The organism is Bradyrhizobium sp. UFLA05-109, from assembly GCF_054185165.1.
On the sequence record NZ_JBBIAR010000004.1, the window covers coordinates 42,501 to 98,854 of the forward strand.

At 64.4% G+C, this 56,354-nt stretch carries 50 protein-coding genes, 1 rRNA gene and 1 riboswitch (1 of these 52 only partly in view); of the genes, 23 read left to right on the plus strand and 28 right to left on the minus strand.

Going from position 1 to position 56,354, the window contains the following annotated elements; genetic code table 11:
- Positions 1-1,419 (minus strand): 16S ribosomal RNA (locus Q3C01_RS03645) (it extends 70 nt beyond the left edge of the window).
- A 1,006-nt stretch (positions 1,420-2,425) separates the two neighbouring features.
- Here Q3C01_RS03645 and Q3C01_RS03650 point away from each other — a divergent pair.
- Complete coding sequence (locus Q3C01_RS03650) at positions 2,426-4,492, plus strand: M23 family metallopeptidase (RefSeq protein ID WP_458143901.1); 2,067 nt, start codon at positions 2,426-2,428, stop codon at positions 4,490-4,492.
- Between the two features lie 158 nt (positions 4,493-4,650).
- On the plus strand, positions 4,651-5,013 hold the full coding sequence (locus Q3C01_RS03655; RefSeq protein WP_458143903.1) for an SPW repeat protein: 363 nt from the start codon (positions 4,651-4,653) through the stop codon (positions 5,011-5,013).
- A 61-nt stretch (positions 5,014-5,074) separates the two neighbouring features.
- On the opposite strand, the gene Q3C01_RS03660 is transcribed toward Q3C01_RS03655, so the two are convergent.
- Positions 5,075-5,488 carry a hypothetical protein gene (locus tag Q3C01_RS03660; RefSeq protein ID WP_458143906.1) on the minus strand — a complete coding sequence of 138 codons (414 nt, stop codon included), beginning with the start codon at positions 5,486-5,488 and terminating at the stop codon, positions 5,075-5,077.
- Positions 5,489-5,797: 309 nt separating this feature from the next.
- On the opposite strand from Q3C01_RS03660, the gene Q3C01_RS03665 reads away from it, so the two are divergent.
- A complete protein-coding gene (locus Q3C01_RS03665) occupies positions 5,798-6,064 on the plus strand; it encodes a hypothetical protein (RefSeq protein WP_458143908.1) in 267 nt (88 codons plus the stop codon).
- Positions 6,065-6,146: 82 nt separating this feature from the next.
- Here the strand turns inward: Q3C01_RS03665 and clpB are convergent, their stop codons facing one another.
- Positions 6,147-8,786 (minus strand): ATP-dependent chaperone ClpB, encoded by a 2,640-nt coding sequence (gene clpB, locus Q3C01_RS03670; RefSeq protein ID WP_458143910.1) that lies wholly within the window; start codon positions 8,784-8,786, stop codon positions 6,147-6,149.
- 240 nt (positions 8,787-9,026) lie between these two features.
- Between clpB and Q3C01_RS03675 the strand changes: the two genes are divergently transcribed.
- Positions 9,027-9,815, plus strand: a complete 789-nt coding sequence (locus tag Q3C01_RS03675; protein ID WP_458143911.1) for an MOSC domain-containing protein — start codon at positions 9,027-9,029, stop codon at positions 9,813-9,815.
- Positions 9,816-9,969: 154 nt separating this feature from the next.
- On the opposite strand, the gene Q3C01_RS03680 is transcribed toward Q3C01_RS03675, so the two are convergent.
- The gene (locus Q3C01_RS03680; RefSeq protein ID WP_458143913.1) at positions 9,970-10,608 is read right to left on the minus strand and encodes a hypothetical protein; all 639 of its coding nucleotides are present in this window, start codon (positions 10,606-10,608) and stop codon (positions 9,970-9,972) included.
- A 111-nt stretch (positions 10,609-10,719) separates the two neighbouring features.
- Positions 10,720-11,367 carry a TIGR02594 family protein gene (locus Q3C01_RS03685; RefSeq protein WP_458143915.1) on the minus strand — a complete coding sequence of 216 codons (648 nt, stop codon included), beginning with the start codon at positions 11,365-11,367 and terminating at the stop codon, positions 10,720-10,722.
- Between the two features lie 236 nt (positions 11,368-11,603).
- Here Q3C01_RS03685 and Q3C01_RS03690 point away from each other — a divergent pair, with 236 nt between their 5' ends.
- Positions 11,604-12,470, plus strand: a complete 867-nt coding sequence (locus Q3C01_RS03690; protein WP_458143917.1) for an alpha/beta fold hydrolase — start codon at positions 11,604-11,606, stop codon at positions 12,468-12,470.
- A 54-nt stretch (positions 12,471-12,524) separates the two neighbouring features.
- Here the strand turns inward: Q3C01_RS03690 and metW are convergent, their stop codons facing one another.
- Positions 12,525-13,187: a methionine biosynthesis protein MetW gene (gene metW / locus Q3C01_RS03695; RefSeq protein WP_458143918.1), complete on the minus strand. Its 663-nt coding sequence runs from the start codon at positions 13,185-13,187 to the stop codon at positions 12,525-12,527.
- Between the two features lies 1 nt (position 13,188).
- Positions 13,189-14,388 (minus strand): homoserine O-acetyltransferase MetX, encoded by a 1,200-nt coding sequence (metX, locus tag Q3C01_RS03700; RefSeq protein ID WP_458143920.1) that lies wholly within the window; start codon positions 14,386-14,388, stop codon positions 13,189-13,191.
- A 90-nt stretch (positions 14,389-14,478) separates the two neighbouring features.
- Positions 14,479-14,558: riboswitch (SAM riboswitch) on the minus strand.
- 192 nt (positions 14,559-14,750) lie between these two features.
- On the opposite strand from metX, the gene Q3C01_RS03705 reads away from it, so the two are divergent.
- The 3 genes from Q3C01_RS03705 to Q3C01_RS03715 are packed head-to-tail and all read left to right on the plus strand — an operon-like array spanning position 14,751 to position 17,670.
- Positions 14,751-15,611: a chorismate mutase gene (locus Q3C01_RS03705; protein ID WP_458143922.1), complete on the plus strand. Its 861-nt coding sequence runs from the start codon at positions 14,751-14,753 to the stop codon at positions 15,609-15,611.
- 29 nt (positions 15,612-15,640) lie between these two features.
- Complete coding sequence (gene hisC, locus Q3C01_RS03710; protein ID WP_458143923.1) at positions 15,641-16,738, plus strand: histidinol-phosphate transaminase; 1,098 nt, start codon at positions 15,641-15,643, stop codon at positions 16,736-16,738.
- The gene (locus tag Q3C01_RS03715) at positions 16,735-17,670 is read left to right on the plus strand and encodes a prephenate/arogenate dehydrogenase family protein (protein ID WP_458143924.1); all 936 of its coding nucleotides are present in this window, start codon (positions 16,735-16,737) and stop codon (positions 17,668-17,670) included. The genes hisC and Q3C01_RS03715 overlap by 4 nt, the downstream gene beginning before the upstream one ends.
- A 106-nt stretch (positions 17,671-17,776) precedes the next feature.
- On the opposite strand, the gene Q3C01_RS03720 is transcribed toward Q3C01_RS03715, so the two are convergent.
- A complete protein-coding gene (locus Q3C01_RS03720; RefSeq protein WP_458143926.1) occupies positions 17,777-18,961 on the minus strand; it encodes a DUF2125 domain-containing protein in 1,185 nt (394 codons plus the stop codon).
- Positions 18,962-19,071: 110 nt separating this feature from the next.
- Between Q3C01_RS03720 and Q3C01_RS03725 the strand changes: the two genes are divergently transcribed.
- Positions 19,072-19,683, plus strand: coding sequence for a gamma-glutamylcyclotransferase (locus tag Q3C01_RS03725; protein ID WP_458143928.1), 612 nt, complete (start codon positions 19,072-19,074; stop codon positions 19,681-19,683).
- Here the strand turns inward: Q3C01_RS03725 and Q3C01_RS03730 are convergent.
- The 4 genes from Q3C01_RS03730 to ftsE all read right to left on the minus strand — a co-directional run bounded on the left by Q3C01_RS03730 (position 19,680) and on the right by ftsE (position 22,867).
- Positions 19,680-20,453: a lysophospholipid acyltransferase family protein gene (locus Q3C01_RS03730; RefSeq protein WP_458143930.1), complete on the minus strand. Its 774-nt coding sequence runs from the start codon at positions 20,451-20,453 to the stop codon at positions 19,680-19,682. The two genes, Q3C01_RS03725 and Q3C01_RS03730, sit on opposite strands and share 4 nt — an antisense overlap.
- Before the next feature lie 8 nt (positions 20,454-20,461).
- Positions 20,462-21,169 carry a YdcF family protein gene (locus Q3C01_RS03735; RefSeq protein ID WP_458143932.1) on the minus strand — a complete coding sequence of 236 codons (708 nt, stop codon included), beginning with the start codon at positions 21,167-21,169 and terminating at the stop codon, positions 20,462-20,464.
- Between the two features lie 77 nt (positions 21,170-21,246).
- A complete protein-coding gene (locus Q3C01_RS03740; RefSeq protein ID WP_458143934.1) occupies positions 21,247-22,215 on the minus strand; it encodes a cell division protein FtsX in 969 nt (322 codons plus the stop codon).
- Entirely contained in the window at positions 22,208-22,867 is a 660-nt protein-coding gene (gene ftsE / locus Q3C01_RS03745) for a cell division ATP-binding protein FtsE (RefSeq protein ID WP_458143936.1), read from the minus strand. Before ftsE ends, Q3C01_RS03740 begins: the two co-directional genes overlap by 8 nt.
- Positions 22,868-23,029: 162 nt before the next feature.
- Between ftsE and Q3C01_RS03750 the strand changes: the two genes are divergently transcribed.
- Both Q3C01_RS03750 and Q3C01_RS03755 read left to right on the plus strand, forming a co-directional pair.
- Positions 23,030-23,902 carry an MJ0042-type zinc finger domain-containing protein gene (locus Q3C01_RS03750; protein WP_458143938.1) on the plus strand — a complete coding sequence of 291 codons (873 nt, stop codon included), beginning with the start codon at positions 23,030-23,032 and terminating at the stop codon, positions 23,900-23,902.
- Between the two features lie 33 nt (positions 23,903-23,935).
- Positions 23,936-24,310 (plus strand): response regulator, encoded by a 375-nt coding sequence (locus Q3C01_RS03755; RefSeq protein ID WP_458143940.1) that lies wholly within the window; start codon positions 23,936-23,938, stop codon positions 24,308-24,310.
- Between the two features lie 231 nt (positions 24,311-24,541).
- Here Q3C01_RS03755 and Q3C01_RS03760 read toward each other — a convergent pair whose 3' ends face one another.
- Positions 24,542-27,166, minus strand: coding sequence for a TIGR02302 family protein (locus Q3C01_RS03760; RefSeq protein WP_458143942.1), 2,625 nt, complete (start codon positions 27,164-27,166; stop codon positions 24,542-24,544).
- A gap of 172 nt (positions 27,167-27,338) precedes the next feature.
- Between Q3C01_RS03760 and Q3C01_RS03765 the strand changes: the two genes are divergently transcribed.
- Together Q3C01_RS03765 and Q3C01_RS03770 are read left to right on the plus strand one after the other, a co-directional pair.
- Complete coding sequence (locus Q3C01_RS03765) at positions 27,339-27,722, plus strand: carboxymuconolactone decarboxylase family protein (RefSeq protein WP_458143944.1); 384 nt, start codon at positions 27,339-27,341, stop codon at positions 27,720-27,722.
- Positions 27,723-27,965: 243 nt separating this feature from the next.
- On the plus strand, positions 27,966-28,856 hold the full coding sequence (locus Q3C01_RS03770; protein WP_458143945.1) for an NAD(P)-dependent oxidoreductase: 891 nt from the start codon (positions 27,966-27,968) through the stop codon (positions 28,854-28,856).
- 134 nt (positions 28,857-28,990) lie between these two features.
- Here Q3C01_RS03770 and lysA read toward each other — a convergent pair whose 3' ends face one another.
- The 3 genes from lysA to argH all read right to left on the minus strand — a co-directional run bounded on the left by lysA (position 28,991) and on the right by argH (position 32,064).
- Positions 28,991-30,256, minus strand: coding sequence for a diaminopimelate decarboxylase (gene lysA, locus Q3C01_RS03775; protein WP_458143947.1), 1,266 nt, complete (start codon positions 30,254-30,256; stop codon positions 28,991-28,993).
- Positions 30,257-30,279: 23 nt separating this feature from the next.
- Positions 30,280-30,573 (minus strand): LPS translocon maturation chaperone LptM, encoded by a 294-nt coding sequence (gene lptM / locus Q3C01_RS03780; RefSeq protein WP_458143949.1) that lies wholly within the window; start codon positions 30,571-30,573, stop codon positions 30,280-30,282.
- 93 nt (positions 30,574-30,666) lie between these two features.
- Complete coding sequence (gene argH / locus Q3C01_RS03785) at positions 30,667-32,064, minus strand: argininosuccinate lyase (protein ID WP_458144101.1); 1,398 nt, start codon at positions 32,062-32,064, stop codon at positions 30,667-30,669.
- Between the two features lie 105 nt (positions 32,065-32,169).
- Here argH and tlpA point away from each other — a divergent pair, with 105 nt between their 5' ends.
- Positions 32,170-32,871, plus strand: a complete 702-nt coding sequence (gene tlpA, locus Q3C01_RS03790) for a thiol:disulfide interchange protein TlpA (RefSeq protein ID WP_458143950.1) — start codon at positions 32,170-32,172, stop codon at positions 32,869-32,871.
- Here tlpA and Q3C01_RS03795 read toward each other — a convergent pair.
- The 6 genes from Q3C01_RS03795 to Q3C01_RS03820 form a co-directional block, all read right to left on the minus strand.
- On the minus strand, positions 32,868-33,062 hold the full coding sequence (locus tag Q3C01_RS03795) for a putative motility protein (protein ID WP_458143952.1): 195 nt from the start codon (positions 33,060-33,062) through the stop codon (positions 32,868-32,870). The genes tlpA and Q3C01_RS03795 overlap by 4 nt on opposite strands.
- A gap of 209 nt (positions 33,063-33,271) precedes the next feature.
- A complete protein-coding gene (locus tag Q3C01_RS03800; protein WP_458144102.1) occupies positions 33,272-34,153 on the minus strand; it encodes a 3-hydroxybutyryl-CoA dehydrogenase in 882 nt (293 codons plus the stop codon).
- Positions 34,154-34,343: 190 nt separating this feature from the next.
- Positions 34,344-35,288: an electron transfer flavoprotein subunit alpha/FixB family protein gene (locus Q3C01_RS03805; RefSeq protein ID WP_458143954.1), complete on the minus strand. Its 945-nt coding sequence runs from the start codon at positions 35,286-35,288 to the stop codon at positions 34,344-34,346.
- Complete coding sequence (locus Q3C01_RS03810; protein WP_027522144.1) at positions 35,288-36,037, minus strand: electron transfer flavoprotein subunit beta/FixA family protein; 750 nt, start codon at positions 36,035-36,037, stop codon at positions 35,288-35,290. The genes Q3C01_RS03805 and Q3C01_RS03810 overlap by 1 nt, the downstream gene beginning before the upstream one ends.
- Before the next feature lie 128 nt (positions 36,038-36,165).
- Positions 36,166-36,738, minus strand: a complete 573-nt coding sequence (locus tag Q3C01_RS03815) for a cob(I)yrinic acid a,c-diamide adenosyltransferase (protein ID WP_458143956.1) — start codon at positions 36,736-36,738, stop codon at positions 36,166-36,168.
- 82 nt (positions 36,739-36,820) lie between these two features.
- A complete protein-coding gene (locus tag Q3C01_RS03820) occupies positions 36,821-37,015 on the minus strand; it encodes a twin transmembrane helix small protein (protein WP_027522142.1) in 195 nt (64 codons plus the stop codon).
- Positions 37,016-37,214: 199 nt separating this feature from the next.
- On the opposite strand from Q3C01_RS03820, the gene Q3C01_RS03825 reads away from it, so the two are divergent.
- On the plus strand, positions 37,215-38,075 hold the full coding sequence (locus Q3C01_RS03825) for a YihY/virulence factor BrkB family protein (protein ID WP_458144103.1): 861 nt from the start codon (positions 37,215-37,217) through the stop codon (positions 38,073-38,075).
- Here the strand turns inward: Q3C01_RS03825 and Q3C01_RS03830 are convergent.
- Entirely contained in the window at positions 38,002-39,339 is a 1,338-nt protein-coding gene (locus tag Q3C01_RS03830) for an ATP-binding protein (RefSeq protein WP_458143959.1), read from the minus strand. The genes Q3C01_RS03825 and Q3C01_RS03830 overlap by 74 nt on opposite strands.
- Before the next feature lie 87 nt (positions 39,340-39,426).
- Positions 39,427-40,299: a tRNA glutamyl-Q(34) synthetase GluQRS gene (gluQRS, locus tag Q3C01_RS03835; protein WP_458143961.1), complete on the minus strand. Its 873-nt coding sequence runs from the start codon at positions 40,297-40,299 to the stop codon at positions 39,427-39,429.
- A 185-nt stretch (positions 40,300-40,484) separates the two neighbouring features.
- Between gluQRS and Q3C01_RS03840 the strand changes: the two genes are divergently transcribed.
- The 8 genes from Q3C01_RS03840 to Q3C01_RS03875 all read left to right on the plus strand — a co-directional run bounded on the left by Q3C01_RS03840 (position 40,485) and on the right by Q3C01_RS03875 (position 48,153).
- Positions 40,485-41,225, plus strand: a complete 741-nt coding sequence (locus tag Q3C01_RS03840) for a DNA-3-methyladenine glycosylase family protein (protein WP_458143963.1) — start codon at positions 40,485-40,487, stop codon at positions 41,223-41,225.
- Positions 41,222-42,307 (plus strand): DUF2855 family protein, encoded by a 1,086-nt coding sequence (locus tag Q3C01_RS03845; RefSeq protein ID WP_458143965.1) that lies wholly within the window; start codon positions 41,222-41,224, stop codon positions 42,305-42,307. The genes Q3C01_RS03840 and Q3C01_RS03845 overlap by 4 nt, the downstream gene beginning before the upstream one ends.
- A gap of 75 nt (positions 42,308-42,382) precedes the next feature.
- Positions 42,383-44,146 (plus strand): flavin-containing monooxygenase, encoded by a 1,764-nt coding sequence (locus Q3C01_RS03850; protein WP_458143967.1) that lies wholly within the window; start codon positions 42,383-42,385, stop codon positions 44,144-44,146.
- 126 nt (positions 44,147-44,272) lie between these two features.
- Entirely contained in the window at positions 44,273-45,244 is a 972-nt protein-coding gene (locus Q3C01_RS03855; protein ID WP_458143969.1) for a peptidyl-alpha-hydroxyglycine alpha-amidating lyase family protein, read from the plus strand.
- Between the two features lie 298 nt (positions 45,245-45,542).
- On the plus strand, positions 45,543-46,100 hold the full coding sequence (locus tag Q3C01_RS03860) for an HNH endonuclease (RefSeq protein ID WP_080135068.1): 558 nt from the start codon (positions 45,543-45,545) through the stop codon (positions 46,098-46,100).
- Positions 46,101-46,238: 138 nt separating this feature from the next.
- Positions 46,239-46,433 carry a hypothetical protein gene (locus Q3C01_RS03865; RefSeq protein WP_458143971.1) on the plus strand — a complete coding sequence of 65 codons (195 nt, stop codon included), beginning with the start codon at positions 46,239-46,241 and terminating at the stop codon, positions 46,431-46,433.
- A gap of 129 nt (positions 46,434-46,562) precedes the next feature.
- Positions 46,563-47,822: a glycosyltransferase family 87 protein gene (locus Q3C01_RS03870; RefSeq protein ID WP_458143973.1), complete on the plus strand. Its 1,260-nt coding sequence runs from the start codon at positions 46,563-46,565 to the stop codon at positions 47,820-47,822.
- A gap of 109 nt (positions 47,823-47,931) precedes the next feature.
- Positions 47,932-48,153: a dodecin gene (locus Q3C01_RS03875; RefSeq protein WP_458143975.1), complete on the plus strand. Its 222-nt coding sequence runs from the start codon at positions 47,932-47,934 to the stop codon at positions 48,151-48,153.
- 21 nt (positions 48,154-48,174) lie between these two features.
- Here Q3C01_RS03875 and Q3C01_RS03880 read toward each other — a convergent pair whose 3' ends face one another.
- The 4 genes from Q3C01_RS03880 to Q3C01_RS03895 form a co-directional block, all read right to left on the minus strand.
- Complete coding sequence (locus Q3C01_RS03880) at positions 48,175-48,369, minus strand: hypothetical protein (RefSeq protein WP_458143977.1); 195 nt, start codon at positions 48,367-48,369, stop codon at positions 48,175-48,177.
- A 172-nt stretch (positions 48,370-48,541) separates the two neighbouring features.
- Positions 48,542-52,117 (minus strand): autotransporter domain-containing protein, encoded by a 3,576-nt coding sequence (locus Q3C01_RS03885; protein WP_458143979.1) that lies wholly within the window; start codon positions 52,115-52,117, stop codon positions 48,542-48,544.
- 548 nt (positions 52,118-52,665) lie between these two features.
- Positions 52,666-55,248 (minus strand): autotransporter family protein, encoded by a 2,583-nt coding sequence (locus Q3C01_RS03890; protein WP_458143980.1) that lies wholly within the window; start codon positions 55,246-55,248, stop codon positions 52,666-52,668.
- A gap of 292 nt (positions 55,249-55,540) precedes the next feature.
- The gene (locus Q3C01_RS03895; RefSeq protein WP_458143982.1) at positions 55,541-56,260 is read right to left on the minus strand and encodes a right-handed parallel beta-helix repeat-containing protein; all 720 of its coding nucleotides are present in this window, start codon (positions 56,258-56,260) and stop codon (positions 55,541-55,543) included.
- Between the last annotated feature and the right edge of the window lie 94 nt (positions 56,261-56,354).

Consider the following 56,354-nt stretch of genomic DNA (forward strand, 5'->3'; position numbering starts at 1 on the left):
ACCGTGGCCGGCTGCCTCCATTGCTGGTTAGCGCACCGTCTTCAGGTAAAGCCAACTCCCATGGTGTGACGGGCGGTGTGTACAAGGCCCGGGAACGTATTCACCGTGGCGTGCTGATCCACGATTACTAGCGATTCCAACTTCATGGGCTCGAGTTGCAGAGCCCAATCCGAACTGAGACGGCTTTTTGAGATTTGCTAGGACTTGCGTCTTCGCTTCCCATTGTCACCGCCATTGTAGCACGTGTGTAGCCCAGCCCGTAAGGGCCATGAGGACTTGACGTCATCCCCACCTTCCTCGCGGCTTATCACCGGCAGTCTCCTTAGAGTGCTCAACTAAATGGTAGCAACTAAGGACGGGGGTTGCGCTCGTTGCGGGACTTAACCCAACATCTCACGACACGAGCTGACGACAGCCATGCAGCACCTGTGTTCCAGGCTCCGAAGAGAAGGTCACGTCTCTGCGACCGGTCCTGGACATGTCAAGGGCTGGTAAGGTTCTGCGCGTTGCGTCGAATTAAACCACATGCTCCACCGCTTGTGCGGGCCCCCGTCAATTCCTTTGAGTTTTAATCTTGCGACCGTACTCCCCAGGCGGAATGCTTAAAGCGTTAGCTGCGCCACTAGTGAGTAAACCCACTAACGGCTGGCATTCATCGTTTACGGCGTGGACTACCAGGGTATCTAATCCTGTTTGCTCCCCACGCTTTCGTGCCTCAGCGTCAGTACCGGGCCAGTGAGCCGCCTTCGCCACTGGTGTTCTTGCGAATATCTACGAATTTCACCTCTACACTCGCAGTTCCACTCACCTCTCCCGGACTCAAGATCTTCAGTATCAAAGGCAGTTCTGGAGTTGAGCTCCAGGATTTCACCCCTGACTTAAAGACCCGCCTACGCACCCTTTACGCCCAGTGATTCCGAGCAACGCTAGCCCCCTTCGTATTACCGCGGCTGCTGGCACGAAGTTAGCCGGGGCTTATTCTTGCGGTACCGTCATTATCTTCCCGCACAAAAGAGCTTTACAACCCTAGGGCCTTCATCACTCACGCGGCATGGCTGGATCAGGGTTGCCCCCATTGTCCAATATTCCCCACTGCTGCCTCCCGTAGGAGTTTGGGCCGTGTCTCAGTCCCAATGTGGCTGATCATCCTCTCAGACCAGCTACTGATCGTCGCCTTGGTGAGCCGTTACCTCACCAACTAGCTAATCAGACGCGGGCCGATCTTTCGGCGATAAATCTTTCCCCGTAAGGGCTTATCCGGTATTAGCACAAGTTTCCCTGTGTTGTTCCGAACCAAAAGGTACGTTCCCACGCGTTACTCACCCGTCTGCCGCTGATGTATTGCTACACCCGCTCGACTTGCATGTGTTAAGCCTGCCGCCAGCGTTCGCTCTGAGCCAGGATCAAACTCTCAAGTTGGACTTGAACTTTGAACCGGCTGATCACAACGTTTGACGAGGTCCCACCAAATCGCATAGCGATTCACATCGCTAGCGAACTGACCTCCGAAGAGGCCATGGTGTTACCTTTGAAACGTGTACCGCCGAAGTCTTTCGTCCGGTCTCGATCAGAAAAGCCGAAGCTTTTCAGAAGCGAGACCCGCAAGGACTCCGCCGTCCACGTTTCTCTTTCTTCATCTTCACTTGTCAAACAGCCCGGGACCGGAGAGGCCCCAACCTTCCTGGGAGGAAGGGTTCCGACACCCTTACCGACGATGAATGAACTCCAACCGACTAGCATCGGCTGTTGTGCACTCAACAAGGTGAGGAGCATCAGTGGCGCGTTCGCTCGCCTCGGTCAGTGACCCGGCGGCGCCGCGCTCAGTGGTCGTGCTTATAGGCCCCTCCCCTCGGCGCTGTCAACGGGTATTGTCAACAAATCGTCGCACGGCCGAAGTTTGTGTGCAGTGCGGAAAAAAGCCGGTGTTTTCCGAGGCTTACGCGACAGGCACTTCGGCCTTCGACGACGCATTCGAAGAAAAACGCAAAAAAGTTTGGTCCGCGAGAGAAAAATTTGGGTTCCGACCGGGGCTCAGAGGAGCCCTCTTGGCGGCAGCTCGCCCCGAGGTCCAATTGGGAAACTTTTTCAGAGTTAGGCGCCGTACTAGAGCCACAATCCCGCGGCGTTCTGGTATGACACAAGCTTGAATCGTTGGACGCCAGTGGGGGCTGCCGGCGATTTTCACTGGTCAAGGGGTGGCGAGCGATCTGTAAAGATGCAGCTGCCTTCCCGGGACATTCGAGAGACATCGAGAGACTTTCATCCGCTTCGCTGTTCGTGAACTTGGCCGGCCCGTTCGAGGGCTTTCTGGCTGACGAACGTCTTCAAGCGGCGCGCCTTGTTCCGAAGATCCCCCTTAAGAGGGCGAGTACGGCAAGGCGCGAGAACAGGCTTCGCGCATGTCGGTGATATTGGGGGACTTGGGTTGAACCATAGGGCGCCACGCGGGGGTTATGGGCGTGAGACCGGGATCATCGATCTCGGCCACGAACCGCCGCTTTCCGTCGATGGTTCCGAAGCTGCCGTCATCGATCGCCGTCGCGTCTCCGTACAATGGTTCAGCGGCACGATTCTGACCGGACTCTGCGGCGCGGCCTTGATCGGCGGCGCCGTTTTCGCATCGCTCGACGGCGAGATGACGTTTGCCAAGGTGCCGGAGCGCGTCGAAGGCGTGCTGCGCGGCGCGTTCGGCGCCAATGATCGCGCCGCGACCGTGCACAAGAGCGACCGCCTGCCGCCACCGAGTGAATCCACCGCCTCGCGCAACGTGGTGCGCGTTTCCACTGTTGCCCGCGTCGGCAACCGCGACGTGATGCGGGTGCGGCCCTTCGTCCGCATCGCCGGCAACCTCTCGATGACGGCGAGCGATCTGTCGGCCAAGATCCCGCCGTTCAATGCCCAGCGCCTACTGACCGACGTCGGCTCCGACCCGAAGACCGCGTCCGACGATCCCAACAATCCCGAGGCGGTCGAGCCCGACGCCGAAGTTTCCTTCGTCACGAAGGATCTCTCGCCGGTGCTGCCGAAGGCGAAGATCGCGGCGGTCGTGGCGCTCGACGATATCCTGATGCGGGTGCGCGATGCCGCCAACTGGCGCGGCAATGGCGGCGGCGTTCGTTATGCCGCGCTCGCCAACGCCACCGCCGACGTCTCGGGCGCGACCGGCCCCTCCGACATGAAGATGGCCTACGCCACCGAGGCGCCCTCGGCGGACCCCTATGCCGGCTTCGAGACGCGTGTGGTGCCGGAAAACGTCACGCTGCTGCCGAAGACCAAGGAACAGATCACTGGCGGCAATCCCACTGGCGAGCGCGTGCACCCCGTCAAGAAGGGCGACTCGGTCGCCTCCGTGCTGCGCGATCTCGGCGCGACGGCCGAGGAGATCAAGGCGATCACGACAACGCTCGGCCCGCGCGGCCGCGACGGCGGCGTGAAGGAAGGCGAGAAGCTTCGCATCCTGATGGCGCCCGCAAGCCCCGGCGCAAGGCTTCAGCCCTACCGCGTGGTCGTCGCCAACGACACCACCGTCGAAGCCATCGCCGCGCTGTCGGATCTCGGCAAATACGTCGCGGTCGACGTCTCCAGCATGAACACGGTCGCCGACGCGACCGCGAACACGAACAGTGACGACGATGACGACGACGACGGCACCGGCGTCCGGCTCTACCAGAGCATCTACGAGACCGCGATGCGCAACAAAGTGCCGATGCCGGTCATCGACGACATGATCAAGATCTACTCCTACGACGTCGATTTCCAGCGCAAGGTGCAGCCGGGCGATTCCTTCGACGTCTTCTACGCCGGCGACGACGAGGGTACGGCGGCGGCCGACAAGAGCGAGGTGCTGTTCGCTTCCCTCACGGTCGGCGGCGAGACCAAGAAATACTACCGCTTCCAGAGCCCCGACGACGGCGTCGTCGACTACTATGACGAGACCGGCAAGAGCGCGAAGAAGTTCCTGGTCAGGAAGCCCGTCAACAGCGCCATCATGCGCTCCGGCTTCGGCGGCCGGCGCCACCCGATCCTCGGCTACGTGAAGATGCACACCGGCGTCGACTGGGCCACCGCCTACGGCACGCCGATCTTCGCCGCCGGCAACGGCGTGATCGAAAAGGCCCAGCTCGAAGGCGGCTACGGCAAGTACGTTCGCATCAAGCACAACAACGGCTACGAGACCGCCTACGGCCACATGTCGGCGTTCGCGAAGGGCATGGAGCCCGGCAAGCAGGTGCGGCAGGGCCAGGTGATCGGCTTCGTCGGTTCGACCGGCCAGTCGACCGGACCCCACGTTCACTACGAAATCCTGGTCAACGGCCGCTTCGTCGATCCGATGCGCGTCAAGCTGCCGCGTGGTCGCTCGCTCGAAGGGCCGATCATGGCCGGCTTCGAGAAGGAACGCGACCGCATCGAGACGATGATGAGCAACCGCTCAAGCGGCATCGCCCGCATCTCGGATGCGACCGGCGGCCCGCTCCAGGTCACGAACCGCTAGAACCCTCCTCCTGTTCGTCGGTGGTCTGGAGCTCGCATTCGCGTGTGCGCGGCCACTTCGACAAAGGTCTCATGGTCGCCGCGGGAACCGCGAGGAACCGCGTGGTGCGCGGGCCAGTTGTTCTGTCATCAGGGGCAGGACTCCGATGGAGAAATGCCATGGACAATTGGACGAACGCAAAACTATGCGACGTCGCGAACCTGATCCTCGGCGCGTTCCTGTTCGTCTCACCCTGGATTTTCGGTTTCGACGCCGGACACGCCTCTCAGAACGCCCATATCGCAGGCATCGTGATCGCAGTGCTGGCGATCGCGGCGCTGGCTGCTTTTGCGGTGTGGGAGGAATGGCTGAACCTGATCGTCGGCCTGTGGACGCTGATTTCGCCTTGGGTGCTCAGCTTCCATGCCAACAGGACGGAAATGACGGTTCACGTCGTGGTCGGTATTCTGGTTGCCGTGCTTGCGGCGATCGAACTCTGGATCATGTCGCAGACCCCGCCGCGGCTGACGGCAAGCCGCTAGCAAGCGGTCGGTTGGTGCTTCACCGCGGGAGATCGCATCGCGCCGATCTTCCGCGGCAGCCCTACGACAGCGCCGAGGCGCGCACGATCACGAACACTATCCCGATCGCCGTCAGGCCGAACGAGACGGCCATCAGCGGCAAGAGGACGTCGATCGCAGCGTGCGTGCCGTGAAGCTTCGCGCCCCAGACCACGAAATCGCCCGCCTCCCAATCGTGCAGGGATGTGCGACCGAGCGGCGGCTCGTTCGACATCCGATGCTTGCGCCAGAGGCGGGAGAGGATCCAGGGCAGGCCGACCGCGACAACGAACAGCAGCGTCACGAAGCCAAGTGAAAGGCTGACGTCGCTGCTGCGGTCGAACAGCACCCAGGCCATCAGCGCGAACCAGGCGATGAGGGCGACTGCGGCGCCGTAGATCTTGGGGTGAAGCTGGTCGAAGACGGGTCGATTGTGGGAGACGAGATCCCTGTTCATGGCGATACCTCGCGCTGGCTGGGGATTCGCCGTGACCCTCAAACAAGTTTCGCTACGGCAACCGACGGGGATCGCGAACTGGTTGACTTGAGGATGGCGTGACTTGCCGAGTGAGTTCCGGCGCTGGATCGCTCCGACCACCGGCGAATCCATTGGGGCAACCGCCGCCCACGGCGGCCGTTTCATTAATTATCCTCCAGCGTGCAGCCCTCTGCTGCCTCTCCCGGTGGCGCGGAACCAATCGACGGTCATGATAATTTATTCCTCTGGTGCGAATTCCAACCGATCGAGTCAGGAGGAGGACGATTCATGGGGCACCTCTCACGCGACGACGTCACCAAGGCCGTCAGCGGGGCTGACGACGTCACCATTGCAGAGATCATCGGAACAGGCGCGACCATCGACGAGCTCGCCGAAGCCCAGGCTTGGCTCGCCAACGACGAGCCCATGATCAACGACCTGCGGCCGCTGGCTCAGGGCCGCGTGCGCGAGCTGGTGGACATCCTGTCAGAGCTCGAACAGGACGATGACGAGCAAGGCCCGGCCAATCCGGGCTCCGTGTCCACAGCCAGCTAGCCGGCAGGATCTGACAAAACAAACTCGCCCCGGAGAGGACGACCTCTCAGGGGCGGTTTGTTGTTTGGAGCGACAGGGACGATCAGTTCAGCTTGCGCTTCGGCACCGGTGCCTCGAACTGGGCGATCTCGGCCGTCTGCTGCGCCTTGCCGTTGAAGGTCAGCACGTTGCCCTCGGTGGAGATCCCAACGGTGTCACCGTCCTTCACCTCGCCGGCCAGGATCATCTCGGCGAGCGGATCCTGGAGATAGCGCTGGATCACCCGCTTCAAGGGCCGCGCCCCATAAGCCGGATCCCAGCCCTTGGCAGCGAGCCAGTCGCGGCCTGCGCCATCCAGCGCCAGCGTGATCTTGCGATCGGCGAGCAGCTGCTGGAGCCGCGCGAACTGGATCTCGACGATCCGTCCCATCTCGCTCTTCTGCAAACGATGGAACAGGATGATCTCGTCGACGCGGTTGAGAAACTCTGGCCTGAAATGCCCTCGCACCGTTGCCATCACGTGCTCGCGCACGGCAGAGGTATCTTCACCCTCCGGTTGATTCACCAAAAACTCCGAACCGAGGTTCGAGGTCATGATGATCAGCGTGTTGCGGAAATCGACCGTACGGCCCTGGCCGTCGGTGAGGCGGCCGTCGTCGAGCACCTGCAACAGGACGTTGAAGACGTCAGGATGCGCTTTCTCGATCTCGTCGAACAGCACGACCTGGTAGGGCCGGCGCCGCACCGCTTCGGTCAGCGCGCCACCCTCGTCATAGCCGACATAACCCGGAGGCGCGCCGATCAGCCGCGAGACCGAGTGCTTCTCCATGTATTCGGACATGTCGAGGCGGACCATCGCGGTCTCGTCGTTGAACAGATACTCCGCGAGCGCCTTGGTCAGCTCGGTCTTGCCGACGCCGGTGGGGCCCAAGAACATGAACGAGCCGATCGGCCGGTTCGGATCCTGCAGGCCCGCGCGCGAGCGGCGCACTGCGGTAGCGACCGCATGCACGGCCTCAGCTTGGCCGACGACGCGCTTGCCGAGCGCCTCCTCCATCTTGAGGAGCTTTTCCTTCTCGCCCTCCAGCATCTTGTCGACGGGCACGCCGGTCCAGCGCGAGACCACCTGCGCGATGTGGTTGGCGGTGACCGCCTCCTCCATCATCTCACTGCTGCCTTCACGCGCCTCGATATCGGCGAGCTTCTTCTCCAGCTCCGGGATCCGGCCATAAGCCAGCTCGCCGGCCTTCTGGAATTCGCCGCGCCGCTGCGCATTGGCAAGCTCGACGCGCAGGGCGTCGAGCTCGGCCTTGAGCTTCTGGGCGTTGGAGAGCTTGTTCTTCTCAGCGCTCCAGCGCGACGTCAGCGCCGCCGATTTCTCCTCGAGATCGGCAAGCTCCTTCTCCAGCGCCTGGAGGCGGGTCTTGGAGCCGAGATCGCTTTCCTTCTTGAGGGCTTCCTGCTCGATCTTGAGCCGGATGATCTCGCGATCCAGCGAATCCAGCTCCTCGGGCTTGGAATCGACCTGCATCTTCAGCCGTGCGGCGGCCTCGTCCATGAGGTCGATCGCCTTGTCCGGCAGGAAGCGATCGGTGATGTAGCGGTTGGACAGCGTCGTCGCCGCCACCAGCGCGGAATCGGTGATCCGCACGCCGTGGTGCTGCTCGTACTTGTCCTTCAGCCCGCGCAGGATCGAGATGGTGTCCTCGACCGATGGCTCGCTGACGAAGATCGGCTGGAAGCGCCGGGCCAGCGCCGCGTCCTTCTCGACGTGCTTCTGATACTCATCGAGCGTGGTCGCGCCGATGCAGTGCAATTCGCCGCGGGCAAGCGCGGGCTTGAGCAGGTTCGACGCGTCCATCGCGCCGTCGGCCTTGCCGGCACCGATCAGCGTGTGCATCTCGTCGATGAACAGGATGAAGGTGCCTTCGGTCGCGGTGACCTCCTGGAGCACGGCCTTCAGCCGCTCCTCGAACTCGCCGCGGTATTTTGCGCCGGCGATCAGTGCGCCGAGGTCGAGCGAGAGCAGCTTCTTGTCCTTGAGGCTTTCCGGCACGTCGCCATTGACGATGCGCAGCGCCAGTCCCTCGACAATGGCGGTCTTGCCGACGCCGGGTTCGCCGATCAGCACGGGATTGTTCTTCGTACGGCGGGAGAGCACCTGGATGGTGCGGCGGATCTCCTCGTCGCGACCGATCACCGGATCGAGCTTACCGTCGCGCGCGGCCTGCGTGAGATCGCGGGCGTATTTCTTCAGCGCGTCGTAGGCGTTCTCGGCGGTTGCGCTATCGGCCGTGCGGCCCTTGCGCAGCGCCTCGATCGCCGCATTGAGGTTTTGCGGGGTGACGCCGCCCTTGCTGAGGATCGTGCCGGCTTCGCTGCTCTTTTCGAGCGCGAGCCCGAGCAGCAGGCGCTCGACCGTGACGAAACTGTCGCCGGCCTTCTCGCCGGCCTTTTCGGCAGCGTCAAAGGTGCGCGCGAGCTCGGGCGCCAGATAGATCTGCCCGGCGCCACCGCCGCTGACCTTCGGCACCTTGTTCAGGGCGTCCTCGGTCGCCTTCAAAATCGCGCGGGAATTGCCGCCGGCACGGTCGATCAGACCGGCAGCGAGGCCCTCATTGTCGTCAAGGAGGACTTTCAGGAGATGGAGTGTAGAAAACTGCTGGTGCCCCTCGCGCATTGCGAGCGACTGCGCGGACTGGACGAAGCCCCTGGAGCGTTCGGTGTATTTTTCAATGTTCATTTTGTCTTTCCCTCGGCCTGCCCCTGGAGCCCTCTAAGGCACTCCAAATGGCATCTTCATTGGGTTTCCGCTCGCCGCATTGACGTTCCTCAAGCAGCAAACGGTCGTTAGCAGCCGACGCTGGCGCCGGCCTGACGCAGATGTGGGAACCAAGTCACGGGAACGGAAGAGGCTTCTTCACAAATTCGTGCGCCAAATGGCCGGCTTTGCGCCGGCGGGTGGAATCCCTTAACTAGCGCCATGATGACCAGCCCGACTGCCGAGATCACCTGCCTTTACCGCTATCCGGTCAAAGGCCTCACGCCAGAGCCCCTGCCTCGCGTTGCGTTGCGGGTCGGGCAGACCCTCCCCGCCGACCGCCGCTATGCCATCGAGAACGGCCCGAGCGGGTTCGATCCGGAGGCGCCGCAATGGATGCCCAAGACCCAGTTCCTGATGCTGATGCGCAATGAGCGGCTAGCCGGCCTCAACAGCCGGTTCGAGGACGCGACCAATCTTCTGACCATCCGCAAGGACGGCGAGGTCGTCGCCAGCGGCGACCTGGAGACGGCAAGCGGGCGAGCTGCCATCGAGACCTACTTCACCGGCAATTTCCAGAGCGAGTTGCGCGGACCGCCAAAAGTCTTGTCGGGGCGCGATCACAGCTTTTCGGATGTCGCCAGCAAGGTCGTCTCCATCATCAATCTCGGCAGTGTGCGTGCAATCGAGGAGATGCTGGGCGGCCTTGCCGTCCATCCCCTGCGCTTCCGCGGCAACCTCTACGTTCAGGGCTGGCCGGCCTGGTCCGAGCTCGACCTCCTCGGCCGCACACTGGCGATCGGCAATGCGCGGCTCAAGGTGGTCAAGCGCATCAAGCGCTGCGCGGCGACCAATGTCGATCCCGAGACCGCGGAACGCGATCTCGAAATCCCGCCGACGCTGTCGCGCCATCTCGGCCACATGGATTGCGGCATCTACGCCGAGGTCATCGCGGACGGCGATATCGGCGTCGGCGACAAGATTGTGATGGAAGAGCCGAAGCTGGTGTGAACTGTCGTAGCTGGTGTGACTGTCGTAGGGTGGGCAAAGCGAAGCGCGCCCACCATTCTGCCGCTGTTGCGAAAAGTGGTGGGCACGGCCCTATCGCGCCTATGCCCACCCTACAACTACGCTTGTCGCAATGACGAACGAAGTTTTGCTTGTCTTACTTGAAAATCGGTCGACCGCTTCTGATCAGGTCCAGAAAACGGTGAGGCTCGATATAGTCCGTGCTGTCGAGATTGAGCCGGCGTAGCGACGTCGCGCGATCATGCAACGGTTCGATCGCCTCAGCACCGGCACTGGTATAGCCGATCGGCAGGCAGTAGCCGTCGCCATAGTGCATCTCGGCCTTGCCGCCGACCTCTGCCCAGATGTCCCGGCCGTAGAAGAAATAGGTCCGCAGATTTCCCCTCACCACCAACGCGGAGTCATCGTAGGCGTTCAGGATCAACGAGTCGGCTTCGAGATTGCCGTCGATGAACGTCCCCTTGGCAAAACCCGTCGAAAACACCGTGCTGGCGACATTGCCGAGCACGACGAACACCCCGCCTTCATCAAACGCACCTGCGCTCCCTAGATCGATGAGGCCGTCGACGGTCAGATCGCCCATCACCAACGTGTTGAAGGCCGGCACGTCGACGAAGTCGGATGCTGCGAGCGGCCCGCGAAGCACGGCACAATCGTCCCGCGCAGGTGGGTCGGACTCCAGATCGTAACGGGCGAGCTCCCGCCGAAATCTTTCCGATCCATTGTTCGCCAGAAGCTCGTCGAAGACGGCCCGCGTCACTCTCTCGAACGTCATCCTGCCGCACCCCCCATGATCCGCAGGGCAAATGGCGCTAACCGCCGAGCCCGCGCCTCCTTAAGGTCGCACGAGCCCGACGACAGGTTCGCAATGTGCGGGAACGATCGATCAGTTCGGCATCACGTACGCATAGATCCGCCCGCGCGAGATCGGTGCCTCGCGGACGCGATTGCCGTTGTTGCCGGAGATCATGATCGGATTGCCCTTGGCGTCGATGCCGGTGATGATGCCGACATGGCCGCCGCGGCGACCGCGCGACATGACCGCAATCGCGCCGACCTGCGGACCGGAGACACGCGTTCCGTAATGCGCGAACGAGTTCGCCATGTCGGAGCCGGTGCCCTGGTGGCCGGTGTGCTGGAGCACCATGTTCATGAAACGCGCACACCATAGGCTGCCGCGTCCGGTCGGATTGCCACCGAGATAGCGGCGCGCTTCCGAGACGAGGCCCGAGCCACTGCCAAAGCCGCCCGCCACGGCCGCGGCATTGGCGCTCTGATCATAGCTGGCCTGCGTATCCATGAAGCCGTTCGCCTGCAATTGCGCGGCGCCGCGCTCGAAGCGCGATGAGCCTGCGTGGCGATAGTGATGATGCCTGCCCGCATGGTGCGCGGCGTGATGCACGTGAGCGTGCCGCTCTGCGCTGTGACGATGAGACCGTGCCGATGCTGGAGAGATAGATGCGGCGAACGCCGCGGAGAAGAGAGCCAGCGCGATGACGTGACGCAGCCGGCCGAACGCAAACAACTCAAACATTCTTCATCCTTCGTTGACACCCCCAATCACCGTCGGCCGGTGCGGCGGCCGACATCCGCGGGTCGTATGAAAGTCGAGATGTGGCGAGAGCAAGGCACAATGCTGCATAGCAGAAATTCGCTTCAGGGAATTTATGCGATGATCCTGTGTCGATGCTGGTCTGATGCTGCCGCATTGCTGCCCACAGCATTAACTGCGATGCTTAACGCGACGGCTCAGAAAGAGGGAAACGGTTAATGCCCCACGCCACGACCAGGGACGATGTCCGCATCTATTTCGAGGAAGCGGGCCACGGCACACCAATCATCTTCCTGCACGAATTCGCGGCCGACTGCACCAATTGGGAGCCGCAGATGCGCTACTTCTCGCGCGGCCATCGCTGCATCAGCTATTCGGCGCGCGGCTATACGCCGTCGGACGTGCCCGCGTCGGCCGAGGTCTACACCTACAAGCACTTCTACACCGATGCACTCGCGGTGCTCGATCATCTTTCGATCGATCGCGCACATCTCGTCGGCCTCTCGATGGGCGCCTATTCCTCGCTCCAGATCGGCCTCAATGCGCCACAGCGCGCGCTATCGATGACGCTGGCCGGCGTCGGTTCAGGCTCGGAGCTCGACAATCTCGAAGCCTGGCGCCAGCAGTGCCGCGCCAACGCCGAGCAGTTCGAAACGCTCGGCTCCGTGGACGTTGCGAAAGCCACGCGCGAGGCGCCGAGCCGGATTCCCTTCCTGGTCAAGGACCCGCGCGGACACGCCGATTTCTATGCCGCACTCGCGCGGCACGATTCCAGGGGCTCGGCCAACACCATGCGCGGCTTCCAGGGCGGCCGCCCCTCGATCTACACGATGACAGATGCGATCAGAGCCGTCGCTACGCCCGCGCTGATTATCTGCGGCGACGAGGACGATCCCTGCATCGGGCCGAGCCTGTTCCTGAAGAAGCATCTGCCGGCGGCGGGACTTGCAATGTTCCCGAAGTCCGGCCACGTGCTCAATCTCGAAGAGCCCGCGCTGTTCAACGAAACGGTGGAGCGGTTCGTCGCGCTGGTGGAAGCCGGGCGTTGGCCAGTACGCGATCTGAGGTCGGTGGCTGCTAATTAGTTTGCTGTCGTTCCGGGGCGCTCGACGAGCGAACCCGGAATGACACCAGAGGTGTCACTTCCCGCCGCCGCGGCTCAGCAGAAATACGCCCTGCTCGCCGAACAGATTCCACACCCACCAGGGCAATCGCAGCCGCAGCGGACGGCCGTAGAGATCGAGCGCTTCGGCGCGCTCCATCTTCACGCCGATCTCGTCGCAGAGCTGGACGAAGTCCTTGATGGTGCAGAAATGGATGTTGGCGGTGTCGTACCAGGTCGCCGGCAGGTTCTCCGTGCGCGGCATGTGGCCGCCGATCAGGAGCTGCAAGCGCATCTTCCAGTAGCCGAAGTTCGGGAACGACACGATGGCGCGGTGGCCGATGCGCAGAAGATTTTCCAGCACCACCCTCGGCTGCCGCGTCGCCTGAAGCGTCTGCGACAGGATCACATAGTCGAAGGCGTCGTCGGGATAGTTGATGAGGTCGGTGTCGGCGTCGCCCTGCACCACCGCGAGCCCCTTGGCGACGCAGCGGTTGACACCCTCGCGCGACAGCTCGATGCCGCGGCCGTCGATGCCGCGGTTTTCCAGGAGTTGCAGCAGATCGCCGTCGCCACAGCCCACGTCGAGCACCTTCGAGCCGCGCTTGACCATCTCCGCAACCAGCAAATGATCGGCGCGAAACTGGCCGGATTGTTCGGTCGCAAGGCCACCGAGCGGCAGCACTTCCTGTACAGACATTTCAGCCGCCCTTGCCGTTGATGCCGCGCGCCTTGCCCGCGGATTGCAGGAAGGCGCGGGAGATATCGAAGAATTCGGGGACGTCGAGCAGGAAGGCGTCATGGCCGCGATCGGTTTCGATCTCGGCGAACGACACCCGCGCGCTCGACGCGTTGAGCGCGTGCACCAGCGCGCGCGATTCCGAGGTCGGGAACAGCCAGTCGCTGGTGAACGACACCACGCAGAAGCGCGTCTTGACGCCGGCAAACGCCTTCGCCAGCACGCCATCATGGTCGCCGGCGATGTCGAAATAGTCCATCGCGCGCGTCAGGTAGAGATAGCTGTTGGCATCGAACCGCTCGACGAAAGACGAGCCCTGGTAGCGCAGATAGCTCTCGACCTGGAAATCCGCATCGAACGAGAATGTCGGTAGCTCACGGTCCTGCATGCGCCGGCCGAATTTACGATGCAGCGCTGCGTCCGAAAGGTACGTGATGTGCGCAGCCATCCGTGCCACCGCGAGCCCGCGATGCGGATGGATGCCGTGATCGGTATAGCGCCCGTTGTGCCAGTCGGGATCGGCCATGACGGCCTGGCGGCCGAGCTCGTGGAAGGCGATGTTCTGCGCGGAGTGCCGCGTCGAGCAGGCGATCGCGAGCGCGGAGAACACGCGCTCAGGATAGGCCGCGGTCCATTGCAGCACCTGCATGCCGCCCATCGAGCCTCCGACCACCGCAAACAGCGTGTCGATGCCGAGGCGATCGATCAGCATCGCCTGCGCGCGCACCATGTCGGGGATGGTGATGATGGGAAAATCCAGGCCCCACACCTTGCCCGTCGCTGGATTGAGCGAGGCAGGTCCGGTCGAGCCCATGCAGCCGCCGATGACGTTGGCGCAGATGATGAAGTACTGGCCGGGGTCGAGCGGCCGGCCGGGCCCGACCAGGGTCTCCCACCATCCGGGCTTGCCGGTGACGGGGTGGACATTCGCGACATGCTGGTCGCCGGTCAGCGCATGGCAGATCAGCACGGCGTTGGAACGCTCGGCATTGAGCTCGCCATAAGTCTGATAGGCGATCTGGAACGGGCTGAGGTCGATGCCGCAATCGAGGGGCAACGGTTGCTCGGCGCCGAAATACGCAACCTGCGAACTCGGATGATCCGCCTCATGCGAGCGCTCTTCGGCGATCGCGGGGCTCGGTACTGACGTGACGCCAACCATCTGACCATCGACCTCGTTGGCGGCGGCCCTCAAGCCACCGCTGACATCAGGCCATGAAAAACCCGGCCTGAACGATAGGTTCGGCCGGGATCGGATGCGTCCCCGGCCTGTTTAGCGAGTTTTTTAACGTGGCTGCAAGCCGGCCGGCTCAAATGACCACGGAACAAGCAAAAACTAGTTGCTGGAGCGCTTTTCGTCAAGCCGAGGCACCGATTAACCAAAGGGGGCCTTGCGAAGTCAGGCGAAAGAACCGTGATTTCTCTTTGCTTTCGGCGCCCATCCTGCCTAATCAGTCCCTTTGATGCAGCAGGTCCGCCTCGGCCGATCCGCTTTTGAAAACCTCTCAACAGCCCCTGGCAGATATGTCCCAACGTCCGCCCGCGCCACCATCGCTCCAGGAATTGCGCAAGGAGATCGATGCGATCGACGAGGAAGTGCATCGCCTCTTGATGCAGCGCGGCGACATCATCGACCGCCTGATCCAGGCGAAGCAAACGCAGGAGGTCGGCTCGGCTTTCCGGCCGGCGCGCGAGGCCAGCATGATGCGCCGCCTCGTCGAGCGCCATCGCGGCATCCTGCCGCTCGACACCATCGAGAGCATCTGGCGCGTCATCATCTCGACCTTCACTTATGTACAGGCGCCGTTCTCGGTGCATGCCGACGTCTCGGTCGGCGAGTCCGCGATGCGGGATTCGGCGCGATTCCATTTCGGCTTCACCACACCCTATGTGCCGCATTTCAGCGCGCAGGCCGCCGTCGAGGCGCTGGCGAAATCGAAGGGTGATTTGGCTCTGGTCTCGGCGATCTCGAGCCGCACGCCATGGTGGAGCGAACTCGAGGCCGAGGGCGCGCCAAAAATCATCGCGCGGCTGCCGTTCCTCGAGCGCGCCGACCATCCGGCTGCGCTGCCCGTCTTCGTGATCTCGCGGGTCGCCGACGACGCCATGGTCACGGAGGTCCAGACCTGGAGCGTGCGCGTGTCCGGCTGGAACGCCGACACCGCGAGGGCGCTGGCGCCGCTCGCTGACATCGTCGCGGTGCCCGATACCGCCTTCGACGGCGCTGCGCTGCTGGTGTCGGAGACCGGCATCGGCTTCGAGAAGATCAAAATGGCCCTGATCCGGGCCGGCGCCTCGGTCCGCTCGTCGGCTCTCGTCGGCGGCCACGCAACGCGCTATACGGTGCCTCCGAACGGGTCGGCCAAATCCGATGTGAAGGCTTGAGCCGCCCCGCATCCTTTCCGGAGTAGACGATGTCCCGCCCCGTGCCGAATCCCGGCATTCTCGATATTGCGCCCTACACGCCCGGCAAGAGCCCGGTGCCGGAGCCGGGCCGCAAGGTGTTCAAGCTGTCGGCGAACGAGACGCCGTTCGGGCCCTCGCCGAAGGCGATCGAGGCCTTCACACGTGTGGCGACGCATCTGGAAGACTATCCGGAAGGCACCTCGCGCGTGCTGCGCGAAGCGATCGGCCGCGCCTATGGGCTCGATCCAGACCGCATCATCTGCGGCGCCGGCTCGGACGAGATCCTCAATCTGCTCGCGCACACCTATCTCAGCCAGGGCGATGAAGCGATCTCGACCACCCACGGCTTCCTGGTCTACCCGATCGCCACCATGGCGAACGGCGCGAAGAACGTCGTGGCGGCGGAGGCGAGCTTCACCGCCGACGTCGATGCCATTCTGAAGGCAGTGACGCCGCGCACCAAGCTCGTCTGGCTCGCCAACCCCAACAACCCGACCGGCACCTATCTGCCCTTCGACGAGGTCAAGCGCCTGCGCGCCGGCCTGCCGTCGCACGTGCTGCTCGTGCTCGACGCCGCCTATTGCGACTACGTGTCTCGCAACGACTACGAAATGGGGATCGAACTGGTCGCGACCACCGAGAACACGGTCGTGACCCACACCTTCTCCAAGATCCACGGCCTCGCCGCGCTGCGCATCGGCTGGATGTTCGGTCCTGCGCATATCATCGACGCCGTCAACCGCATCCGCGGTCCGTTCAACGTCTCAACGCCGGCGATGTATGCCGCGGTCGCCGCGATCGAGGACACCGCGCATCAGCAGATGTCGAAGCAGTTCACCGAGACCTGGCGCAACTGGCTGACCGAGGAGATCGGCAAGCTCGGGCTGAAGCTGACGCCGAGCGTTGCCAACTTCGTGCTGATTCATTTTCCGGCCGAGAAGGGCAAGACCTCCGATGAGGCCGACGCCTTCCTGACCAAACGGGGACTGGTGCTGCGCGCACTGAAGAATTACGGCCTGCCCCATTCACTGCGCATGACCATCGGTACCGAAGAAGCCAACCGCCTCGTGGTCGGGGCCTTACGCGACTTCATGGGGGGCAAATGAGCGTCGCTCCGCACTTCCAGCGCGTTGCACTGATCGGCTTCGGCCTGATCGGCGGCTCGATCGCGCGCGCCGCGAAGCTCCAGGGCCTGGCTTCCGAGATCGTCACCACTGCGCGCTCGGAGAAGACGCGTGCGCGCGTCGCCGAGCTTGGCATCGTCGACCACGTGGTCGCCACCAATATCGAGGCCGTCAGGGATGCCGACCTCGTCATCCTCTGCATTCCCGTCGGCGCCTGTGGACCAGTGGCGCAGGAGATCGCGGCACATCTGAAGCCGGGCGCGATCATCTCCGACGTCGGCTCTGTCAAGGGCGCGATCGTCAGGGACATGGCGCCGCATCTGCCGCAGGGCATTCATTTCGTCCCCGCGCATCCCGTTGCGGGCACCGAGCATTCGGGCCCGGATTCCGGCTTTGCCGAGCTGTTCATCAATCGTTGGTGCATCCTCACGCCACCGGAGGGCGTCGACGCGGCCGCCGTCGACCGCTTGCGCGCGTTCTGGGCCGCGCTCGGCGCCAAGGTCGAGATCATGACACCGGATCATCATGATCTCGTGCTCGCGATCACCAGCCATCTGCCGCATCTGATCGCCTACACCATCGTCGGCACCGCCGATGAACTGCAACAGGTGACGGAATCCGAGGTGATCAAGTTCTCAGCCGGCGGTTTTCGCGATTTCACGCGTATCGCGGCGTCCGATCCGACGATGTGGCGCGACGTGTTCCTCGCCAACAAGGAGGCCGTGCTGGAGATGCTCGGCACCTTCAACGAGGACCTCGCAAAACTCACGCGTGCGATCCGCCGCGGCGATGGCGAAGCCCTGTTCGACCACTTCACCCGCACCCGCGCCATCCGCCGCGGCATCGTCGAGATCGGCCAGGATTCGGCGGCGCCTGACTTCGGCCGCCCGCATCCACCGCTGACGAAGCAGTAAGGATCTTAACGGCGCGTAGTCCGGATGGAGCGCTGCGAAATCCGGGGCTCTCGATCACGGCTGGCGCTGTCCCGGATTACGCTTCGCTCCATCCGGGCTACGACCTTCAATACAGCGGCGGGAGCTGCGCGATCTTCAGCGCGCCGAGCATCACCGCGCCATCGGCGAAGCGAAGCGGGAAGCTGCGCGCCTTCTTGCCTTCGAGGGTGCTTTCGGTACCGAGCGCATTGATGCCGGCGGCGACGCCGACATTGGCGTTCTGCTTCACGACCTTGCCAAGACCGGGAATGGCGCGGTCGAGGGCGCCGAAGAGGCCGTTGAGGTCCTGCGACTTCACGCCCGGCGCGACGCGGTCCAGCGTTGCTTGCGGCACGCCCTCTTCCAGCATCTTGTCGATACCAAGCGCGGGGATCACGCGCTCGAGGCCGGTCACAGTCATCTTCAATTCGCCGTCGAGACGACCGTTCGGCGAGATACCGAGCGTGCCGGCGGCGACCGCGATCATCTCGCCCTGCTGGATGCGCGACTGTACGATCTCGATATGCCCGCCGGCTGCCTGGAGCTCGCGGAAACGTTGCGGCCATGGCTTTGGCGTCAGATCCTTCAGCCCCGTGATCTTCGAACGCACGTCCGCTTCGAACGGCTCGGCCAGCAGCGGATGCACGCCCTGAATGCTGCCTTGCGCGATCTGGAGCACGGTCTCGATGATGGGATTGTCGCGCGAGGATCCCTCGGCGAGGCGTCCGTGCAGCTCGACCAGCTTGGCCTTCGCAACCGGCACCTGCACCGAGCCGTCGACGCGATTGATGGCGGGATCGTCGAACACGATCGAGGCGCGATCAGGCACGGCCGGCAAGCCGACCACGCTGCTGCGACCCTTGCTCCAGTTCACCACGAAGGACGTCTGCGTGACGCCGTCGGTCAGCGTCGCCGGCGCGGTGAATTCGGCGATCACGAGCTTGGGATCATAGACCTGGGCGACGACCAGGATGTTGTCGAGCCTGGCCGTGAACGGCGTCTTGCTCGCGGTCTGCGAGACCAGCGACACGCTGGCGCCGGAGCACTGCACCTCGAAGCGGAACGGGAAACCGGCGATCGAGCGCTTGGCGCAATCATAGATGCGGCCCGACTTGGCCTCCTGGGCGCGCCAGGCATCGGCAGCCACTTCGGCCTGGGAGGCGGCGTAGAACCAGAAGCCGCTCCAGGCGACGGCGAGAATCAAGAGGAGGACGGGCGCGATGAAAAGGCCCCAGCGGGGGCGCCGCCTGGCGGCAATGGTCATATCGGACATGCCGCGACCCTTTGACCCCAGATGATGGCAAATGTAAGCGAGATTGGCTTGCTGCAGGAGGTCGAGAATTCACTTCGCCTGGACGGCGGGGTCTGGTAGCGGTGCCAAACATGTCCGAAATTACCCTCCCCTCCGTCACGACGGCCACCGGCGACCTCTGGGTGTTCGGCTATGGCTCGCTGATGTGGCGGCCCGGCTTCGCGTTCGAGGAGCGCGTGCCGGCGCGGCTGGTTGGCGAGCATCGCGCGCTCTGTGTCTATTCCTTCGTCCATCGCGGCACGCCCGAGAAGCCGGGCCTCGTGCTCGGGCTCGATCGCGGCGGCGCCTGCCGCGGCATCGCCTTCCGCGTCGCTGCGAGGAGCCGTGCCGATGTGGTCGCTTACTTGCGCGAACGCGAGCAGGTCACCTCGGTCTATCGCGAGGTGATGCGCTCGGTGTGGCTCGAGAACGACGCACGGCAGCGTGTCAGTGCCCTCGCCTACGTCGTCGACCGCGGCCATGTGCAGTATGCGGGACGCCTGTCGCTTGCCGAGCAGCATCGCCACGTGCTGCAAGGCCACGGCCAGTCCGGTGCCAATCGCGACTACGTCACCGCGACGGTGAAGGCGATCGAGGCCGAAGGTTTTCGCGATACGCAGCTGCATCAGCTTGCGGTTCTCCTGCACAACGATGCGCATTCCCTGCATGATCCGGCTCCGAGCAGCGAGCGGGACGAGCGCTAGTTGCTGGAAGCCACGTAGCTCGGCGCGCTGCCGATGCGCTGCTCCTGCTCTTTCCGTCCGGCTTCGACGATGCGGCCCGTGGCCTCCTCGATCGCGTCGCGAACGCGCGCGATGTACTCGTCCTTCGGCAGACCCGGCGGCAGCGGATCCAGGAACTCCACCACCAGCGTGCCGGGATAGCGCATGAAGGTCCGGCGCGGCCAGAACAGGCCGGAGTTGAGCGCGATCGGCAGGCACGGCACGCCGCAGGCCGAATAGATCTGGGCGAAGCCGGTCTTGTAGTCCGGTGGCGCGCCCGGCGCGCGGCGGGTGCCCTCCGGGAAGATCACGAGCTGGCGGCCGGAGCGCACCGCATCGCGCGCCCGCCGCGTCATGTCCAGGAGCGCCTTGACGCCTGCGCTGCGATCGATCGCGATCATGCCGGTCTTGCCCAGGAACTGACCGAACACCGGAATGTGCATGAGCTGGCGCTTGAGGATGAAGATCGGCCGGTCGAAGAACCGCAGCAGCGCGAACGTCTCCCAGAAGGATTGATGCTTCGACGCGATCACCAGTGGTCCCGCCGGGATCTTCTCCACACCTCTGAATTCCACCTTGATGTTGCAGATCACCCGCATCAGGAGCAGCGTCGAGCTCGCCCACCATTCGGCGACCGTCAGCGTCGCGCGGGGCGACATCAGGAAGGTCGGCAGCGCGATGATCGCACAGAACACCAGGACGGCGTAGAACAGCACGTTGAAAACCAGCGAACGCAGGAAGAGCAAGAACATCAACGATCCTAATTGGCCTGTGCGGTGGCGGGCCGTTTCGTCGGCTGCACGCCAGGAGGCTGCTCCGACACTTCGGGCGAAAGGTCAATCCCGAAATCCTCGAGCCGCACGCGCAGCTCGGCGGCAACGTATTTGACATATTCCGACAACAAGAGCCGCAGCGTCGAGGACGAGGTCCACCACGGCTCCTCCCGCCATTTGTCGCCGACCACCGCAAACGGGATCAGCGCGATCTCGGGCATCGCATGCGAGAATTCCACCAGCGCGCGCGGCATGTGGTAGTTCGAGGTCACCACGATCAGCGACTTGAAGCCACGCTCATGCGCCCAGCGCCGCGCCTCTGCCGCGTTACCACGGGTCGAGACCGCGGAGCGGTCGAGATCGACGCAGCAGCGCATGTAGGACTGGTTCTCCGGCAGAGTCCGCGAGATATCGCTGACCGTGGAGGTCGGGTGCACGCCGGAGATCAGGAGCCTTTGGCCGAAGCCCGCAGCCAACAGCTCCATCGCATCCGACACCCGCGACGATCCGCCGGTCAGGACCACGATGCCGTCCGCCTTGCGGTCCGGTGCCAGCTCGGCGCCGCGCAGCTGCGACAGGAACGCGACGAAACCCGCCGCCGCGCCGACGAAGGCGATCGCGAGCGTCGACACGACGGCCGCGCGCAGCCAGCCGCGCGGCAACTTCGGCGATCGATCGTCGGTCGGCGAGGTCATATGATGTCGTGGTCCCTTCCCCTGGCAATTTTAGAACGTTTTTGGATGAAGTGGAGTCCGGTTTGACGCGCGGCGCCTCAATCGACGTCGTTCAGCGTCGCGAACAGCGTCTGCCGCGACGCCACTGCCGTGATTGCGCCGATCAGGACCGCCTGCACCGCGAGCACGACGTAACCCGACGGCCGCAGCGAGAACGTGCCGAGCAGGGCGGCGAACTGGTCGCCGACCGGCGTGCCGGAGAACCAGCCGGCGATCGACTCGGAGAAGCCGAATACCAGCATGGCGACGCCGCCGCCGATCACGCCGCCTTCGAGGCCGAGGCGGAGGAAATGCCGCAGGAAGCGGTTGGCGATATAGCGGTCGCCGGCGCCGACGAAATGCAGGACCTCGACGATCGGCCGGTTGGCGGCCATCGCGCCGCGGGTTGCGAACGACACCGAGATGATGGTCGCGACGATGACGAGCGCGAGTATACCGAGGCCTGCGAGCACGGTGGCGTTGGTCATCGAGCGCATCCGCTCGATCCAGGCGCGGTGATCGTCGACGCTCGCGTTTGGCGCGACCTGCGCCACGCGGCTGCGCAAGGCGACGAGATCGAGCGTCGTGCCCGGCTGCACGCGGGCGATGATCATGCGCGGCACCGGAAGATCGTCCATCGACAGGCCGGTGCCGAGCCAGGGCTCGAGCAGCTTCCCGGATTCCTCCTTGCTGAACGGCTTGACCTCGACGATGCCTGCTTGCGCGCGCATCGCTTCCGTCACGGCAGTGGTGTCGCGCTCGATGTCGCGCCCGGCCTGGGGCCGGACCTGGATGGTGATTTCGCTCGCTACATCCGACTGCCATTCGGCCGCGGACGCGCTCACCAAGAGCACCGCGCCCGTGGTCATCGAGGCAAGGAAGGTCATGATCGCGACGACCGCGACCAGCGCGCGGCCATGGATCGAGGCGCGCGGCACGATCGGCGACATGTTGCGCGCTTTCGCCGGGACCTGCGGACGCTCCTGTCCGAGGTCGACGAAGACGCCGCGCTCGTCGGTCCTATTCATAGACGTGCAGTCGTCCCTGGTGCAGCACGAGCCGGCGCGCCTCGTACTGGTCCATCAACCCGATATCGTGGGTCGCGATGATGACGGCGGTGCCGGACTTGTTCAACTCGATGAAGAGCCGCAGCAGCCTGCGACCAAGCGTCGGATCGACGCTGCCGGTCGGCTCGTCCGCGAGCAGAAGCTGCGGCCGCGAGATCACCGCGCGCGCGATCGCCGCGCGCTGCTTCTCGCCGCCCGACAGGATCGGCGGCAGCGCATCCATGCGCTCGCCCAGGCCCACCCAGCGCAGGAGATCGATGACCTCCTTGCGGTAGCTGGATTCGTTGCGGCCCATCACGCGGAACGGCAGCGCGACGTTCTCGTAGGTCGTCATGTGGTCGAGCAGGCGAAAATCCTGAAGCACGATGCCGATGCGCTTGCGCAAATCGGCGATCTCGTCCTTGCCGAGCAGCGAGATGTCGTGGCCGAACAGATTGACCAGGCCGCGCGTCGGCCGATGCGACAGGAACAACAGGCGCAGCAGCGACGTCTTGCCGGCGCCGGAGGGGCCGGTGAGGAACTGGAAGGAGTGCGCCGGGATCTGGAAGCTCAGGTCGCGCAGAATCTCCGGCCCCAGACCGTAACGCAATCCGACATTTTCGAACCGAACCAAGCTCAGCTCCGTTCGAGGTGGGGCGCGGCGCACGCCGCAAAACTCTGCCGCATGCGATGAAAGCCTTGTGCGGCCGTTATGGTTTCCGATTCGTTAACGGTCGCCTTGTAGCATCGAAAGAGCCCGGTTTCGCTACGGCTGGGTCATCGCCGAGGCTGGTCCATGCACATCGTATGCCCCCATTGTACGACATCTTACGCCATCAAGCTCGCAAGCCTTGGGGCGAATGGGCGCACCGTGCGCTGCTCCCGCTGCAAGGAGACCTGGGTGGCGCGGCCCGAGGACGCCGTCGAGGAAGTGCAGGAGAAAGCTAACGCGCCGGCCATGGCCACGGCGAGCCAGGCAGGGGACCAGTCCGACATCGCGGAGCAGTGGAACACCTACGTCCGGGAGGACGCCGCCGATACGCCGGTGGTCGACAGCCCCTCGATCGCCAGCGACTGGCCCACCGAGGAAACCAAGGACGACGACTGGTCGGAAGCCGAGGCCGACGACGACGAATTGGCCGGAGAGCCGCATCAGTCCTGGTTCCGCGGGTTGTTCCGCCGCCGGGCCCGGGTCGTTCGTCCGGTGAGCAGGCCGCCGCGAAAGTCCCATTTCGGCCTGCCGACCGCCTGCGTTGCCATGGGCGCGCTGGCCGTTGCGCTGGTGGTCTGGCGCGCCGACATGGTTCGGCTGCTGCCGCAGACCGCGGCGTTCTACAAGATGATCGGCATCGAGGTGAACCTGCGCGGCCTCGCCTTCAGGGACGTCAAGGTGACCTCCGAGACCGTCGACGGCAAGCAGGTACTGGTGATCGAAGGCGTGATCGTCGGCGAGACCAGGAAGGCGGTCGACATCCCGCGCCTGCGCTTCGCCGTGCGTGACGCGCAAGGCGCCGAGATCTACGCCTGGAACGCGGTGCTGGAGCAGACCGTGCTGCATCCCGGCGAGCACGCGTTCTTCAAGTCGCGCCTCGCCTCGCCGCCACCTGAAGGCCGCAATATCGATATTCGTTTCTTCAACCGGCGTGACATCGCCGGTGGCAGCGCGTGATCGGGCTGCCAGCTTCCGCAAAGGTTTGGCCCGATGCCAAAGGTGCTGATCGCCGATGACGAGGAGTCCATGCGCACCCTGGTGGCGCGTGCCATCGCCATGGACGGCCACCAGACCGTCACCGCGCAGGACGGCGCCGAAGCGCTGGAGATCTTGACGCGCGAGGACGGCGCGTTCGACCTCCTGCTCACCGACATCCAGATGCCCGTGATGGACGGCATCGCGCTCGCACTCTCGGCCGCGCGCGATTTTCCGGAACTGACGATCTTGCTGATGACCGGCTTTGCCGATCAGCGCGAGCGCGCCTCGAACCTCAATGCGCTCGTGCACGACGTGGTGACGAAGCCGTTTTCGGTGGCGGATATCCGCACGGCGGTTGCCGACGCACTGGCGGCGAAGAAGGGGTAGCGGGGCAACCCCACATTCCTCTGTCATGCCCCGCGAAAGCGAAAGCGGGGCATCCAGTACGCCGCGGCTTCTCCGTATCCTCGCACTGCCTCTGGAATACTGGATCGCCCGCTTTCGCGGACGATGACGGCTGGGGGTGTGGCGACGCCTGTAGCCCCGCATGGAGCGAAGCGACATCCGCGGAACGAGTCCCGGATTTCGCTTCGCTCCATCCGGGCTACGAGAGGGTGCTCAAAAATCCTTCAGCAGCCGCTCGAGGTAGTCGAGCTCGAGCTGCGGCCTAGACGGATCGCCAAGGCGACGGCGAAGCTCTTCGAGGATGCGGCGGGCGCGCTGGACGTCGATTTCGCCGGGGATCTTCACCGTGTAGTCGTCGCTGAACTCGTGGCCGTGCAAGGGACGGCCGAGCGGGTCGGTCTGGTTGCCGCCGCTCTGCTGCCGGCCGGCGCGATTGCCAGGGCCATCGCCCTGGCCATCGCCGTCGCCCTGCTGCATGGCCTCGGCCATCTTCTGCGCACCCTTGCGCATCGCGTCGAGCGCCTTGCCTTGCGAGTCCACGGCGCCGTCGGCATTGCCTTCACCGAGCTTGGAGCCGGCATCGCCCATGGCGTTGTCGGCTGCATCGAGACCGCCGTCATCATCGCCCTGGTCGGCATCCTCATCGCCGCCCTGGCCTTGCTGGCCCGGTTGTCCCTGCTCGCCTTGCTGACCCTTTTGGCCTTTCTGGCCCTTCTGCCCCTTTTGGCCGTTCTGCGCGAGCCCGCGCTTCTGGAGCTCATCCTGAAGCTTCTTCAAGCGATCGCGCAGGGCCTGCTGGTCCTGCTGCAGGTCGGACATCGACTGATCGCCCTGCTGGCCCTGCTTGCCGCGCATGCGGTCGCGCCGGGAATCCTGGCCCTGCTTGAAGGTCTTGTCGCGCAATTGCTGCTGCTTGCGGATCATGTCGCCGAGCTCGTTGAGCGCCTGCTCCATGTCGCTCTCGCCGCTCTGGCCCGGCTGCGCCATCTGGAGGCCCTCCAGCATCTGCTGGAGCTGGTCGAGCAACTGTTTCGCCGCATCCTTGTCGCCGGAGCGCGACAGGCGCTCCATGCGGTCGATCATGTTGTTGAGATCCTGCTGGCGCATGATCTTCGTGTTGGGATCAAGAGGACGGGCGAGCTGCTGTGGATTGTTGCGGAACTGCTCGGCGAGCTGGCGCATGAAATTGTCCAGCGCCTGACGCAGATCCTGGGTGAGCTTCTTGATCTCCTCGTCGCTCGCACCGCGCTCGAGCGCCTGCTTGAGCGCGTCCTGCGCCGCGCGGAGCGCCTTGTCGACGTCGGTGATGTTGCCGTCCTCGATCGTCACCGCAAGCGCCCAGAGGCTCGCAACGACCTCGCGCAGCGCGTCGTCGGTTCGGGCAGCCTCTAGCTGCCTCGCGACGTTGTAGAGGCCGAGATATTGGCCGGTCTCGGGCGTGAACAATTCCGGCGCAATCATCAGCGCGTCGAGGGCGGCATAGACGTCGGAGTTCTTGTTGGCGTCGAGCGCCAGGATGCGGCGCTGCTCGATCAGCGCGCGCGCCAGCGGCTTGGTGAAGAGACGCTCGGGCAAACGCATGTTGAAGGGGTCGCTCTTCGCCTCATTGCCTGCCTCGTCCTTGGCAGTCAGCGTCAGCGCGACGTCGGCGCCGGCATAGGGGTCCTCGCTGAGGTCCTTGACGGTCTGGCCGAGGCCGTTGCGGGTGCGCGCGTTCGGCAGCACGAGTGCGAATTGCGGCGGCTGGAAAAGCGGCCGCGGCGCGGCCTTCTGATCGTCGCCCTTCTGGGTATCGGACGGACGCACCGCGAATTGCGCCTCGGCGCCGGTGACACCGTAATCATCCTCGATCTTGTAGGAGAGCTGTAGCGCGCCCCTGGCCTGACGCTCGGGATCCTTGGCCAGCGAAATCGTCGGCGGCCGATCGGGCGTCGCGGCGAACTTCCATTGCGGCTGTCCGGAGGGCGCACGGACATGCGCCGTGCCGTCGCTCGCGATGGCAAAATGCTTCTCGTTGGTACCCTTCGGGGCTTGCTCGTTCGGCGCAACTTCCTTGAGGCCGCCAGAGACCACGACGTCGAGGCTGCCGCCGGAGGAGCGCACAATCAGCGTGGAGCCGGCGGGAACGGCGAGCGGGCCGCTCGCGGGAAGCGCTGCAGCCTCCTTGTTGGCGGCCGACAGGATGATCGGCGGCTTGGAGGTGTAGACCGGCGGGGTGACCCAGGCGTCGACGCGGATATTCGTCGGTGCCAGCACGCCGTTCCAGTCGAAGGCGGCACCCATGCGCATGGCGCGCTCGTCGCCCGCGGCGAAGAAGGTTGCAACCAGCATCACCATCACGGCTCCGCGCAGCGCCCACGGATCGTGGATCGCGAGCCGCGGATGCGGCAATCCGGCGCGGATGCGCTTGAGCGAGGCCAGCGTGCGCTCGCGCTGCGCCTGCCACAGCACCTGTGCGACCGGGTCCTGCGTGCTCAGGGTGTCGGTGAGCGTCGTTGCCGGACGGTGGCGGATACCGGAACCGCTATCGAGTCGACTCAGGCTCTGCTCGCGGCTCGGCCAGCGGAAGCGAATCAGCGGAAACAGGGCGGCAAGCGCCGCGACAGCAAACAGGCCAAGCCCGACCGCGCGGGCGATGAAGGGCAGCGCCAGCCAAAGGCCAGCCCAGGATACCACCAGAAACAATCCGACAACGGTCAAAAACCGCGCCAGATGTGGCCAGGCGCGCTCCCAGGCGATCGCATATGTGGCCCGCTTGAGGGCCTGCGCCAGCTTCAGCCGCGACAGAGCGTTGCCATCGCGGATCGGGTCTGACGGCTCAGGGGTGACGCCGTTCAATCAGCTCTCCAAGTTGCCCGGAACAAGAGCGTACCACAACGGCAGCACTGAGGCACCCGTTCCTCTACGGGACCCTGCACCCGAGCGGTGCATAACACGAAGGCGTGACTGGTTGTGTTCGACACCGTAGGTTTCCGTCCGCAAATCCTTCACGCAAGACACAAGGAACGCCATGGACAAGAAGATGCACGATAAGGGGCTGGAAGTTCGCAAAGCAGTGCTCGGCGAGGCCTATGTCAACAATGCCCTGAAGAACGTCGACGACTTCACCCGGCCGTTCCAGGAGATGCTCAACGAATATTGCTGGGGGACCGTGTGGGGCCGCGAGGAGCTGCCGCGCAAGACCCGCAGCATGCTCAACATCGCGATGATCGCGATTCTCAACCGCCAGCACGAGTTCCGCGCGCACCTGAAGGGCGCGCTGACCAACGGCGTCACGCGCGACGAAATCCGCGAGATCCTGATGCAGGTCGCGATCTACGGCGGCATGCCGGCGGCGGTGGACAGCTTTCGCATCGCGCGCGAGGTGTTCGCGGAGATCGATGGGAAGGCGTGAGGTCTCTCACCTGTCGTTCCGGGGCGCGCCACCGGGTCCGCGCAAAGCGCGGCCCGATGACAGGCTCCGCGCGAGCCCGGGACCCATAACCACAGGAAGATGTGATTACGGAGACTCGGAGTTAGCACTTCGCTCCACGACTCCTCCCTGGGGTTATAGGTCCCCGCTTTCGCGGGGACGACAGTGAATGCTTGGCGAGCCGCTCCCGTCCATCAGCCACAACAACAAACACAAGGAAACACCATGGACATCGGATTCATCGGTCTCGGAAACATGGGGTTTCCGATGACGCGGCGGTTGATCGAGGCGGGGCATCGGCTCGTTGTGTTCGATACGCGGAAAGCGGTCCTCGATACGCTGGTTGTGCGCGGTGCAACGGCGGCGACGTCGCCGAAAGATGTCGCCGACCGGGTCGAGACCGTGATGGCGAGCCTGCCGTCGCTGCAGGCTTCGCTCGAGGTCGCAACCGGTGCGAACGGCGTGATCGATGGCAAGCGCGTCAAGCGTTTCGTTGATTTGTCGACCGTCGGCTCGCAGATGGCGGCCAGGATTCACGGCCTGCTGGCGATGCGCAACATCGTGCAGATCGACAGCCCCGTCTCCGGCGGCGTCGCCGGTGCCGAGAAGGGCACGCTGGCCGTGATGGCGTCCGGACCGAAGGGGGAGTTCGACACGATCAAGGCCGCGCTCGACGTGATCGGAAAGGTATTTTTCATCGGCGAGAAGCCGGGCGCGGCGCAGACCATGAAGCTCGCCAACAATTTTCTCTCAGCAACCGCGATCGTGGCAACGTCGGAAGCGGTGGTGATGGGCGTCAAAGCCGGGCTCGATCCGGCCGTGATGATCGACGTCATCAATGCGGGCTCCGGCATGAACACCGCAAGCCGCGACAAGTTTCCGCGTTCGGTCCTGCCGCGGAGCTTCGACTTCGGCTTTGCCACCGGGCTGATGGTGAAGGACGTGCGGCTGGCGCTGGCGGAGATGAAGCAGCTCGGCCTGTCGATGGAGGTCGCCGATGCGGTCGGCCGTCTCTGGGAGACCGTGATCAGCGAGGAAGGCGCGGGTTCGGATTTCACCGCGGCGATAAAGCCGATCGAGAAGAGAGCCGGGGTGGTGGTCGGCAGGAAGGCATAGGCTTCGCGGCAATCGCGCGATCGTCGCAGATTTGCCCGACGCGCCAAACGGTTCTGCCGGGTGACCGTGCGTGAGGCCGGCAACCCCTGGCTACTTTGCATGGGGTTGTTCTTGCGGATTTCGCTACGACAGCCTCACAGCCACGGCGCGGGCGTGTCCATGGCGATGAGCTGCTCGACGTCGATGCGGGGGCGCACCACCGCATATTGATCGCCCTTGACCAGCACCTCCGGCACCAGCGGCCGGGAATTGTACGTGCCGGCCTGCACGGCGCCATAGGCACCAGCGGTCATGATGGCGAGGAGATCACCCGGCTTCGGCGTCGGCAGCGTGCGGTCGAGCGCGAGGTAATCGCCGGTCTCGCAGACCGGGCCGACGACGTCGGCCAGCATCGTCGGCGCGCCCGCGGCGGGCTGCCTGACCGGCAGGATGTCGTGATGGGCCTCATAGAGCGTCGGGCGGATCAGGTCATTCATCGCGGCGTCGATGATGACGAAGTTCTTGCCGTCGCCGTGCTTCACGTAGATCACTTTGGTGACCAGGATGCCGGCGTTGCCGACGATCATGCGGCCCGGCTCGAACATCAGCGTGCAGCCGAGGTTGTGCGTGATGCGCCTGACCATCGCAGCATAGGCATCGGGCGCGGGCGGCGCCTCGCGGTCCATGTAGTAGGGAATGCCGAGGCCGCCGCCGAAATCGACATGCGAGATGTTGTGGCCATCGGCGCGCAGCGTCTGAACGAATTCGGCGAGGATGCGGAACGCGATCTCCATCTTGGAGAGATCGGTGATCTGGCTGCCGATATGCACGTCGGTGCCGGTCACCACAATGCCGGGCAGCTTCGCCGCCCGTGCATACACCTCCCGGGCGTGGACGATCGGGATGCCGAACTTGTTCTCGGACTTGCCGGTGGAGATCTTTGCGTGCGTGCCCGCATCGACGTCCGGATTGACGCGCACGGAGATACGCGCGGTCTTGCCCATCTCGCTTGCGAGGCATGACAGCAGCTCGAGCTCAGGCTCGGATTCGACATTGATGCAGAGGATGTCGGCGGCAAGCGCCGCGCGCAGCTCGGTCTCAGTCTTGCCGACGCCCGAGAACAGGATCTTGCTTGGGGGGATGCCGGCGGCGAGCGCACGCTTCAATTCGCCGCCCGAGACCACGTCGGCGCCGGCCCCCAGCTTTGCCAGCGTGCGCAGCACCGACTGGTTGGAGTTCGCCTTCATGGCGTAGCAGACCAGCACCTTCTCGCCGGCAAAGGCATCGGCGAAAACGCGGTAATGCCGCTCGAGCGTCGCGGTCGAATAGCAATAGAAGGGCGTGCCGACGGTCGCGGCGAGATCGGAAAGATTAACCGCCTCGGCGTGCAGGACGCCGTTGCGGTAGTCGAAATGATTCATGGCGTTCGCTCAGTCATCCCGGCTCACTTGCCGGGCTTTTCGTCCAGCAGCGGGTCGAGGACAAACGATTTCTTCTTGCCCTTGGCGGCGGCGGGCGCAGCATCCGCGCCATAGGTGGGATTGAACACGCTCGGCGTCTTCTGGGCCTCGGTCTCGGTATCGGTGGGAGCCGGGGCAACATTCGCCGTGGACGCATTGGACGCAGTCGGCGGCAGATCCAACGGCCCCTTGCGGCCACAGCCGGCGAGCGCCAGCGCGCTCAGGCTCAAGACAATGATGGCCCACCCCGAGCCGGTCGGGCGAAACTTTGACGTCACGACGAGATCCCCACTACGCGGGCCGCACCATACAGAGATTGGCTCGCTCTGGCGAGAGCCGGATGATCATGAAAAACCAACGAAATTTTGCCCTCAGCCCGATTTTCGCTCTTTTTCCAAGCGCTTCGCCCAGGCCTTGGCCTGCGCCGTCACGTTCTTCGGCGCCGTGCCGCCAAAGCTGGTGCGGCTCTTCACCGACGATTCGACCGAGAGCACGCCGAACACATCCTTGGTGATTTTCGGCTCGATCGCCTGCATCTCCTTGAGCGGAAGCTCGTGGAGCGCGACGCCGTCGCTCGCGGCCTTTGCCACGATCCGGCCCGTGACGTGATGAGCCTCGCGGAACGGCATTTTCAGCGTCCTCACCAGCCAGTCGGCAAGATCAGTCGCGGTGGCATAGCCTTCGCCCGCAGCCGCCTTCATCTTGGCTTCGTCCGGCACGAGGTCACCGACCATGCCGGTCATGGCGCGGATCGCGAGCGACAGCGCCGCAAAGCCTTCCATCGCGCCCTGCTTGTCCTCCTGCATGTCCTTTTGATAGGCGAGCGGCAGGCCCTTCATCACGATCAGGAGGCCATTGAGCGCGCCGATGACGCGTCCCGTCTTGGCGCGCACGAGTTCGGCGGCGTCAGGATTGCGTTTCTGCGGCATGATCGAGGAGCCGGTGGTGAACTTGTCGCTGAGGCGGATGAGGCCCACGAGCGGCGAGGTCCAGATCACGATCTCTTCCGCAAAGCGCGACATGTGCACGGCGCAGATCGAGGCTGCCGACAGCGTCTCCAGCACGAAGTCGCGGTCGGACACCGCGTCGAGCGAGTTGGCCATCGGCCGGTCGAAGAAAAGCGCTTTCGCCGTGGCGTGGCGGTCGATCGGGAACGAGGTACCGGCAAGTGCGGCCGCTCCCAGCGGAGATTCATTCAGCCGCTTGCGGGCATCCCGAAAGCGGCCGCGATCGCGGGCGGCCATCTCGACATAGGCGAGCAGATGGTGGCCGAAGGTGACGGGCTGTGCGGTCTGCAGATGCGTGAAGCCGGGCATCACGGTCCCGGCATGTTCCAGCGCGCGTTGCACCAGCGCCTCCTGGAACGCGGCGAGCGCGGCGTCCGTTTCGTCGATGATGTCCCGGACGAACAGGCGGAAGTCGGTCGCGACCTGGTCGTTGCGCGAGCGCGCGGTGTGCAGGCGGCCGGCGGCGGGGCCGATCAGCTCGGACAGGCGGCTTTCGACATTCATATGGATGTCCTCGAGCGCGCGCTTGAACGCGAAGCCGCCCTTGCCGATCTCTGACAAAATCGTGTCTAGACCCCTGCCGATATTTTTCGCATCAGAGGCCGTGATGATGCCCTGCGTGGCGAGCATCGCGGCATGGGCCTTGGACGCGGCAATGTCCTGGGCGAAGAGGTGACGATCGACGTCGATGGAGACGTTGATTTCCTCCATGATCTCGTCGGGACGTTCCGAGAACCGGCCGCCCCACATCTTGTTGCTCATGATCCCCTGCTCACGCCTTGCTGCTTGCTGCGCGGTCTGTGCCGCACGTTTGCTGACTGCTGCCAGCCGTATTAAGAGGCCCCTGATAGCCATATCTGCGACCGGATGACAAACGATATGCTCGACCCCAACGATATGCCCGACCAACGGAAAGCGCGGTCGGCCACGCGCCGGATTCCCCTGGTGATCGCCACCGTGGCGGTCGGGGGCCTGGTTGGCTTTGGCGCGCTATACGGGCTGGGCCTGAAGCGGGGGCCCGCGGGCGATCCGGCCTGCCGCGCGGCGGTCCAGACGGCCAACCGGCTAGCGCCGCTCGCCCGCGGCGAGGTGGCGGCGCTGACCATGGCGACCGCGCCGTTAAAGCTGCCGGACTTCGCCTTCGAGGACGCCGACGGCAAGCCGAAAAGGCTCTCCGACTTCCGCGGCAAGACCGTGCTGGTGAACCTCTGGGCGACCTGGTGCGTGCCCTGTCGGAGGGAGATGCCGGCGCTGGATGCGCTCCAGACCAAGCTTGCGGGTCCGAATTTCCAGGTGGTCGCGATCAATATCGACACCCGCGACCCCGAGAAGCCGAGAAACTTCCTGAAAGAGGCCGGCCTGACGCAGCTCGGCTATTTCAACGACCAGAAAGCGAAGGTTTTCCAAGATCTTAAGACAATAGGTCGGGCGCTGGGCATGCCGACCTCGGTGCTGGTCGACCCGCAGGGCTGCGAGATCGCGACGATTGCAGGCCCGGCCGAATGGGCGAGCGCTGATGCCATGAAGCTGCTGCGCGCCGCGCTGAACCCGGCCGCCGCGGCGCTTTAAGCCGTAATATTGAGATTATTGCCGACGCCGGCACCGACATTGGCGAGCGAGGGCTGGCCGGCACCGAGCAGCGTCAGGACAGCGGATTTCTCCGCATCCATGTTCTGCTTCATCACAGTCGTCGCGATGTTCGACTGCAACGCGCCTTGCTGAGCGGTCAGCATGCTGCTGACCATGGCCATCATGTCCATACGTAGACCCTCGTACGGGCGGCAGCCTAGGCGCGAGGGGTTAACGAGAGGTGGAGGTTCGGGGCAGTTCGTGTCCCGGACAAGGTGCGGATTGCCGGATGGGCAAGGCGAAGCGTGCCCACCTCTTCTGCTGCAAGCGAGGAGAGATGGTGGGCACGGCGCTCCGCGCCTTTGCCCACCCTACGACACCTGTTGTCGAATGGACGGGTTTACCGCGTCGGGACCGGCTTGGCGCCGCGGTAGTCGTAGAAGCCGCGCTGCGTCTTGCGGCCGAGCCAGCCGGCTTCGACGTATTTCACCAGCAGCGGGCACGGGCGGTACTTCGAATCGGCCAGCCCCTCATGCAGCACTTGCATGATGGAAAGGCAGGTATCGAGGCCGATGAAATCGGCCAGTTCCAGCGGGCCCATCGGGTGATGAGCGCCCAGCTTCATCGCGGCGTCGATCGCCTCGACGTTCCCGACACCTTCATAAAGCGTGTAGATCGCCTCGTTGATCATCGGCAACAGAATGCGATTGACGATGAAGGCCGGGAAATCCTCGGAGACCGCGACCTGCTTGCCCAGCTTGGCCACGAATGCCTTGGAGGCCTCGAAGGTGGAATCATCGGTGGCGATGCCGCGGATCAGTTCGACCAGCTCCATCAACGGCACCGGATTCATGAAATGAATGCCGATGAAGCGCTCGGGGCGGTCGGTGGCCGCGGCCAGGCGGGTGATCGAGATCGAGGAGGTGTCGGAGGCGACGATCGCCTCGGGCTTCAGGACGGCGCAGAGCTCGTGGAAAATCTTGCGCTTGACCTCCTCCTTCTCGACCGCGGTCTCGATCACGAGGTCGCAGTCGGCGAGGTCATCGAGCTTCTCGGCAAGGGTGATGCGCGACAGCGCCTTGGCCTTGTCGTCCTCGCTAACGGCCTTCTTGGAGACCTGGCGCGACAGATTGCCGTTGATGGTAGCCATGCCCGACTTCAAACGGTCAGCCGAGACGTCGTTGAGCACCACGTCGAAACCGGCCAGCGCCGCGACATGAGCGATGCCATTGCCCATCTGCCCCGCGCCGATCACGCCGACCTTCTTGATTTCTGCCATAATGTCATCCACCGGAACGGCGCGGATGCCGCGCCCTGCCTATCCCCCGTGAGCCGAGGGTCCGATTTAATCAGAACCCGGGCTCGAAACCTAGATTGGATCGCGCCCTTCCACGTGCCCCCGCGAAAGAAACCGCCTCAGAAATGAAACACCGGCCGGTGTTAGGACATCCGGCCGGTGTTTTTACGGTGTTTTACTTCCCGAGCTTGCCGAGTTCGGCCGTAAGCTCAGGAACCGCCTGGTAGAGGTCGGCGACCAGGCCGTAGTCGGCGACCTGGAAGATCGGCGCGTCCTCGTCCTTGTTGATCGCGACGATGACCTTTGAGTCCTTCATACCCGCGAGATGCTGGATCGCGCCGGAGATGCCGACGGCGACATAGAGTTCGGGGGCCACGACCTTGCCGGTCTGGCCGACCTGCCAGTCGTTCGGCGCATAGCCGGCGTCGACCGCCGCGCGCGAGGCACCGACACCGGCGCCGAGCTTGTCCGCGAGCGGCTCGATGTACTTTGCGAAGTTTTCGCGGCTCTGCATCGCGCGGCCACCGGAGACGATGATTTTCGCCGAGGTCAGCTCGGGGCGGTCGCTCTTGGCGACTTCCTCGCCGATAAAGGACGACAGGCCCGGATCGGCTGCCGCCGCGACGCTCTCGACGCTCGCGCTGCCACCGGCCGGCGCAGCGGCGAAGGTCGAGGTGCGCACCGTGATGACCTTCTTGGCGTCCTTCGACTTCACCGTCTGGATGGCGTTGCCGGCATAGATCGGCCGCTCGAAGGTGTCGGGCGCGACGACCTTGATGATCTCCGAGACCTGCATGACGTCGAGCAGCGCTGCGACGCGCGGCATCACGTTCTTGAAGCGCGAGGTCGCAGGCGCGACGATCGCGTCATAGCCGGACGCCAGCGAGACGATCAGCGCGGCCAGCGGCTCGGCGAGATCGTGCGCGTAAGCCTCGCCGTCGGCGAGCAGCACCTTCTTCACGCCATTGAGCTTTGCGGCGGCGTCCGCCGCACCCTTGGCGTTCTGGCCGGCGACCAGCACGTCGACGTCGGTGCCGAGGGCAGCGGCCGCCGTCAAGGCCTTGTTGGTCGCATCCTTCAGCGACGCATTGTCGTGTTCAGCAATCAGAAGCGTCGTCATCAGAGCACCCCGGCTTCGTTCTTGAGTTTCGACACCAGCTCGGCGACGTCCTTGACCTTGACGCCGGCCTTGCGGCCCGGTGGCTCCGTCGTCTTGAGAACTTCAAGACGCGCAGTGACGTCGACGCCGTAATCGGCGACCGTCTTCTCCGCGATCGGCTTCTTCTTCGCCTTCATGATGTTGGGCAGCGAGGCATAGCGCGGCTCATTGAGACGGAGATCGGTGGTGACGATCGCCGGTCCCTTCAGCTTCACCGTCTGCAGGCCGCCATCGACCTCGCGCGTGACCTTGAAGTCGCTGCCTTCGACCTCAAGCTTGGAGGCAAAGGTCGCCTGCGACCAGCCGAGCAGCGCGGCCAGCATCTGGCCGGTCTGGTTGCTGTCGTCGTCGATCGCCTGCTTGCCCAGAATGATCAGACCCGGCTGCTCTTCTTCGGCGACCTTCTTCAGGATCTTGGCGACCGCGAGCGGCTCCACGTTGCCGTCCGCCTTCACCAGGATGCCGCGGTCGGCGCCCATGGCGAGACCGGTGCGGATCGTCTCCGACGCCTGCGCCGGTCCAATGGAGACCACCACGACCTCGGTGGCCTTGCCGCCTTCCTTCAGGCGCAGCGCTTCCTCGACCGCGATTTCGTCGAATGGGTTCATCGACATCTTGACGTTGGCGAGTTCAACGCCCGACCCATCGCCCTTGACGCGGACCTTGACGTTGTAATCGACCACCCGCTTTACCGGCACTAAGACCTTCATCGATCCTCTTTCACTTGAATTCTTGAGGGGGGTTATCAACTGGCGCGGAACCTAATGGCCCGGCCCAGTCCGGTCAACGCGCGCGGAGGCCCAAAAATTGGCTTTGCGAGCCAATCTTGGCGGTTTGCTTAGCGGTTCTGGCCCGGCACCCAGAGCACGTCGCCAGCGCCATTATGATTGGCTGCGCGGCTCGCGACAAACAGGAAATCCGACAGGCGGTTCATATATTGGATGCCAGCCGCCCCGACCGGCTCGTCCGCCTTTGCAGCGAGTTCCACCATCACGCGTTCCGCGCGGCGGCATATCGTGCGCGCGACATGGAGATGGGCGGCGGCAGCGGTTCCGCCCGGCAGCACGAAGGAGGTGAGCGGGGCGAGCTTTTCGTTCAGCGCGTCGATGTCGCGCTCGAGCCGCTCGACCTGGCTCGCCACTACCCGCAACCGTTCACCTTTGCCGTCTCGCTCGGGCACCGCGAGATCGGCGCCGAGATCGAACAGGTCATTCTGGATCCGGCCGAGCATCTCATCGAGCTCCGGCCGGTCCTTGACGTGCAACCGCACCACGCCGATCGCGGCATTGGTCTCGTCGACGGTGCCATAGGCCTCGATCCGCAGATCATATTTCGGACGGCGCTCGCCGGAGCCGAGCGCGGTCGTGCCGTCGTCACCGGTACGGGTGTAGATACGGTTGAGAACGACCATGTTTGCCTCTCCAGCCGCCGGCTTCTCAGTGTTTGAGCATGATCTTGTCGGAAAACCGCTGCACACTTTTCCGGATCATGCTCTAGCGCCCCATCGCCCAGACCGCGAGCATGGCGATGACGATCGCCACGAACTGAAACAGCACGCGCAACCGCATCAGCCTCTGCGAGGTGTTGGGCGAGCCGCCGCGCATCATGTTGACGAGACCGAGCAGCAGCACCAGCGCCACGGCGCCGACAGCCACCGGCAGGATGAAAGAACTCAGGAAGGATGCCATTAGGGGTAGATAACACTGTGTTTGCCGCTGCGCCATCGCGGCGCGATCTGGCTTTTAGGCCAATAATATCAGAAGCTAAGCGGATGATCGTTGATTTGAGCCAGCCCGCACGATTCGCCTCTCGCCGCTTGCGGGGAGAGAGCGCAGAGCAGCGCCGGGGTTCGCAGTGAGGCAGATCCGCTACCTCTACCTCGTTGTGATGGACGCGTTCTATACGTTCCTGGCTGACGACGGCTGGGCGATCGCGAGCCATATCGCGCTGTCGACGCTGATGGCGTTGTTCCCCTTCCTGATCGTGCTGACCTCGCTGGCGGGCTTTTTCGGCTCCAAGGAGCTCGCTGACCAGGCTGCGGGACTGATGCTGGAAGTCTGGCCCAGGCAGGTCGCCAACAGCCTCTCCGGCGAGATCCACGATGTGCTGACCACGACCCGCACCGACGTGCTGACCATCGGCGCGGTGCTTTCGGTCTACTTTGCCTCGAACGGCGTCGAGGCCTTGCGGGTCGCACTCAACCGCGCCTATGCGGTGGTCGAGATGCGGCGCTGGTACTGGCTGCGGCTGGAATCGATCGGCTATACGCTGGTGGCGGCCTTCACCGCCCTCGCCATGGCGTTCCTGATCGTGCTGGGACCGCTGCTGATCGAGGCGGCGAGACGGCACATTCCGCTCATCGTCGAATCCAACGAAAACATCCTGACCTGGGTGCGCTATGGCATCACGATCGGCGCGCTGATCGTGGCGCTGTTCATCCTGCACGCCTGGCTGCCGGCGGGGCGACGCGGCTTCCTCCAGATCCTGCCCGGCATCGTCTTCACCATGGTGGCGTCGCTGATCTCGGGCATCGTGTTCGGGCAATATCTGGCGCGCTTCGCCAACAACTACGTGACGATGTATGCGGGGCTCGCCTCGGTGATCATCGCGCTGGTGTTCCTGTATTTCATCGCCGCGATCTTCGTCTATGGCGGCGAACTCAACGCTGCGATCATCAAGTCGCGGCTTCCTCACGGCGTCTCGCTTCAAGCAGCGCAGTCGCTAGCGCACGCGGAGACACGGGCTTGATCAGGAAGGCGTCGGCGCCGGCCTCGCGCGAGGCCGTCTCGTCCTCGCCGCGGCCGGAAATGCCGATGATCGGGATCTGACCGAGCGGGGGACACATCGTGCGGATGCGTTTGATCGCCTCGATGCCGTCGATGCCCGGCAACACCATGTCCATCAGCACCGCATCGAAAGCGCCTTGCGCAAGCCGGTTTTCCGCGTCCTCGCCACGACCGATGAACTCCGCATGATGGCCGAGCTCGGTCAGGATGGTGTTGAGCACGACGCGCCCGAACGGATTGTCCTCGACGCTGAGCACGCGCAAGCCCGTCGCCGCATCCTCCCCGCGACCGTCGTGCGCTCCTGACTCTGCGGATTTTTCCGCCTTGGCCGAGGTCAGGGAGACCGTCAATGTGAAGGTCGCGCCGCCGCCGCGCCGGGGCGCGACCGTGATGTCGCCGCCCATTGCGCGCGCCAGCTGCTTCACCGATGACAGCCCGAGCCCGGCGCCGCCAAAGCGCGAGGCGATGGTGACATTGGCCTGCGAGAAGGGGCGGAACAGTCGCTTGATCTCGGCCATGGTCAGCCCGATACCACTGTCGGACACCGCGAAGGCGACGCCGATCTTGTGCCTGTCCTTGGCTTTGCCTTTGGCGGTTGGCGATGGCGTGGCCGAGAGCGCGACGCCCCCCTGCTCCGTGAACTTCACGGCGTTGTCGATCAGGTTTTCCAGCGCTGCACGCAGGCGGACGGGGTCACCGACCACCAGCGCGGGAAGCTTCGGCGAGATGTCGACCTGGGCCTGCAACCCCTTGGCGGCCGCCCGACCCGCAAGTGAGTCGCCGGCCGTGCGCGCAAGCGCGCGCAGGTCAAACAGATCCTGGCCGAGGCCACCGACGCCCTTGGCTGTCTTGGCGGCGTCCACGAACAGGGTCGCAAGGCTCGCCAGATGCTCCGCGCCGGCCTTGATGGTGTCGGCCCAACGGCGCTCGCGCTCACCAAGGTCCGAGGTCGCCAGCAGATCGCTGATCGCGAGGATTCCGGTCAGGGGGGTGCGGACCTCATGGGCAAAGGCCGCGAGTGCGGCCTGAACCACGTCTGCCGCGGCAGGTCTTGTGCTCGCCTTGGCACTGGTCTTGGCGCTGCGCTTGCCTGCCACCGCGGCACGCTGCTTTCCACGCGTGGCGGCAAGCGGCTTGGCACGCGACTTCACACGCGACTTGGCACGCCTCTTGGGCAGCCGCCCGGACGACCGCGTGGTGCGCGCGATGCGCGTTTTCGCCGCCATGTTTCCCCTTGAACCCCGGCTGGAGGTCACCATGGCACGGAGCGGCCCAGGGAGTCACGGAGGCGTTTTGCTAAACCCCAGAGAAACTTAACGTAATCCCACCAACGCGCGGATGTCGGCAGGGAGCGCTCCGGCCGCGCGCAACTCGCGCAAACCCGTGGCGCTATTTGATTTGGAGAGTTTTTGCCCCGCCGTATCGCGGATCAGCCGGTGGTGGCGATAGGCGGGCGCGGGCAGGCCGAGCAGCTCCTGGAGCAGGCGGTGGACCGACGTGGCCTGGAACAGGTCCTGACCGCGCACCACCTCGCTTACCCCCTGAAGCGCATCGTCGACGACGACCGAGAGGTGATAGCTCGTCGGCGTCTCCTTGCGCGCCAGGATGACGTCGCCCCAAGCCTGCGGTTCGGCAACAATACTGCCCTGCTCGCCCGCGGGCCCCTTCCCGTCTTCGCGCCAGGCGAGGTCAGCCACATGGCAACAGGCGGCAGCCATGTCGAGCCGCAGCGCATAAGGCACGCCGGACGCGATCAGCCCCGCGCGCTCGTCCGCGGAGAGCGATTTCGCAGTGCCCGGATAAAGCGGCGCGCCGTCCGGATCGCGCGGCCAGGGGCTATCCACCTCGCGCTGTGTCACCAGCTTCGCGATCTCGGCACGGCTTTCGAAGGCGGGATAGACGAGGCCAAGGGCGGTGAGCCTGTCCAGCGCCGCGCGATAGGCGCCAAAATGCTCCGACTGCCGCCGCACCGGCGTCTCCCAGGCGATCCCGAGCCAGGCGAGGTCCTCGTAGATCGCCGCCTCGAACTCTACCCTGCAGCGCGTCGCATCGATGTCCTCGATGCGCAGCAGGAAGCGCCCGCCCGTCTCACGCGCCCGATCGAAGTTGAGCAGCGCGGAGTAGGCGTGGCCGAGATGTAGGTAGCCATTCGGACTAGGGGCGAATCGGAAAACGGGTGGCGTCATGCGACAGACCTCGTCATGGCCGGGCTCGTCCCGGCCATCCACGTTCTTCAGTGCGGCACGACGATCATGTCAAGTTCACCAGCTGATACCCCAACGCCACTCATGCTAAGAATGACGACCGTCCTGGAGAGGCGTCATGGCCGGGACAAGCCCGGCCATGACGCAGACGGAGATCGTGTTCTGAAATGACCATCCACCTCGAAACCCAGTCTGATCTCGAAGAGGCCATTGAGGCGCTGGTCAAGCGTGATACCCGGCTGAAGCCGGTGCTGGAGGTCGCGGGCATGCCGAGCCTACGGCGGCGCGAGCCAGGCTTTGCGGGGCTGGCGCATATCGTCTGCGGCCAGCAGCTCTCGACCGCGAGCGCAGGCGCGATATGGGGACGGTTGAACACCGCCTTCGATCCGTTCGACCATGAGGCCGTGCGCCGCGCGCGCGCCGACCGGCTCGGACGGCTTGGCCTATCGGCCGCCAAGATCAAGACGCTGAAACATCTCGCGCGCGAGCTCGCGGCCGAACGACTGAACCTCGACGTGCTCGCCGAGGAGGACGCCGACGCTGCGCATCACACGCTGATCGCGCTGCCCGGCATCGGGCCGTGGACCGCCGACGTCTATCTGTTGTTCTGCCTCGGCCACGGCGATGCCTGGCCCGCCGGCGACCTCGCCGTACAGGAGGGAATCCGCATCGGGCTGGGTTTGAAAACCCGCCCCACCGAGAAGCAGATGGCGCCGCTCGCCGAACCCTGGCGCCCCCTACGCGGCGCGGCTGCGCATCTGTGGTGGAGCTACTATCGCGCGGTCAAGAAACGCGAAGGCGTCATCGCGGGCGAAGCGAACGCCGTTTTAAACAATGTTGCTGTTGCAAAGCGCTCACGGGTGAAAGAGAAGATGCCGGCACGGAAAAAGCCGGGACCTTCACCATGACATCGACCGACTTCATCGTTGCGCGCAACGACCTCGAGCAATGCAAGCTGATCGAGACCGCAATTCCCGATGCAGCCAAGCTGCCGGCGGATGCGATGCTGGTAAAGGTCGAGCGCTTCGCGTTCACCGCCAACAACATCACCTATGCCGTGATGGGCGACGAGCTGAAATACTGGCAGATCTTTCCGGCGCCGCAAGGCTTCGGCAACATCCCGGTATGGGGATTTGGCGAGGTCATCGCATCGAAACATCCTGGCGTCGCCACCGGAGAGCGGTTGTTCGGCTATTTCCCGATGGCAACGCATCTCGTCATCGAGGCGGTCGACGTGAGCAAGCGCGCTCTTCGCGACGGCGCCGAGCATCGCAAGCAGGTGTCGCCGGTCTATAACGTGTATTCCCGTGTCACCGGGGATCCGGCGTTCGCCGGGCATCAGGGCGATCTCCAGGCGCTGCTGCGGCCGCTGTTCATGCTCTCTTTCCTCGTGGACGATTTCCTCGCCGAGAACGACGATTTTGGCGCGCGCAGTGTGCTGCTCTCGAGTGCATCGAGCAAGACCGCGTTCGGGCTCGCGCATCTCCTGCACAGCCGCGGGCGCAAGGTGATCGGACTGACCTCGGCCGGCAATGCTTCCTTCGTCGGCTCGCTGCCCTGCTACGATGAGGTCGTCACGTATGATCGCGTCAGCTCGCTGCCGACGGATATTCCGGTCGCCTTCGTCGACATGGCCGGCAGCAGCGCGTTGCGGGGCGAGCTGCACCACCACTTCGGCGACCAGACGGCATGCTCACTGCGCGTTGGATTGACGCATCGCGCGACCGACGCCGACGAAGGTGCGCTGCCGGGTGCGAAGCCACGCTGGTTCTTCGCACCGGATCACATGCGCAAGCGGGCGAAGGACTGGGGCCCGGGCGGTATCGACCAACGCTTTGGCGTGGCATGGTCAGGCTTTGCGCCGATGCTCGAAAAATGCCTCGCCGTGATCGAGAGCCGTGGGGCCGAGGCAGTGCAGCAGATCTATCTCGACACGCTGAAGGGGCGTATTCCGCCTGAGCAGGGCCACATGCTTTCCCTACTGGGGTAGTCGGCTTTTGGCTCCTGCCAAAACAGTATAGCGTTGACCTGAGGAAACGCCGCGAAGACGGCCACGAGGTCGCGCATGCTGGACAGGACGAAGGACATTCTTGTGTCCGCGCAAACCTGGCTCGACCAGTTCGAGCAGGCGCTCGGCGACCCCGGTCATGGCGCGCTGCATAAGCTCTTCCTGGCCGACAGCTACTGGCGCGACGTGCTGGCGCTAAGCTGGAACCTGCAAACGATCGCCGGCCGCGACGCGACCGTGCGGGAATTGAGCACGCTCGCACCCGAAGCTGCGCCAAGTTCTTTCGAGATCGCATCGAGCCGCGCGCCGCCGCGCTGGGTGACTCGCGCCGGAACCAAGACGATCGAGGCGATCTTCTCGTTCGAAACCGCCGTCGGACGCGGCAGCGGCATCGTTCGGCTACTGCCCGATGCCGATGACGGCGACCGCCTGAAGGCGTGGACACTGCTCACCGCGCTGGAGCAGCTGAAGGGATTTGAGGAGCAGCTCAACCGGACTCGGCCGCGCGGCCAGGCCTATTCGCGCGACTTCCGCGGGCCGAACTGGCTCGATCTGCGCAAGGCATCCGGCGATTATGCCGATCGAGATCCGGCCGTGCTGGTGATCGGCGGCGGTCAGGCCGGGCTGGCGATCGCGGCGCGGCTGAAGCAGTTGAACGTCGACACGCTGATCGTCGATCGCTGGCCACGCATCGGCGACAATTGGCGCAAACGCTATCACGCGCTCACCCTGCACAACCAGGTGCAGGTCAATCACCTGCCCTACATGCCGTTTCCGGCGAACTGGCCGGTCTATATCCCCAAGGACAAGCTCGCGAACTGGTTCGAGGCCTACGTCGATGCGATGGAGCTGAACTATTGGACCGGTACCGAGTTCGAGGGCGGCACTTACGACTATGCGAAGGAATGCTGGATGGTCACGCTGCGCTGCGCCGACGGCACGACGCGCACCATGCATCCGCGCCATGTGGTGATGGCGACCGGCGTCAGCGGAATCCCGAACATGCCCGATATTCCGAGCCTGAAGGATTTCAACGGCACGCTCGTGCATTCCAGCCGCTATGAGGACGGCGAGAACTGGGCCGGCAAGCGCGCGATCGTCATCGGCACCGGCAATAGCGGCCATGACATTGCGCAGGATCTCTACTCCAGCGGCGCGGAGGTGACGCTGGTGCAGCGCTCACCGACGCTGGTTACCAATATCGAACCTTCGGCACAGCTCGCCTACGCGACCTACAACGAGGGCACGCTCGAGGACAACGATCTGATCGCGACCTCGATGCCGACGCCGCTCGCGGAGAAGACCCATGTGATGCTGACGGAACAGTCGAAGACGCTCGACAAGGAGCTCTTGGACGGCCTGCGGCGCATCGGCTTCAAGCTCGACTTCGGCGAAGGCGGCACGGGCTGGCAGTTCAAATACCTCACCCGCGGCGGCGGCTATTACTTCAACGTCGGCTGCTCCGATCTCGTCGTGAAGGGCGCGATCGGGCTCAGGCAATTCGAGGACATCGAAAGCTTCGTCGCCGAGGGCGCGCGGATGAAGGACGGCGCGATCATATCCGCCGACCTCATCGTGCTCTCAACGGGCTACAAGCCGCAAACCTATCTGGTGCGAAAACTGTTCGGCGATGCCGTCGCCGACCGCGTCGGCCCGATCTGGGGCTTTGGCGACGGCCTTGAGCTGCGCAACATGTATGCGCGCACGAAGCAGCCCGGCCTGTGGTTCATCGCCGGCAGCCTGGCGCAATGCCGCATCAATTCGAGATTCCTGGCGCTCCAGATCAAGGCGATCGAGGAAGGGATGTTGGGGCGAACATAACCCTCGTCATTCCGGGGCGCGCGTCAGCGCGAGCCCGGAATCCATCCATCCGCGCGATATGTTGCACAATGGATTCCGGGCTCGCAACTTTCTCGCGCCCCGGAATGACAGAAGGAGGGACAACCAATGCCAGCCATACTCGGCTCGGGCGAGCATCGTTACCGCGTTGTCGAAAACTGGGCCAAACTGCCGGACGGCTGGCAGCTCACCGACGTCGCGTCCGTCGCGGTCGACAGCAAGGACTGCATCTACGTCTTCAACCGCGGCGCCCATCCGATGGTGGTGCTCGACCGCGAGGGCAATTTCCTGCGCAGTTGGGGTGAGGGACTGTTTAACCGTGCTCACGGCCTGCATATCGACGCCGACGACAATCTCTATTGCACCGATGACGGCGACCACACTGTGCGCAAATGCACGACCGACGGCAAGGTGCTGTTGACGATCGGCATCCCCGAGAAGCCTGCGCCGTTCATGAGCGGCAATCCGTTCCATCGCTGCACCCACACCGCGCTATCGCCGAAGGGCGAGGTCTACGTCTCCGACGGCTACGGCAACGCCCGCGTCCACAAGTTTACACCCGACGGCAAGCTGATGATGAGCTGGGGCGAGCCTGGCACTGATCCCGGGCAGTTCAACATCGTTCACAACATCGCCACCGACACCGACGGTTATGTCTACGTCGCCGACCGCGAGAATCATCGCGTGCAAGTGTTCGACGGCAACGGCAGATACGAGACGCAGTGGAACAACCTGCATCGGCCCTGTGCGCTGTGCTGCTGCGGCGGAAGGAAGCCGACCTTCGTGATCGGCGAGCTCGGACCCGGCATGGCCGTCAACCGCAAGGTGCCCAATCTCGGGCCGCGGCTATCGATCGTCGATGCCAAGGGAAAGCGGATCGCGCGGCTCGGCGGCGAGGACGGGCCGGGGGTTGCGAGCGGAAAATTCCTGGCGCCGCACGGCATCGCGCTGGACTCGAAAGGCGACATCTATGTCGGTGAGGTCGGCGTCACCGACTGGAAGACGAGTTTTCCCGACGAGGAAATGCCGGCGGTGGTGCGCGCCACGCGGTGTCTGCAGAAGCTGGAGCGGCTGCGCTAGCTAGCGTCTTATTGCGTGACCGGCGGCAGCGCCGACGTCCCCGATCACGACCTGTTGTTCCCGGAAGGGGCGCGCAAGCATTCGCCGAGGAAGCGCGCCACCGAATCAGTGGCGCGCCGGCGGATCGGCGGATTGCGGCGCCGTGAATGACTTCTCCGAATAACGGCTTTTTTGCAGCCTGTTCCAGCCCACCGGCGGCCTTAATAAGTCGCTCAACGGGCTTCACAATCCCGTCACGCTGCATGTAGTATGTCAATACATGCTGCTTCGCAGCGTACATGGAGGCCAGGAGCGTTACTTGAACGCACATGTCTCGCAAGGCAGTTGGCCGGTCTTGGTGCTGAATGCGGATTTCCGGCCGCTGAGCTACTACCCGCTGTCTCTCTGGTCGTGGCAGGACGCGATCAAGGCGGTGTTTCTCGATCGCGTCAACATCGTCGCCCACTACGACCAGGCGGTACGAAGTCCGACGTTGGAGATGCAACTACCGAGCGTCGTCTCGCTCAAATCCTTCGTCAAGCCGACCACCCATCCTGCCTTCACCCGGTTCAACGTCTTCCTCCGCGACCGCTTCAATTGCCAATATTGTGGCTCGCCCGAGGACCTCACCTTCGATCACATCATCCCGCGCAGCAAAGGCGGCCAGACCACCTGGGAGAACGTGGTCGCGGCCTGCTCGCCCTGCAATTTGCGCAAGGGGAATCTCACGCCGGCGCAGGCAAAAATGTTTCCAAGGCAGGCCGCGTTTGCGCCGACCGTGCACCAGCTCCACCGCAACGGCCGCCTCTTTCCGCCGAACTATCTTCACGACAGCTGGCTCGATTATTTGTACTGGGATACCGAGCTGGATCCGTAGAGTCTTACTCGCGTTTCTCTTCATGAGTCTGGCAGAGAAGCGCGAACCTGCGGGACCGACCGGCGATTTCCGGCGTTGGCGCTAGCTTGCCGCGGCCGCGGGACGGGAACTTATCGGGCCGCCGGACGTTGTATCCGTATGACAGTCGATCATTCGGTACGCCCGCCCCGCATTCTCACGCCTGACGAGCGCAGGGCGCGCGACGAGGCGCGACGGGCCGATGCGGAGCAGGCCATGCGCGAGCATGAGGCCGCGCAGAAGGCGCTCTATTCCAACATGGAGCGGCTGAGGGCGGAGCGGCGGGCGCGCGAAGCCCGATCGAAAGACCGATAGGCCCGCGTCTCGCGGGCTCGGGGCGCCAAATCCTTTCCGGTTCGTTACCGTCCTTTAAGCCTCCCACGGCAATCTCGGGCCTGATGGGCGATGTAGTTTTGTGCACGCCGCCACCGGGCCGAGATCGTCATGCTTGCCGAAGCGCTGGAGCAGATTCAGTCCTCGCCGTCGAGGCGGGCGATCTATGTGCGGGTCATCCTCGCCGCACTGGCGGCGATCGTCATCGTCAAGACGTTCTGGTTCGCACGCATCGGTCCCTGGCACTTTCGCGAGCTCGCCGATTTCGACGCGTTTCACATCGTGGCACAACGGGTCTGGCTCGGCGATGTCGGCGAGGTCTACCGGCTCGCGACCTTCGGCAAGATGCAGGCAGACGTGGCCGGCGGCACGACCGGTGTGATGCCCTGGACCTACCCGCCGCAATTCGACCTGCTGCTTGCGCCGCTCGCCTTGCTGCCGGTCGGTGCAGCATATCTGATGTTCACCGCCCTAACGCTCGCGCTCTATCTCGTCGCGTTATGGGCGATCGCGCGCGAGAAGCTCGCACAAGTCCTGATCATCTCGTTTCCCGCACTCGTGGTCACGATCGGCTGCGGCCAGAACGGCTTTCTCACCGGTGCGTTGATCGGCCTGTTCTGCCTCACCTTGCAGAAGCGCGCGGTGCTTGCGGGGCTTGCGCTCGGCGCGATGGTCATCAAGCCGCATCTTGCCGTCGCCGCAGCCGTCTATCTCCTGGTGACGCGTCGCTGGACCGCGATCACCGCTGCCGCAGCGGTAGTGCTCGTGAGCTCACTCGTCTGCACGCTGATTTTCGGCCCCCAGATCTGGGCCGCACTTGTAGCCTCGGTGCGGGAGTCGGCGAGCTATCTCGACCAGGGCTTCTACCAGCTCTTCCGGATGATCTCGGCCTATGCGGCGCTGCATACGGCAGGCATACCCGCCACGGGTGCCATCTGGGGACAGATCGCCGTCGCTACGTTCGCGCTGCTTGCGGTCGTGCTCAGCGCCTTGCGCGGGCCCTCGCCAGGCTTCGCGCTCGCCGTCACCGCGATGGCCTCGGTGATGATCAGTCCCTATGCCTATGACTACGACCTGCCGATGCTGGGGATCGGCCTGGCACTCGCGCTCCCGGATCTTGACCACATCGCGTCGACACGCGAACGCAGCGCGATGTACGGGCTGATCCTGCTCGCCGGCGCCTATGGGCTCGCGCTGTCGACGCAGGCGTCGGGGCAGCAAGCCGCACCGGCCATGGCCGGTTTTGCCTTGATGGCCGTGCTCGCGCTGCTGCTGCGATGGCAATTGCGCGATGCGGCAGCCGTTCGCAACGGCAGCGCGGGTCACCTGCCGCGCAGTGCCCTCCGCGATGCCCTCCATGTGCCAGACTAGAAACCGGCGGCCAGGCTGCGCGTTCACCTCTGGACTTCGTTCAGGCGCAGTTTAGTCTCTTCAGACGGAAATCCTGACTTGCGCCTGCCGCCACTCATGGAGGTTCGTCATGACTACTCAAGACAAGGATCACGTCTACAAGATCCTGGAACTGGTCGGATCGTCGGAAAAGTCGATCGAGGACGCGATCCAGAACGCGATCAGCCGCGCTGCAAAAACCATCCGCGAGATGAAATGGTTCGAGGTCGTGCAGACGCGCGGCCATATCGAGAACGGCACCGTGCGCCACTACCAAGTCACGCTGCGCGTCGGCTTCACGCTCGAGGCATGAACCGGCGCGTGACGAAATCGATCACCGGTCGTGGTTCGGGACCCATTCCTCGGCGGTCGAGTCCCAATGATGGGTATCGTCGAAATGCCGCCAGGGCGGTCGCTGGGGTTCGAACTCAGTGGGCATTTTTCGCAGTTGGAAGATGAGCGCACCAAGCCTGGTCGTCCAGCCGCGAGTGCTCTGTTCCAGGTTCGGCCTGTTGACGGTGGTGAGCATCGACACCTCCTTCAAGCAAGAAGCCCGGTCATTCTAGCATCAGCAGAACCATACCGGTGTAAAAAGCTTCACACTCCAGAATGAACCTTTCCAGCTCCTTTTGGGTCAAAAAGGAAGGGCGTGGCGTCCCACATCCATCGGTACCGCAACAGGGGTGTGGTCGGCCGACCGCTCACCAAGCGTAGCGAACGGTGCCCTTGCCTGAGTAAGACTGCGTGACGTTCGAAAACTCGCCTTCAAACGTTCCCGCGGCCGACCAGCCGTTCAGCCATTTCATTTCCACGGACGCGGTCGTAAGTGCTGAGTCGCGCGCCTGCGCGGCGCCGTTGACGACGAAACTTGCGCCGGGCAGCGCCACGAAGGTCGCAGCGATCGAACGGTCCGGACTGAAATCATGCGCCCAGGCAAAACGGCCGCGCAACGTCAGCACGCCGTCCGGCATGGCGAAGGACTTGTCGGTGCGCATACCCAACTCGCTGCGAGTGTCGGTGACGCTCGTTGACGCGTAGCTCAACGCGAATGCTGACGTGCCGGAGATAACCTGCTCGGCATAGGCCGGCAGATCGAACGTCGTGAACTGCGCCGCGCCATAGGGCGTGAGGCCGATCCCGCCGATCCACGGCGCGACGAAGCGATAGCCGCCTTCGAGGCGGCCGGAAAACGCATTGGCGTTGAATTCGGCGCGCAGATGATCGGCGCCGGCGATCGTCACCGTGCGATCGGTGGTGATGTCCTGCCAGCCATAGGCAAGCGCGGCGGAGATGTACGCCGGACCATTGGTGTGGCGCAGATAGGCGCCGGCCTGGAACAGGTCGGAGCGGCCGGAGCCGAGACCGCTCGCGACGCTGAAATTGGTCCCGCCGCCGGCCAGCGCAAAGCCGGCGAGCGTATGTGCCGAGACTTGGTAATCAGCTCCGACGGCGGTGCCAAACACGCGACTCGTGGTGTCGTTCGAAGCCGTCACCGTGTTGCCGTCGGTCGCTTGCGCCCCGCCGAAGCCTGCGGCCCACACGCTCCAGCGCGGCTCGAAGCTCTTCGGCGGCGCCTTGGTGACCATGGCAAAGGCGTCGGTCCGCTTGCGTGCGGCGTAAGCGCTGACGTCATCCTCGTCTGCAAAGCCGGACACGCCGCCGGTCGACTCCATTCCGCCGCTGTGCGCCGCGGAGGGATCGGTCAGCAGACCCATGAACTGGCCCATGGCATTGAACGTCGTCTGCTGCGAGGCGGTGGCGAGCTCTCCGGAGGCTTGCGCCAGGCCGGCCGGCGTCAGCGCGCCATAGAGAAGCGGAATGCTGCCATTGGCATTGAATAAACTGCTCAGCGCGTTGCCGACCGCCTGCTGATTGCCGTTCAACCCACCAGGAATCGCAAAATTCAGGATCAGGTTGAGATAGGCATCGTGGGCGTCATAGCTCAGTGTGGCGTCGAAGTTCGTCGGCAGGTTGGTGTGGACGACGGTCGATGCGAAGGTCCCGGACACGCCACCGCTCGCGGTGAGGATGGTGTAGGTCTTGCTGATGTAGCTGCCGCTGGCGAACACCGCATTGACCGTGGCGCCGCCGAGCGTCGCCGTTCCGGTGACACTCGCATAGGATGCCGTCGACGGGTTGACCTGAACGAGATAGATCGCACCCGACTGGAAGGCGAGATTGCCATTGATCGTCATCAAGCTGCCGGGCGTGCCGTTGCCAGGCGCAAACGTGCCACCGCTGTTGACATAGGTGTCGCCGACTGAACCGCTGCCGGTCAGCGTGCCGCCGCTGTTGACGGTGGGATCGCTGAGCGTGCCGATGACATCGAGGATGCCGCCGTTGACCGTCGAACCGCCGGTGTAGGTGTTCGTACCGGTCAGAACCGTCGTGCCGCTCGTCGTGGTCAGGCTCGCGCTGCCGCCGATGCCGTTGAGGACACCGCCGGTCGAGGTGATCGCCGCATTCAGATTGCCGTTCTGGATCGTTCCGCCGGCGAGACTGACAGCCGCCTGCGTCTGCGTCGTGCCGCCCAGGTCGAGCGTGCCGCCAGCAACCGTCGTCGTGCCGGTCACAGCACCGAGCGTGCCAGCCCCTGAGAGCTGCAAGGTGCCCGCCGAAATGGTCGTGCCGCCGGAATAGGTATTGGCGCCTGAAAGCACCAGCGTGCCCGGCCCCGCCATCTCGAGAAAACCGGGCGAGGTGCCATCGGAAATCACGCCGGAGATGGTCTGCGTCGTCGCGGAAGGCGGCGTGAAGGTCGGATCGCCGGAGATCGTGATGTTGTTCGCGATGGTGAAATTGCCGGTGCTTGCGAAAGAGAGCGTCGTCCCTTCGGCCATCGCGAGCGTCCCGGTGCCGAGCGCGGCATTGTTGCCGACCACGAGCGTGCCAGCGTTCAGCGTCGTGCCACCGGAATAGGCGTTGGCTCCGGTCAATGCCAGCGTGCCGCTGCCGAGCTTGGTGAGGCCGCCACTTCCGTTGATCTGTCCCGATAATACCCCATCAAAGGATTGGATATCGATACTGCCACTGCCGGCATTCAAGGTGATCAAGCGCGCCGAACTGAAGCTCGCGCCCCATTGCAGGGTACCGCCGCCGAAGGTGAGTGTACCAGTGGCAGAACCAAACGTGCTATCTGCGCTGACGTTCAGCGTGCCTTGGTTGATGGCCCAGGATGTCACGGCACTGGTCGAGCTGGTGAGGGTCCATGTGCTGGCGCCGGTCTTCACGAACGTTGCGAAGCCCTGAAATTGCGCGGACGATCCGATCGTCGAGGCGTCGAAGCTGCTATTGGTCGATCCGCCGAGTTGCAACTTATCGGAGCCGGTGCCAACCACATTGCCTGTGATGGTTGAGCCCGCATGCAGCTCCAGCACATTGCTGCCGCCGGTAAAAGTAATGGCGTTGGCGCGCGTCACGCCATCGCCGGCCAATCCGCCAGTGATCGTGCCGCTATTGGTAATCTGGAGGTTCGAGCCGGTAACGCCGGCTCCCCCGGCACCATTACTGGCACCTTGAGAGGCATAGCCGCCATTAGCGCCAATGCCGCCATTCCCGCCAGTGATCGTCCCAGCGTTGATTAGCCCAGCACTTATGAGCGACACGCCGGCACCGCCATCGCCACCGTTGCCAGTCCCGCCGCTGCCGCCGTTGCCGCCGCTCCCGCCGCTTATCGTATTGTTATTGGTGACGTTGTAGCCAGCGGTCGCCGTGCCAAGGCCGATACCGCCGCCGCCGCCGGAGCCGCCTCCGATATTGAAGGACACACTGCCTGATCCGCCGTTGCCGCCGTTGCCGGCGATGATCGTCCCAGAGTTCACGTAGCCGCTGCCACCTGTCAGCACGACGCCGTAGCCGCCGGCTCCGCCGCCGCCACCACCGCCGCCATTTGAAGCCCCATGGCCGCCATTCCCGCCGCTGCCGCCGGTAATCGTCGAGGCGTTACTGCCCCCGGAAACAACCGCCCCATGGGCACCGCCTCCGCCACCGCCTGCGCCGGCGGTGCCGCCGGATCCCCCGTCGCCGCCATTGATGCTGCCAGTGCAGCCGGCCTGCCCTTGACCACAGCCTGCTGTTCCGCCGGAAATGCTTGCGCTGCCGCCAGCACCGCCGTTACCGCCGATCGATCCGCTGCCGCCGCCGCCAGAGTTGCCGCCCCCCGATGAAGCGGAGCCGCCGCTGCCGCCGGCCGTTATCAGATTGCTGGCGCCGCCCGTTACGCCGCTGCTACCATCGCCACCAACGACCTGAGCGAAAGCGGGCCATGACACCAGCATCAGTAGCATCGATGCCGCAGGCAGCGACAGCGTAGATCGCCAGCGCCCGGGATCGGCGGAGCCAAATGCGTTGCTGGCGTATATCTGCGAGCGCCCAGACGACGCGAAGTGTGGCGCTATGCACGATCGGCAGGCCGCAGCCTTCACAAGCTCGAGGGCCTTGCCTTGCAGCCGACTAACCAACAACCCCATTCGCAACTGCAGGCCGAACCTCATTTCCGAGCTATGTAATCTGGCGGTCATAACGAAATCCTCGGACCCGAACTGTGGCGCGCTCGATTAAAGAATAGGCAGCGGCGATAAACGTACTTGAGACAATCCTTAACTGGCAGTCTGCGCGGCCCATGTGCCCGGAGTCTCAGCGGCAGATTCATGCCGCCACTGATGCAATCGCGTCACAACCTGCGAATGCGCCTTGCCACACCGTTGCTACGTGTGATCCGGATGGCTGGATTCGCTTGTCAATGTCTGTGCTCCGGATGGCCTTTCGTCCGGCCGCGGATCAAGCCGGCTTTTCAATTTTCGCGAAGGGTCAACGAAAAAGCCGCTCACCAAGCGTAGCGAACCACGCCCTTGCCGGCGTAAGAGCGCATCACGTTCGAGAACTCGCCTTCAAACGTCGCCGCCGCCGACCAGCCGTTCAGCCATTTCATTTCGACCGATGCGGTGGTGAGCGCGGAGTCGCGCGCCTGCGCGGCACCGTCGACGACGAAGCTGGCGCCGGGCAGCGCCTGGAAGGTGGCGGCGATCGAACGATCCGGATTGAAGTCGTGCGCCCACGCAACGCGCCCGCGCAGCGTCAAGACGCCATCGGGCATGGCGAAGGATTTGTCGCTGCGCAGGCCGAGCTCACTGCGGGTGTCGGTGACGCTTTTTGACGCGTAGCTCAACGCGAACGTTGGCGAGCCCGAGACAACCTGCTCGGCATAGGCCGGCAGCTCGAACGTCGTGACTTGGGCCGCGCCATAGGGCGTGATGCCGATGCCGCCGATCCACGGCGCGACGAAGCGATAGCCGCCTTCGAGGCGGCCGGACCAGGCATTGGCGTTGAACTCGGCGCGCAGATGGTCGGCGCCGACGATGGTCACCGTGCGATCGGTGGTGATGTCCTGCCAGCCATAGGCCAGCGCGGCGGAGATATAGGCCGGACCGTTGTTGTGGCGGAGATAAGCGCCGGCCTGGAACAGGTCGGAGCGGCCGGAGCCGAGGCCGTTGACGTTGAAGCCAGTGCCGCCGCCGGCCAGCGCGAAGCCGAGAAGCGTGCTCGACGAGAACAGATAGTCGGCGCCCACCGCCGTGCCATAGACGCTGCTCGTCGTATTGTTCGATCCAACCACCGCATTGCCGTCGGTCGATTGCGAGCCGCCAAAGCCCGCAGCCCATACGCTCCAGCGCTGCTCGAACGTCTTCGGCGGCGCCTTGGCGATCATGGCAAACGCGTCGGTGTGCTTGCGTGCGGCGTAGGCACTGACATCGTCCTCGCCTGCAAAACCGGTCGCACCGCTCACAGCGTCCGCGCCACCATTCCGCTGCAGGAAGGGATCGGTGAGCAGGCCCATGAACTGGCCCATCGCATTGAACGTCGTCTGCTGCGCGCCGGTCGCGCTCTTACCGGAGGCCTGGGTCAGTGCACCTGCCGACAGCACACCATAGATCAGCGGAATGCTGCCGTTCGTGTTGAAGTAGTTGGTCAGCGCGTTGCCGACCGCCTGCTGATTGCCGTTCAACCCACCAGGAATAGCGAAGTTCAGGATCAGGTTGAGATAGGCGTTGCTGGCGTCGTAGCTCAGTGTGGTGCGGAAGTTCGTCGGCAAGTTGGTGTTGACGACGGTTGGATCAAAACTGCCGCTGACCCCGCCCGCTGCGGTGAGGATCGTATAGGTCTTGCTGACATAGCTGCCGCTCGCGAACACCGCGTTGACGGTCGCGCCGCCGAGCGTCGCCACACCGGTGACGCTCGCAAAGGACGCCGTCGCCGGATTGAGCTGGACCAGATAGATCGCGCCCGACTGGAAGGCGAGATTGCCAGTTACCGTCATGAAGCTGCCCGGCGTGCCGTTGCCGGGCGCAAACGTGCCACCGCTGTTGACATAGGTGTCGCCGACTGAACCGCTGCCGGTCAGCGTGCCGCCGCTGTTGACGGTGGGATCGCTGAGCGTGCCGATGACATCGAGGATGCCGCCGTTGACCGTCGAACCGCCGGTGTAGGTGTTCGTACCGGTCAGAACCGTCGTGCCGCTCGTCGTGGTCAGGCTCGCGCTGCCGCCGATGCCGTTGAGGACACCGCCGGTCGAGGTGATCGCCGCATTCAGATTGCCGTTCTGGATCGTGCCGCCGGCGAGACTGACAGCCGCCTGCGTCTGCGTCGTACCGCCGAGGTCGAGCGTGCCGCCAGCAACCGTCGTCGTGCCGGTCACAGCACCGAGCGTGCCAGCCCCTGAGAGCTGCAAGGTGCCCGCCGAAATGGTCGTGCCGCCGGAATAGGTATTGGCGCCTGAAAGCACCAGTGTGCCCGGCCCCGCCATCTCGAGAAAACCGGGCGAGGCGCCATCGGAAATCACGCCGGAGATGGTCTGCGTCGTTCCGGACGGCGGCGTGAAGGTCGGATCGCCGGAGATCGTGATGTTGTTCGCGATGGTGTAATTGCCGGTGCTTGCGAACGACAGCGTCGTCCCCTGAGCCATCGCGAGCGTCCCGGTGCCGAGCGCAGAATTGTTGCCGACCACGAGCGTGCCGGCGCTCAGGGTCGTGCCGCCACTATAGGTGTTGGCAGCCGACAGCGTCAGCGTGCCGCCAATGCTCTTGGTGATCGCGACGCTGCCACCCTGATCGGCCACATCGGTCCCGCCGCCCGGATTGGTGCCGCCGGAGCCGATGTAGTCGGCGATGGCATCGGCAATCGACTGGTTGCCTGAGCCGAAGCCGAGCACGGTGCTCGAGCCGCTGGTGCCTTGGAAGAAGATGCCGGAGCCGAACGCCGAGCCGGAGCCGCCACCATTGAAGCCGCTGCCGCCGGATACACTGCCCGCCACCTGGGAGAGATCCCCCTGGACGGTGACCGTTCCGCCGCTCTGCACGAAGATTGCGCCGCCCGCGCCGAGGCCACCGCCGCCACCGGAATTAGAATTCACGCCAATACCACCGTTGCCGGCACCGAAGCCGCCTGCGCCTGCTGTTGCTGTGCTGCCATACGTGAACCCGCCACCGCCGCCCCCAAACCCGCCGGCCCCGCCAGTCTGAACAGCGCTGCTGGACGCCGAGCCGCCGCCGCCTCCATATCCGCCAGCGCCGCCTCTTGCCGATGAACCCGCATTGGCGGCACCGCCACCGCCGCCGAAACCGCCAGCCCCCCCAACAACGCTTCCGGAATCAGAGGCAGCTCCGCCGCCGCCGCTGGCAAATCCGCCGGTACCGCGCGTCACATTAGCGGCTCCGCTGACGACCGTGGCTGTCCCGCCATTTGGGCCGCCGCCATTGAACGAGGCGCTTGGCGCGTCGGAGCCGACGAAAAGGCCTCCACCGCCGCTCGGGACGTTTGCATTGCCCTGTCCGCCCGCCGCCGCCTCCCCCTCCCCCCGGTCCGAGCACCGCGTTGCCACCGTTCGCGTGGGCGTTTGACACCGCGACGTTCGACAGGGTCAATGCCCCGTTGCTGGAGACGAAGACCGCGCCGCCGAGCCCGGCGCCGGCACCGGAGCCCAAGCCGCTTCCCCCCTGCGCCACTGCGTTGGCGATGGATAAATTCTTCAACGTGACCGCGTAGGTCGAGCCGGTTGTGCCGGCATCGCCGATGAAGAAAGGCCGATAGATGCCCGCTCCGCTGATGGTCGGATTGTTGCCGTTGCCGTCAATGGTGACGTTCTTGGTGATGATCGGCAATTCGCTCTGGAGCGTGATGGTGCCACCGACCTGGAACAGGATGGTGTCGCCGCTGGCGGCACTAGTCATGGCGGCACGGAGGCTGCCTGCACCGCTGTCGGCCGTGGTCGTCACCACCAGGGTCGCTGCGCGCGCCTCGCTGGGAAGGCCGATCGTCATCACTGCCGCTGTGACCCCGGCAAGCGCTACGCGCAAACAGGCGACGAGCCGGAAGCTCGCATACCCAATCGGCAGGCAGAACGGCGGGCCTAATCTGGTTGTCATGGAAAGCCTCGGACGCAAATCCAGCCGCACCCGACCAAGAAACAGGCAGCGACAATAAACGAAACTGGAACGGGCTTAGCAGGCAACCCGCGCG

What these genes read in the sequence shown, in the direction of transcription:
- Q3C01_RS03740 (WP_458143934.1), bottom strand. Translation starts at nt 22,215, where the DNA reads ATGAATAGGACCGACGAGCGCGGCGTCTTCGTCGACCTCGGACAGGAG.
- clpB (WP_458143910.1), bottom strand. Translation starts at nt 8,786, where the DNA reads ATGAACATTGAAAAATACACCGAACGCTCCAGGGGCTTCGTCCAGTCC.
- Q3C01_RS03830 (WP_458143959.1), bottom strand. Translation starts at nt 39,339, where the DNA reads ATGGCGGCGAAAACGCGCATCGCGCGCACCACGCGGTCGTCCGGGCGG.
- Q3C01_RS03765 (WP_458143944.1), top strand. Translation starts at nt 27,339, where the DNA reads ATGGACAAGAAGATGCACGATAAGGGGCTGGAAGTTCGCAAAGCAGTG.
- Q3C01_RS03895 (WP_458143982.1), bottom strand. Translation starts at nt 56,260, where the DNA reads ATGACAACCAGATTAGGCCCGCCGTTCTGCCTGCCGATTGGGTATGCG.
- Q3C01_RS03750 (WP_458143938.1), top strand. Translation starts at nt 23,030, where the DNA reads ATGCACATCGTATGCCCCCATTGTACGACATCTTACGCCATCAAGCTC.
- Q3C01_RS03720 (WP_458143926.1), bottom strand. Translation starts at nt 18,961, where the DNA reads ATGTCCGATATGACCATTGCCGCCAGGCGGCGCCCCCGCTGGGGCCTT.
- Q3C01_RS03690 (WP_458143917.1), top strand. Translation starts at nt 11,604, where the DNA reads ATGCCCCACGCCACGACCAGGGACGATGTCCGCATCTATTTCGAGGAA.
- Q3C01_RS03730 (WP_458143930.1), bottom strand. Translation starts at nt 20,453, where the DNA reads ATGTTCTTGCTCTTCCTGCGTTCGCTGGTTTTCAACGTGCTGTTCTAC.
- Q3C01_RS03705 (WP_458143922.1), top strand. Translation starts at nt 14,751, where the DNA reads ATGTCCCAACGTCCGCCCGCGCCACCATCGCTCCAGGAATTGCGCAAG.
- metW (WP_458143918.1), bottom strand. Translation starts at nt 13,187, where the DNA reads ATGTCTGTACAGGAAGTGCTGCCGCTCGGTGGCCTTGCGACCGAACAA.
- Q3C01_RS03875 (WP_458143975.1), top strand. Translation starts at nt 47,932, where the DNA reads ATGACTACTCAAGACAAGGATCACGTCTACAAGATCCTGGAACTGGTC.
- Q3C01_RS03655 (WP_458143903.1), top strand. Translation starts at nt 4,651, where the DNA reads ATGGACAATTGGACGAACGCAAAACTATGCGACGTCGCGAACCTGATC.
- lysA (WP_458143947.1), bottom strand. Translation starts at nt 30,256, where the DNA reads ATGAATCATTTCGACTACCGCAACGGCGTCCTGCACGCCGAGGCGGTT.
- Q3C01_RS03850 (WP_458143967.1), top strand. Translation starts at nt 42,383, where the DNA reads ATGCTGGACAGGACGAAGGACATTCTTGTGTCCGCGCAAACCTGGCTC.
- Q3C01_RS03815 (WP_458143956.1), bottom strand. Translation starts at nt 36,738, where the DNA reads ATGGTCGTTCTCAACCGTATCTACACCCGTACCGGTGACGACGGCACG.
- Q3C01_RS03810 (WP_027522144.1), bottom strand. Translation starts at nt 36,037, where the DNA reads ATGAAGGTCTTAGTGCCGGTAAAGCGGGTGGTCGATTACAACGTCAAG.
- Q3C01_RS03675 (WP_458143911.1), top strand. Translation starts at nt 9,027, where the DNA reads ATGATGACCAGCCCGACTGCCGAGATCACCTGCCTTTACCGCTATCCG.
- Q3C01_RS03680 (WP_458143913.1), bottom strand. Translation starts at nt 10,608, where the DNA reads ATGACGTTCGAGAGAGTGACGCGGGCCGTCTTCGACGAGCTTCTGGCG.
- Q3C01_RS03770 (WP_458143945.1), top strand. Translation starts at nt 27,966, where the DNA reads ATGGACATCGGATTCATCGGTCTCGGAAACATGGGGTTTCCGATGACG.
- Q3C01_RS03820 (WP_027522142.1), bottom strand. Translation starts at nt 37,015, where the DNA reads ATGGCATCCTTCCTGAGTTCTTTCATCCTGCCGGTGGCTGTCGGCGCC.
- gluQRS (WP_458143961.1), bottom strand. Translation starts at nt 40,299, where the DNA reads ATGACGCCACCCGTTTTCCGATTCGCCCCTAGTCCGAATGGCTACCTA.
- Q3C01_RS03885 (WP_458143979.1), bottom strand. Translation starts at nt 52,117, where the DNA reads ATGCTGGTGTCATGGCCCGCTTTCGCTCAGGTCGTTGGTGGCGATGGT.
- hisC (WP_458143923.1), top strand. Translation starts at nt 15,641, where the DNA reads ATGTCCCGCCCCGTGCCGAATCCCGGCATTCTCGATATTGCGCCCTAC.
- metX (WP_458143920.1), bottom strand. Translation starts at nt 14,388, where the DNA reads ATGGTTGGCGTCACGTCAGTACCGAGCCCCGCGATCGCCGAAGAGCGC.
- Q3C01_RS03825 (WP_458144103.1), top strand. Translation starts at nt 37,215, where the DNA reads ATGGACGCGTTCTATACGTTCCTGGCTGACGACGGCTGGGCGATCGCG.
- Q3C01_RS03685 (WP_458143915.1), bottom strand. Translation starts at nt 11,367, where the DNA reads ATGTTTGAGTTGTTTGCGTTCGGCCGGCTGCGTCACGTCATCGCGCTG.
- Q3C01_RS03855 (WP_458143969.1), top strand. Translation starts at nt 44,273, where the DNA reads ATGCCAGCCATACTCGGCTCGGGCGAGCATCGTTACCGCGTTGTCGAA.
- Q3C01_RS03840 (WP_458143963.1), top strand. Translation starts at nt 40,485, where the DNA reads ATGACCATCCACCTCGAAACCCAGTCTGATCTCGAAGAGGCCATTGAG.
- Q3C01_RS03660 (WP_458143906.1), bottom strand. Translation starts at nt 5,488, where the DNA reads ATGAACAGGGATCTCGTCTCCCACAATCGACCCGTCTTCGACCAGCTT.
- Q3C01_RS03665 (WP_458143908.1), top strand. Translation starts at nt 5,798, where the DNA reads ATGGGGCACCTCTCACGCGACGACGTCACCAAGGCCGTCAGCGGGGCT.
- Q3C01_RS03725 (WP_458143928.1), top strand. Translation starts at nt 19,072, where the DNA reads ATGTCCGAAATTACCCTCCCCTCCGTCACGACGGCCACCGGCGACCTC.
- Q3C01_RS03880 (WP_458143977.1), bottom strand. Translation starts at nt 48,369, where the DNA reads ATGCTCACCACCGTCAACAGGCCGAACCTGGAACAGAGCACTCGCGGC.
- Q3C01_RS03795 (WP_458143952.1), bottom strand. Translation starts at nt 33,062, where the DNA reads ATGGACATGATGGCCATGGTCAGCAGCATGCTGACCGCTCAGCAAGGC.
- Q3C01_RS03715 (WP_458143924.1), top strand. Translation starts at nt 16,735, where the DNA reads ATGAGCGTCGCTCCGCACTTCCAGCGCGTTGCACTGATCGGCTTCGGC.
- Q3C01_RS03865 (WP_458143971.1), top strand. Translation starts at nt 46,239, where the DNA reads ATGACAGTCGATCATTCGGTACGCCCGCCCCGCATTCTCACGCCTGAC.
- Q3C01_RS03735 (WP_458143932.1), bottom strand. Translation starts at nt 21,169, where the DNA reads ATGACCTCGCCGACCGACGATCGATCGCCGAAGTTGCCGCGCGGCTGG.
- tlpA (WP_458143950.1), top strand. Translation starts at nt 32,170, where the DNA reads ATGACAAACGATATGCTCGACCCCAACGATATGCCCGACCAACGGAAA.
- Q3C01_RS03805 (WP_458143954.1), bottom strand. Translation starts at nt 35,288, where the DNA reads ATGACGACGCTTCTGATTGCTGAACACGACAATGCGTCGCTGAAGGAT.
- Q3C01_RS03845 (WP_458143965.1), top strand. Translation starts at nt 41,222, where the DNA reads ATGACATCGACCGACTTCATCGTTGCGCGCAACGACCTCGAGCAATGC.
- argH (WP_458144101.1), bottom strand. Translation starts at nt 32,064, where the DNA reads ATGAGCAACAAGATGTGGGGCGGCCGGTTCTCGGAACGTCCCGACGAG.
- Q3C01_RS03870 (WP_458143973.1), top strand. Translation starts at nt 46,563, where the DNA reads ATGCTTGCCGAAGCGCTGGAGCAGATTCAGTCCTCGCCGTCGAGGCGG.
- Q3C01_RS03755 (WP_458143940.1), top strand. Translation starts at nt 23,936, where the DNA reads ATGCCAAAGGTGCTGATCGCCGATGACGAGGAGTCCATGCGCACCCTG.